At 57.6% G+C, this 48,680-nt stretch carries 52 protein-coding genes and 1 tRNA gene; 28 read left to right on the top strand and 25 right to left on the bottom strand.

Annotation, left to right across the window (positions count from 1 at the left end; all coding sequences use genetic code 11):
• The 3 genes from AC07ED_RS04595 to AC07ED_RS04605 form a co-directional block, all read left to right on the top strand.
• Positions 1-215, top strand: a 215-nt coding sequence (locus tag AC07ED_RS04595; protein ID WP_478241886.1) for a hypothetical protein, incomplete at its 5' end; no start/stop codon positions are given.
• A gap of 112 nt (positions 216-327) precedes the next feature.
• A complete protein-coding gene (locus AC07ED_RS04600) occupies positions 328-2,145 on the top strand; it encodes an ATP-dependent nuclease (RefSeq protein WP_105234914.1) in 1,818 nt (605 codons plus the stop codon).
• Between the two features lie 367 nt (positions 2,146-2,512).
• Positions 2,513-4,336: a TniQ family protein gene (locus tag AC07ED_RS04605; RefSeq protein WP_105234913.1), complete on the top strand. Its 1,824-nt coding sequence runs from the start codon at positions 2,513-2,515 to the stop codon at positions 4,334-4,336.
• A 331-nt stretch (positions 4,337-4,667) separates the two neighbouring features.
• Here the strand turns inward: AC07ED_RS04605 and AC07ED_RS04610 are convergent.
• The 4 genes from AC07ED_RS04610 to pdxH all read right to left on the bottom strand — a co-directional run bounded on the left by AC07ED_RS04610 (position 4,668) and on the right by pdxH (position 6,500).
• Positions 4,668-4,744: transfer RNA gene (locus AC07ED_RS04610), tRNA-Pro, on the bottom strand.
• A gap of 57 nt (positions 4,745-4,801) precedes the next feature.
• Positions 4,802-5,248 (bottom strand): DUF192 domain-containing protein, encoded by a 447-nt coding sequence (locus AC07ED_RS04615; protein ID WP_245918139.1) that lies wholly within the window; start codon positions 5,246-5,248, stop codon positions 4,802-4,804.
• Between the two features lie 8 nt (positions 5,249-5,256).
• Positions 5,257-5,790 carry a cold-shock protein gene (locus AC07ED_RS04620; protein WP_105236336.1) on the bottom strand — a complete coding sequence of 178 codons (534 nt, stop codon included), beginning with the start codon at positions 5,788-5,790 and terminating at the stop codon, positions 5,257-5,259.
• A gap of 104 nt (positions 5,791-5,894) precedes the next feature.
• A complete protein-coding gene (gene pdxH, locus AC07ED_RS04625; RefSeq protein WP_067545481.1) occupies positions 5,895-6,500 on the bottom strand; it encodes a pyridoxamine 5'-phosphate oxidase in 606 nt (201 codons plus the stop codon).
• 148 nt (positions 6,501-6,648) lie between these two features.
• On the opposite strand from pdxH, the gene fabI reads away from it, so the two are divergent.
• From fabI to trpE, 5 genes are all read left to right on the top strand, one after another.
• Positions 6,649-7,455: an enoyl-ACP reductase FabI gene (fabI, locus tag AC07ED_RS04630; protein ID WP_105234912.1), complete on the top strand. Its 807-nt coding sequence runs from the start codon at positions 6,649-6,651 to the stop codon at positions 7,453-7,455.
• Positions 7,456-7,458: 3 nt separating this feature from the next.
• Positions 7,459-8,073, top strand: a complete 615-nt coding sequence (locus tag AC07ED_RS04635) for a LysE family translocator (protein ID WP_105234911.1) — start codon at positions 7,459-7,461, stop codon at positions 8,071-8,073.
• 12 nt (positions 8,074-8,085) lie between these two features.
• Positions 8,086-8,598 (top strand): xanthine phosphoribosyltransferase, encoded by a 513-nt coding sequence (gene gpt, locus AC07ED_RS04640; RefSeq protein WP_105234910.1) that lies wholly within the window; start codon positions 8,086-8,088, stop codon positions 8,596-8,598.
• 227 nt (positions 8,599-8,825) lie between these two features.
• Complete coding sequence (locus tag AC07ED_RS04645) at positions 8,826-10,667, top strand: peptidylprolyl isomerase (protein ID WP_105234909.1); 1,842 nt, start codon at positions 8,826-8,828, stop codon at positions 10,665-10,667.
• A gap of 12 nt (positions 10,668-10,679) precedes the next feature.
• Positions 10,680-12,191, top strand: a complete 1,512-nt coding sequence (gene trpE / locus AC07ED_RS04650) for an anthranilate synthase component I (protein WP_105234908.1) — start codon at positions 10,680-10,682, stop codon at positions 12,189-12,191.
• A gap of 33 nt (positions 12,192-12,224) precedes the next feature.
• Here trpE and AC07ED_RS04655 read toward each other — a convergent pair whose 3' ends face one another.
• From AC07ED_RS04655 to AC07ED_RS04670, 4 genes are all read right to left on the bottom strand, one after another.
• The gene (locus AC07ED_RS04655) at positions 12,225-12,677 is read right to left on the bottom strand and encodes a hypothetical protein (protein ID WP_158664501.1); all 453 of its coding nucleotides are present in this window, start codon (positions 12,675-12,677) and stop codon (positions 12,225-12,227) included.
• Positions 12,662-12,913, bottom strand: coding sequence for an ECs_2282 family putative zinc-binding protein (locus AC07ED_RS04660; RefSeq protein ID WP_478241889.1), 252 nt, complete (start codon positions 12,911-12,913; stop codon positions 12,662-12,664). The genes AC07ED_RS04655 and AC07ED_RS04660 overlap by 16 nt, the downstream gene beginning before the upstream one ends.
• Before the next feature lie 99 nt (positions 12,914-13,012).
• On the bottom strand, positions 13,013-13,444 hold the full coding sequence (rpiB, locus tag AC07ED_RS04665) for a ribose 5-phosphate isomerase B (protein WP_074038990.1): 432 nt from the start codon (positions 13,442-13,444) through the stop codon (positions 13,013-13,015).
• Between the two features lie 54 nt (positions 13,445-13,498).
• A complete protein-coding gene (locus AC07ED_RS04670) occupies positions 13,499-14,782 on the bottom strand; it encodes a divergent polysaccharide deacetylase family protein (protein WP_158664500.1) in 1,284 nt (427 codons plus the stop codon).
• A gap of 253 nt (positions 14,783-15,035) precedes the next feature.
• Between AC07ED_RS04670 and AC07ED_RS04675 the strand changes: the two genes are divergently transcribed.
• The 6 genes from AC07ED_RS04675 to lexA all read left to right on the top strand — a co-directional run bounded on the left by AC07ED_RS04675 (position 15,036) and on the right by lexA (position 19,865).
• Complete coding sequence (locus AC07ED_RS04675) at positions 15,036-15,623, top strand: aminodeoxychorismate/anthranilate synthase component II (RefSeq protein ID WP_105234906.1); 588 nt, start codon at positions 15,036-15,038, stop codon at positions 15,621-15,623.
• Complete coding sequence (trpD, locus tag AC07ED_RS04680) at positions 15,620-16,636, top strand: anthranilate phosphoribosyltransferase (protein WP_105234905.1); 1,017 nt, start codon at positions 15,620-15,622, stop codon at positions 16,634-16,636. The genes AC07ED_RS04675 and trpD overlap by 4 nt, the downstream gene beginning before the upstream one ends.
• Before the next feature lie 3 nt (positions 16,637-16,639).
• Positions 16,640-17,446, top strand: coding sequence for an indole-3-glycerol phosphate synthase TrpC (gene trpC, locus AC07ED_RS04685; protein ID WP_105234904.1), 807 nt, complete (start codon positions 16,640-16,642; stop codon positions 17,444-17,446).
• A complete protein-coding gene (gene moaC, locus AC07ED_RS04690; protein WP_105234903.1) occupies positions 17,446-17,919 on the top strand; it encodes a cyclic pyranopterin monophosphate synthase MoaC in 474 nt (157 codons plus the stop codon). The genes trpC and moaC overlap by 1 nt, the downstream gene beginning before the upstream one ends.
• On the top strand, positions 17,916-19,088 hold the full coding sequence (locus tag AC07ED_RS04695; protein WP_105234902.1) for a molybdopterin molybdotransferase MoeA: 1,173 nt from the start codon (positions 17,916-17,918) through the stop codon (positions 19,086-19,088). Before moaC ends, AC07ED_RS04695 begins: the two co-directional genes overlap by 4 nt.
• An 84-nt stretch (positions 19,089-19,172) precedes the next feature.
• Positions 19,173-19,865, top strand: a complete 693-nt coding sequence (gene lexA / locus AC07ED_RS04700) for a transcriptional repressor LexA (RefSeq protein WP_105234901.1) — start codon at positions 19,173-19,175, stop codon at positions 19,863-19,865.
• On the opposite strand, the gene AC07ED_RS04705 is transcribed toward lexA, so the two are convergent.
• The gene (locus tag AC07ED_RS04705; protein ID WP_245918137.1) at positions 19,859-21,937 is read right to left on the bottom strand and encodes a ComEC/Rec2 family competence protein; all 2,079 of its coding nucleotides are present in this window, start codon (positions 21,935-21,937) and stop codon (positions 19,859-19,861) included. The genes lexA and AC07ED_RS04705 overlap by 7 nt on opposite strands.
• Before the next feature lie 24 nt (positions 21,938-21,961).
• Here AC07ED_RS04705 and gltX point away from each other — a divergent pair, with 24 nt between their 5' ends.
• On the top strand, positions 21,962-23,365 hold the full coding sequence (gene gltX / locus AC07ED_RS04710) for a glutamate--tRNA ligase (protein WP_105234899.1): 1,404 nt from the start codon (positions 21,962-21,964) through the stop codon (positions 23,363-23,365).
• A gap of 91 nt (positions 23,366-23,456) precedes the next feature.
• Complete coding sequence (locus AC07ED_RS04715; protein ID WP_105234898.1) at positions 23,457-24,752, top strand: citrate synthase; 1,296 nt, start codon at positions 23,457-23,459, stop codon at positions 24,750-24,752.
• A 75-nt stretch (positions 24,753-24,827) separates the two neighbouring features.
• Here the strand turns inward: AC07ED_RS04715 and AC07ED_RS04720 are convergent, their stop codons facing one another.
• The 10 genes from AC07ED_RS04720 to AC07ED_RS04765 all read right to left on the bottom strand — a co-directional run bounded on the left by AC07ED_RS04720 (position 24,828) and on the right by AC07ED_RS04765 (position 32,828).
• A complete protein-coding gene (locus AC07ED_RS04720; protein WP_105234897.1) occupies positions 24,828-25,604 on the bottom strand; it encodes an enoyl-CoA hydratase-related protein in 777 nt (258 codons plus the stop codon).
• A gap of 66 nt (positions 25,605-25,670) precedes the next feature.
• Positions 25,671-26,117, bottom strand: coding sequence for a cytochrome c-type biogenesis protein (locus AC07ED_RS04725; protein WP_105234896.1), 447 nt, complete (start codon positions 26,115-26,117; stop codon positions 25,671-25,673).
• Complete coding sequence (locus tag AC07ED_RS04730; RefSeq protein WP_105234895.1) at positions 26,114-28,093, bottom strand: heme lyase CcmF/NrfE family subunit; 1,980 nt, start codon at positions 28,091-28,093, stop codon at positions 26,114-26,116. Before AC07ED_RS04730 ends, AC07ED_RS04725 begins: the two co-directional genes overlap by 4 nt.
• An 86-nt stretch (positions 28,094-28,179) precedes the next feature.
• On the bottom strand, positions 28,180-28,389 hold the full coding sequence (locus AC07ED_RS04735; RefSeq protein ID WP_105234894.1) for a pseudouridine synthase: 210 nt from the start codon (positions 28,387-28,389) through the stop codon (positions 28,180-28,182).
• Positions 28,379-28,921: a holin family protein gene (locus AC07ED_RS04740; RefSeq protein ID WP_105234893.1), complete on the bottom strand. Its 543-nt coding sequence runs from the start codon at positions 28,919-28,921 to the stop codon at positions 28,379-28,381. The genes AC07ED_RS04735 and AC07ED_RS04740 overlap by 11 nt, the downstream gene beginning before the upstream one ends.
• Positions 28,912-29,523, bottom strand: coding sequence for a holin-associated N-acetylmuramidase (locus tag AC07ED_RS04745; protein WP_105234892.1), 612 nt, complete (start codon positions 29,521-29,523; stop codon positions 28,912-28,914). Before AC07ED_RS04745 ends, AC07ED_RS04740 begins: the two co-directional genes overlap by 10 nt.
• 44 nt (positions 29,524-29,567) lie before the next feature.
• Complete coding sequence (ccmE, locus tag AC07ED_RS04750) at positions 29,568-30,026, bottom strand: cytochrome c maturation protein CcmE (protein ID WP_105236335.1); 459 nt, start codon at positions 30,024-30,026, stop codon at positions 29,568-29,570.
• A 5-nt stretch (positions 30,027-30,031) separates the two neighbouring features.
• Entirely contained in the window at positions 30,032-31,060 is a 1,029-nt protein-coding gene (gene argC / locus AC07ED_RS04755) for an N-acetyl-gamma-glutamyl-phosphate reductase (RefSeq protein ID WP_105234891.1), read from the bottom strand.
• A 68-nt stretch (positions 31,061-31,128) separates the two neighbouring features.
• On the bottom strand, positions 31,129-31,941 hold the full coding sequence (locus AC07ED_RS04760) for a glutamate racemase (protein ID WP_105234890.1): 813 nt from the start codon (positions 31,939-31,941) through the stop codon (positions 31,129-31,131).
• Positions 31,941-32,828, bottom strand: a complete 888-nt coding sequence (locus AC07ED_RS04765) for a lysophospholipid acyltransferase family protein (protein ID WP_105234889.1) — start codon at positions 32,826-32,828, stop codon at positions 31,941-31,943. Before AC07ED_RS04765 ends, AC07ED_RS04760 begins: the two co-directional genes overlap by 1 nt.
• 229 nt (positions 32,829-33,057) lie before the next feature.
• On the opposite strand from AC07ED_RS04765, the gene AC07ED_RS04770 reads away from it, so the two are divergent.
• From AC07ED_RS04770 to grxD, 5 genes are all read left to right on the top strand, one after another.
• Positions 33,058-33,966 (top strand): LysR family transcriptional regulator, encoded by a 909-nt coding sequence (locus AC07ED_RS04770; protein ID WP_105234888.1) that lies wholly within the window; start codon positions 33,058-33,060, stop codon positions 33,964-33,966.
• 253 nt (positions 33,967-34,219) lie between these two features.
• On the top strand, positions 34,220-36,379 hold the full coding sequence (gene purL / locus AC07ED_RS04775; protein ID WP_105234887.1) for a phosphoribosylformylglycinamidine synthase subunit PurL: 2,160 nt from the start codon (positions 34,220-34,222) through the stop codon (positions 36,377-36,379).
• Between the two features lie 48 nt (positions 36,380-36,427).
• Positions 36,428-36,910 carry a hypothetical protein gene (locus AC07ED_RS04780; RefSeq protein ID WP_105234886.1) on the top strand — a complete coding sequence of 161 codons (483 nt, stop codon included), beginning with the start codon at positions 36,428-36,430 and terminating at the stop codon, positions 36,908-36,910.
• A 57-nt stretch (positions 36,911-36,967) separates the two neighbouring features.
• Complete coding sequence (locus AC07ED_RS04785; protein ID WP_105234885.1) at positions 36,968-37,204, top strand: BolA/IbaG family iron-sulfur metabolism protein; 237 nt, start codon at positions 36,968-36,970, stop codon at positions 37,202-37,204.
• 10 nt (positions 37,205-37,214) lie between these two features.
• On the top strand, positions 37,215-37,574 hold the full coding sequence (grxD, locus tag AC07ED_RS04790) for a Grx4 family monothiol glutaredoxin (protein WP_105234884.1): 360 nt from the start codon (positions 37,215-37,217) through the stop codon (positions 37,572-37,574).
• 46 nt (positions 37,575-37,620) lie between these two features.
• Here the strand turns inward: grxD and AC07ED_RS04795 are convergent, their stop codons facing one another.
• Genes AC07ED_RS04795 through AC07ED_RS04805 form a run of 3 tightly spaced genes read right to left on the bottom strand, consistent with a single transcriptional unit; the run spans position 37,621 to position 38,834 of the window.
• On the bottom strand, positions 37,621-37,956 hold the full coding sequence (locus AC07ED_RS04795; RefSeq protein ID WP_105234883.1) for an MliC family protein: 336 nt from the start codon (positions 37,954-37,956) through the stop codon (positions 37,621-37,623).
• Positions 37,957-37,959: 3 nt separating this feature from the next.
• Positions 37,960-38,331 carry a cell division protein ZapA gene (locus AC07ED_RS04800; RefSeq protein ID WP_105234882.1) on the bottom strand — a complete coding sequence of 124 codons (372 nt, stop codon included), beginning with the start codon at positions 38,329-38,331 and terminating at the stop codon, positions 37,960-37,962.
• The gene (locus AC07ED_RS04805) at positions 38,331-38,834 is read right to left on the bottom strand and encodes a hypothetical protein (RefSeq protein WP_105234881.1); all 504 of its coding nucleotides are present in this window, start codon (positions 38,832-38,834) and stop codon (positions 38,331-38,333) included. The genes AC07ED_RS04800 and AC07ED_RS04805 overlap by 1 nt, the downstream gene beginning before the upstream one ends.
• 218 nt (positions 38,835-39,052) lie before the next feature.
• Between AC07ED_RS04805 and tkt the strand changes: the two genes are divergently transcribed.
• Entirely contained in the window at positions 39,053-41,074 is a 2,022-nt protein-coding gene (gene tkt, locus AC07ED_RS04810; RefSeq protein ID WP_105234880.1) for a transketolase, read from the top strand.
• A gap of 73 nt (positions 41,075-41,147) precedes the next feature.
• Here the strand turns inward: tkt and AC07ED_RS04815 are convergent, their stop codons facing one another.
• Positions 41,148-42,116 carry a DUF808 domain-containing protein gene (locus tag AC07ED_RS04815; RefSeq protein WP_105234879.1) on the bottom strand — a complete coding sequence of 323 codons (969 nt, stop codon included), beginning with the start codon at positions 42,114-42,116 and terminating at the stop codon, positions 41,148-41,150.
• Positions 42,117-42,329: 213 nt separating this feature from the next.
• Here AC07ED_RS04815 and gap (AC07ED_RS04820) point away from each other — a divergent pair, with 213 nt between their 5' ends.
• From gap (AC07ED_RS04820) to gap (AC07ED_RS04830), 3 genes are all read left to right on the top strand, one after another.
• The gene (gene gap, locus AC07ED_RS04820) at positions 42,330-43,331 is read left to right on the top strand and encodes a type I glyceraldehyde-3-phosphate dehydrogenase (RefSeq protein WP_105236334.1); all 1,002 of its coding nucleotides are present in this window, start codon (positions 42,330-42,332) and stop codon (positions 43,329-43,331) included.
• A 35-nt stretch (positions 43,332-43,366) separates the two neighbouring features.
• The gene (locus AC07ED_RS04825; protein ID WP_478241897.1) at positions 43,367-43,513 is read left to right on the top strand and encodes a hypothetical protein; all 147 of its coding nucleotides are present in this window, start codon (positions 43,367-43,369) and stop codon (positions 43,511-43,513) included.
• Between the two features lie 107 nt (positions 43,514-43,620).
• On the top strand, positions 43,621-44,622 hold the full coding sequence (gap, locus tag AC07ED_RS04830; RefSeq protein WP_105234877.1) for a type I glyceraldehyde-3-phosphate dehydrogenase: 1,002 nt from the start codon (positions 43,621-43,623) through the stop codon (positions 44,620-44,622).
• 165 nt (positions 44,623-44,787) lie between these two features.
• Here the strand turns inward: gap (AC07ED_RS04830) and AC07ED_RS04835 are convergent, their stop codons facing one another.
• The gene (locus AC07ED_RS04835) at positions 44,788-45,333 is read right to left on the bottom strand and encodes a peptidylprolyl isomerase (protein ID WP_105234876.1); all 546 of its coding nucleotides are present in this window, start codon (positions 45,331-45,333) and stop codon (positions 44,788-44,790) included.
• On the bottom strand, positions 45,326-45,835 hold the full coding sequence (locus AC07ED_RS04840; protein ID WP_105236333.1) for a peptidylprolyl isomerase: 510 nt from the start codon (positions 45,833-45,835) through the stop codon (positions 45,326-45,328). The genes AC07ED_RS04835 and AC07ED_RS04840 overlap by 8 nt, the downstream gene beginning before the upstream one ends.
• Positions 45,836-45,981: 146 nt before the next feature.
• On the opposite strand from AC07ED_RS04840, the gene AC07ED_RS04845 reads away from it, so the two are divergent.
• The 3 genes from AC07ED_RS04845 to AC07ED_RS04855 all read left to right on the top strand — a co-directional run bounded on the left by AC07ED_RS04845 (position 45,982) and on the right by AC07ED_RS04855 (position 48,648).
• Positions 45,982-47,157, top strand: a complete 1,176-nt coding sequence (locus AC07ED_RS04845) for a phosphoglycerate kinase (RefSeq protein WP_105234875.1) — start codon at positions 45,982-45,984, stop codon at positions 47,155-47,157.
• Positions 47,158-47,305: 148 nt separating this feature from the next.
• On the top strand, positions 47,306-48,196 hold the full coding sequence (locus AC07ED_RS04850; protein WP_105234874.1) for a fructose bisphosphate aldolase: 891 nt from the start codon (positions 47,306-47,308) through the stop codon (positions 48,194-48,196).
• A gap of 149 nt (positions 48,197-48,345) precedes the next feature.
• Positions 48,346-48,648, top strand: coding sequence for an FtsB family cell division protein (locus AC07ED_RS04855; protein WP_105234873.1), 303 nt, complete (start codon positions 48,346-48,348; stop codon positions 48,646-48,648).
• Positions 48,649-48,680 lie beyond the last annotated feature (32 nt).

A 48,680-nucleotide genomic window follows, 5' to 3' on the forward strand; every position in this document is an offset into this window, starting at 1 on the left:
TCATAGAACAGCTGCGCCGGTGCCGTTTGGGTGCCCATCATGACGAAATCCTCCAATCCCCTCATATTCGAGTGAATCAAAGGACTTGCCGCGCTGCAACAAAGACTTTTTCAACAGCATCGGCGGGAAGCGGTCCTTCGCTGCAAATTGTACCAACGACCGCTTTGGGTGTTGTCGATTTTGCTGCATACAGCTTAACGGACTGTAGCCAGTGACGTTCTGGCCCATGAATTGTCGACACTGAACCCATGGACAACTTAGGCTTGCGTATAGGCCGAATGTCGAGCAACCTGATTGAGGTAAATTGTTAGATCTATTAGAAGATAAATGAACCTCCATATCACCAAGATCGACATTCGGAACTTCCGCTCGGCCCGGAACCTGTCGCTGTCAACAGGTAAATTGGCCGTTTTGGTAGGCAAGAACGACTCAGGCAAGTCGAACGTCCTCAGGGCCCTTAACCTGTTCTTCAATGGCCGGACAATGCCCGACAGTGTCCTCAATTTCGACGTGGATCACAGCGTTTTCAACAACCCTAAAAAGCGTGCAAAAGAAATCTCCATCACGCTCGAAATCAAGATGCCGCAGACGTACAAGGCCACGAACGGCGACTTCGTCGTTTGGGAGCGCCGCTGGCGGTCCGAAGGGTTGGTTCATGATGAATACTCTGGGCGGCGGCAGGTGGCTGGTCCACGCGGTGGCACCAAACTCGAAACAGTGGAAATTCCTCAAAAGTCCAACGCTCATGCACTATTGCGAAACATCAATTTCGTCTATGTCCCTGCGATAAAGGACTTGGAGTACTTTTCGGAACTCCGTGCAAGTATCTACGACATCATTGCCGAGGTGGCGGACAGGGAATTCCGGAACTCAAGCCAAGACTTCGAACAATCGATTTCCCACCAACTTGAAGACCTAACGCAACAGATTACGGCGTCTCTAGGGTTCAGATCCCGCTTGGCACTACCCAAGAACCTCAGTCATATTTTCGAAAGCCTCGATTTTCTGAGCGAAGGTCAGGACATTTCGCTTGATGCTCGGGGCGACGGGATCAAGGCTCGACATATTCCCCTGATCCTCAAATTCATGGCAGACAAGAAGCGCGGTCTTCATGGTCGGGGAGCCCAACCACACACGTTCATCTGGGGATACGAAGAGCCGGAAAACAATCTGGAATTGTCCAGCTGCGTTGAGCTCGCCGATCAGTTTTGGGACTTCATTGACCATGGTGTCTCACAGGTATTCCTGACCACGCATTCCCCAGTGTTCTACAACCTGCACCGCAAACAGGAAGAGGGTGAGAGCCGGATTTCCTGCCACCACATCTTTCGAGAGGCGGATGAGGTTGGAACCAAACAGGCCACTGAGCTTGGCGATCTTGATGATCGGATGGGAACCACGGCCTTGTTCGCACCTATGGTGACGGAGTTGGAAGACAGGGTCCGACGCCAGGAACAAGCCCGAGCCGACGTGGAACAGCTTGCCTTGGCCAACCGTCGGAAAATCTTTGTCGAAGGCGATTCCGACAAACTTATCATCGACAAGGCCCTGAAAGTTTTTGCGGCTGAAAGGGTTGCCGAAATCGATGTTGAAACCAAAGTCGGGGCTGGCATCAACTATGTGATCGACATGCTTCATTCATGGCGGAGCCGTGCAAAGCACCATCCAGAACTACCCAAGGCAGCGGGCCTGCTTGACCTCGACCCAGAAGCGAAGACCGCCCTCAAAAAGTGGAACGATATCCCCGACAATATCAAGTCGGCGAAGTGCTTCAAGCTGCCAACGCCACCGCATCTGATCCCAGTGCTGCAGGCCGGGTTCCGGGTGCCGATTGTTCTTGAATGTCTATATGACAAGGCAGCGTGGGTCTGGGCCGACGATCGCGGGCATCTCAAAGCCAGGAACGTTCCCAGTGTGATCTCGAACGAACTTAACAACCAGATCGTAAACGCCGAGACCACATTGGATGATCACTTGCATGAGGACTGGGCGATCTTCGTCAAGAAGGAGTTCGAACAGGCAGGCAAGGGGTCGATGGCCAGGCACTACGCGAACAAAAACAATGATGATTTCGGTGCTCTGATGCCCTTCATGGAGCCCTTGGTAGCTGAAATTGTGGCCTACCTGTTTCAAGAGGGAGAATAAGCAGAACAACCGGGAGGTGGGCCAGGTAAACAGGAAGTTGGGGCATAGCAATGAGCATGTCGGGTTTGACGAAAAAGGTCGCAATCTTCAGTTTCTCTTAAAAGTTACAGACATAGCAGTCGTTCGTCTGCCGTGGGGTGAATGGCCAGTTCGGGCCGGTTCCAGTCATCCGCGATATCAAGGGTGAACAAAAAAATTCGGGCCAAATCGCACATGATACCCTCATCACGAAAATGTAGTCTAAAAGTTCACACTCCTTGAGCAAAGCAACTACATCTCGATATGGCCATTACCCCCTTAATCAGACCTACTTGCGCATTGTGTCTGCTACCGCATACTAACTTAATATTCATAAGTAACCGCTTGTATGACCTCTCCAATACCTCTGCACCCCGATCCTCAACCAAGAGAAACCTTGCACTCATTCACGTCGCGCTTCGCTCACATGAACGGGGTCAGCTTTCGTGAATTTCTGACAGACCTAGGCATTCCGTTTGGTGATTTCCTAAAATTTAAACACTTGGCTGTGACGCAATTAGGGGATTTTGCGGGGCTCGCGGATCATCAAATCAAAGAAATGATCTCGTGGAGCGGAATACCATCCGAGGCAGGCCACTGTCTCTTTCGCGGAGAAGACTTCATTGTTCGAGCTGTGAACCAAGGTCGGGTCCGAGGATGCCCAGTGTGCCTCCGCGAAGACACCAAACAGAACAAAAATGACCCGCTGTCCCATACCTACCTTCGTGGCGACTGGGGCTTTCGAGAGGTTCGGGTTTGCACACGACACTCGCATCCCTTGGTGCCACTATGGCAATCCACATCTCAGCGCGATCGAGAAGACATTCCCAAAAATCTGCGCCCTGAAATTGGCAAAATTCTTGAGGGAGAACTCGACCTTCCTCAAGTCGATGTCACAGACTATGACAGATGGCTCGACAACAGATTGAGCACTGGAACCGACACGACATGGCTGTCAAACGCGACGATCTATAGTGCGGCCACTTTCTGCAGGCTGATGGGGAAAGCAGTCAGCAAAGGCGACATTAAAGCAGATCATCATTTAATAGGTTTCAATATCCTCAAAGGGGGTAAAGAATCCTTCGTTGACGCTCTACAAGACCAAATTGATAGAGAAGAAAGCCATAACAAAGAGCTAAAGAGTATTTTCGGAGGGCTGTTCTACCGCACAAAAGCAGTGAATTCGATCGACCTCCCCTGCTTCGGTCCATTTGTAGACGTTCTTCGCGAGGTCGCCATCAATAACTGGCCATTCGATGAGGGCGACATCGTTTACGGCAAACCCGTCGCAAATGGGGTTGTCTGTTCAGTTGAGACCGCAGCGCGAGAGAGGGGAATTCCCAGCGACACCCTTGCTCTGGTGTTCGAAGAGGCTGGTCTTATTAAGCCGGTACCGCGCGTTGCCACACGTCGCTTCTTCAAAGTGAAGGACGCCACAGACCTGCTTGAGCAAATGCAGCACTGGGTGGATGCAACTCAAATTAGGAAAAGTCATGGTCTTTCACCAAGAGAGTTCGACGCGCTGGTCACTGCCGGCCTCATAACGGCCCAGTCAAACGTCACTCGGCTGCATCGCAGATGGGTTCCCAATGGCCTCGCCTCTCTGATCGATGACTTGGAAACCAGAGCTGTTCTCGAGACAGCAGCCAAAGGTCCCTCACAATCGTTACTCTCGACGCAGACCAAAACAGGCGTATCGATCTCCGATCTGGTTCAAGCAATCACAGACGGAAGACTTCCGCTATATTTGGATCCTGCTGATCGAGGGTTTTCGAGGTTCCAATTGAACCTTGCGGAAGTGCGCGACGTTCTTGGCCATCTTTTTAAAACCCCAGACGAAGGATGGGTCGGCCTCTCTGAGTTCGGCCGAATGATTGGCATTCGTGAAACTCAACATCTCAAAGCTCTGTCTACGACAGGCACCATCAAACTTGAAAAACATCGGAACCCCAAAACCGGCGTGATCCAAGAGGTTGTAACTCGACAAGCCATTGAGAATTTCCACAAGACCTTCACGACACCGAAAATCTTACAAACTAAGTTTGGGGGAGCCTCACGCTCCTACCGAGTAAAGCTCGAAAAGGCCGGTCTACACCCATTGCGTCCAGAAGGCCGTGACATTGGGGCAGTATACGAGAAGGTCATTGCGACAGAGATTTGCGATCCCAATTAAAGGTCACACAACAAGTGCCCCGTCTCTAATCGACCTGACCTAACGTCGATCGCTTATTCTCGACGGCGGCCAGCGTTCGGACTGAATCCGCAATTGGAAGACTGCCCCCAAGCAACAGGGTGAGCGGCCTGAGTCGACCAAGCGCCTTTATTTTAGAGCCATTGGTCCTGTCTCGAAGGCATCACTCGATCAACCCCGAGCCGCCCACTCTCGGTCGAATCTTCAAATTGCCAATAAACCTGTGGAAAGCTGACGAAACTGCTTGACACAAATTTGCACGAAAACGGCAGAATTTGCACGCTTATGGTTAATCGGCATCTATTTTATGAAGTGGTCGGGGCGATAGGATTCGAACCTACGACCTACGGTACCCAAAACCGTCGCGCTACCAGGCTGCGCTACGCCCCGACTGCGCACCGTTTAGCGATGCTTTTCGGAATTGAAAAGCCCCAAGCGTGCTTTTTCTTAGTTACATGGCAAAGCGGCGTTTTCTCCGATCGATGGATGCTGCAAAACATCGCCTTCAGCCATGCCTAAACGCCCTGCAAGGCCGCCATTTATCTCTAAAACGTACTGAACCTGTGCCCCACCGTCTATTGGCGTCCGGTCGAGCGGGATCGCATTGGGATGAATGCGGGTAATCGTACCCGTTTCATCTGCGAAAATCATATCAAGAGGAATCAGTGTGTTGTGCATCCAGAACGCCACCTGATGCGGGCGTTCGTAAACGAACAACATCCCCGTCATCGTCGGCATCTCTGGCACGTTCATCAGCCCTTGGGCTCGTTCGTCCGCAGTATCCGCCACCTCTACGGTGAACCGCGCCTGACCAAAGTCGCCCCGAACCAACACCTTATCCAAAGAACAAGCCGCCGCAGCCGGTTGGGCCACGGCGGCTAGCGCTGCAATCACGAGCGATATTAATCGTCTAGATGAATGCTTTCCCAAATCAGAACCTCGACCGCCAGTTTCCCGCGCTTTCCGTCGATGCTCTTCATGGCGATAGCTTCGCCTGGTTGCAGGTCGGCAAGGCCAGACCGGCGCAGAACTTCGATGTGCACAAAGATATCTTCGGACGAACCAAAGACGTTGGCAAACCCAAATCCCTTACCTTTGTCGAACCATTTAACCCGAGCAGGTAAAATCGGCGTGTTATCGAGAACCTCAGGATCAACATCCACCAGATCCGCCAGCATACTCCCGTTAGCTGGCAACTCAGGTGGTGAAATCGCGATAACCTCGGTTGCTTGAAGACCACGATCCGTCTCTTGAACGAGCAGATCAATATCCGATCCATCCGCCACCGAACTCTGCCCAAAATTGCGTAGAACGTTTGCGTGCAGCAAAATATCCGCGCCGCCTTCGTTTGACACGACAAAGCCAAAGCCTTTGCCAGGATCAAACCATTTTACACGCCCTTTGACAGGGCGTTCATTTATTGTGTCAGTCATCATACTTTCAATCCCGCCGCGGGCCCCCATCCGGCCGCAGCTTCACCGCGTCAGCAGACCTGTTTTGTTCGCAAGAAACAAGTCCCACCAACGGCATTTTGATCATCTTAGGGATACAAACGGACCGCCGACCAAGGTGCGTTTACACCTTCGCGTGTCCATCTAAAGCGATCATGCAACCTAAACGCGCCATCAGCCCAGAACTCTATCTCGACTGGTGTGATGCGGAACCCACCCCAAAACGGTGGGCGCGCCGGATTGATTCCCTCTTTAGCGGTAACAACGGCCACTTCGGCCATCAAAGTGCCCCGACTATCGAGAGGTTGCGATTGTTTCGACGCCCATGCCCCCAAACGGCTCTTGAGAGATCGCGAATGATAATATTCGTCCGCCTGCGGTCCGTCCTCGCGTTCGATGGTTCCGCGCACCCGGATTTGCCGACGAAGGGACTTCCAATGCATGACAAAGGCAGCTTTCCCTGCCCCCTCTAGCTCTTGGGCCTTTTTGCTCCCGTAGTTCGTGTAGAACACAAAGGCGTCGTCCTCGATCTCTTTGAGAAGCACCATACGCGCATTCGGCAGACCGTCTGCGTCCACGGTCGACAGCGCGATAGCGTTCGGGTCATTGATCTCGCTTTTTTCGGCCTCAGCCAACCAGTCCCGCGCCAATTGGAACGGATCGTCGCCTGCGAAAATGCCAGTGCGGTCACTCATGATACCCTCTTCTCATCAACAAGGTGGCGCGCGTAACAAGCGCGTTTTGATACAACAACTGTGACGTTGCGTCTCACACAGGCTTGAAGCGACTGGTCCAATCGCCTACACCGAAGCGATATAACGCGAAAGGGGCAAGGGGGACACAATGTCGTCGCAACTCATGCAGGGCAAGCGCGGTCTAATTATGGGCCTCGCCAATGACAAATCAATAGCTTGGGGCATCGCCAAAGCACTCGCAGACGCTGGTGCGGAACTTGCCTTTTCCTATCAGGGCGAAGCGCTGCTGAAACGGGTTGGCCCGCTCGCTGAACAGCTCGGCTCTGACACGGTTCTGCCGTGCGACGTGTCCGACATGGACTCTGTCGATGCGCTTTTCGCAGAGCTTGAGAAAAAATGGGGCAAGATGGACTTTATCGTCCACGCCATCGGTTTCTCGGACAAAAACGAACTGCGTGGCCGCTATGTGGACACCACCCGCGAAAACTTCCTGATGACGATGGACATCTCTGTCTATTCGTTCACCGCCGTTGTTCAGCGCGCAGCAAAGATGATGACCGACGGTGGTTCGTGCCTCACCCTCACCTACTACGGTGCAGAACGCGTCATGCCACACTACAACGTCATGGGCGTTGCCAAAGCAGGCCTCGAGGCGTCTGTGCGCTACCTCGCCGAAGATCTGGGCAAAGACCGTATTCGCGTCAACGCGATCTCGGCGGGTCCGATCAAAACGCTGGCCGCATCGGGCATCGGTGACTTCCGTTACATCCTGAAATGGAACGAATATAACTCGCCGCTGCGCAAAAACGTGTCGATCGACGAAGTGGGCGGATCCGCGCTCTACCTTCTGTCCGACCTCTCAACCGGCGTGACGGGCGAAACCCACCACGTTGACGCAGGCTACCACGTTGTCGGCATGAAAGCCGTCGACGCGCCTGACATGAACAAAGAGTAAAACATGACCGCCGCCGCATTTCTGTCGATCGTTCTGATCCACCTTGCGGCGGCGATTTCCCCTGGACCCAGTTTTGTCGTCGCTGTGCGCACCGCAGCCTCGGACGGGTTCAAGGTGGCAACCGCCCTCGCCCTTGGGTTCGGGCTCGGTGCGATCCTCTGGGCCACGGCCGCAATGGCTGGCCTCGCCCTTCTCTTTGAAATTCTCCCCTCGTTGTTCATCGGCCTCAAAATGGTCGGTGCCGCGTTCCTCTTTTGGATAGCCTACAACATGTGGAAACACGCCAGCGAGCCGCTGGCCGAGCCGACACCGGGCGCCGCCCCCCGCTCTGCCGTTTCTGCGATGCGTTACGGATTCCTGACATTTGCCTCAAACCCAAAGCCCGCCGTGTTCTTTGGCGCGGTCTTTGTCGGCCTCGTGCCGCATGACACGCCCTTGCCGTGGCGTCTTGCCATACTTGCGGCTGTTTTCGCCAATGAAACACTCTGGTATATCATCGTTGCTCGGGTCTTTTCTCTGCCCCGCGCGCGTGCTGCCTATTTGCGACTAAAGGCCGGTGTTGACCGGATGTTCGGCGGGCTCCTTGCCCTGCTCGGCCTGAAAATCGCCCTGACGTAAAGGACTGACCAAATGGCAAAGAACGATCTTCTGCCCCACGAAAAAGGGTTCCATGTGTCTTGGGACCAAATCCACCGTGACAGCCGCGCGCTGGCATGGCGTCTGGACGGCCAAGGTCCGGCAGAAGATGGATCGTGGAAAGCCATCGTGGCGATCACCCGTGGCGGCATGGCCCCCGCGATGATCATCGCCCGCGAATTGGATGTCCGCACCATCGACACCATCAGCGTCAAATCCTACAACCACCAGAACCAATCCTCGGCTCAAGTGCTCAAGGCACCCGACGCAGAGATCATGGGTGACGGCACGGGTATCCTCGTCATAGACGACCTCGTGGACAGCGGTAAAACGCTCGAACTCGTCCGCGAAATGTATCCCAACGCCCACTTCGCCACCGTCTACGCAAAGCCCAAAGGCCGCCCGCAAGTGGACACCTTCATCACCGAAGTCAGCCAAGATACGTGGATTTTCTTCCCTTGGGATATGGCGCTGCAATACGTTCAGCCCTATCGCGGCACCGATTAATCATCGGATAAAATCTAACAATTCGAACATTTTTTGGCGCGAAATACTATACTTTCGCGCCATTTTTATACAAAAGTATACATTTTCCCAGATTTCCACGCCAATTCAAAAAACCGCGTCCCGTGGCGGTTTCCCGTGGGTCCCCGCTTGCACCTTATCGCCCGCCCGCCTATTCATTGCAGGCCTTGTTTGACAGGGTGAAGAGATCAGTTTCAGGGGGGCCGCAGATGGCACGCGAAAAGAAGACAAAATTGGGCGTCTGGGTCATCTTGGGCCTTTTGTTCTTCAGCCTTGTGGGCTTTGGCACGACGAACCTGTCGGGTCGGACAAACACCCTCGCAACAGTCGGTGACAAAGAAATCACCCTGAACCAATATGCACTCGAACTGCGTCGCGGCATCGACACCTTCTCGGGTCAAGTCGGTCAACCGCTCAGCTTCACCCAAGCACAATCGCTCGGCATCGACCAACAGGTGCTGAACGACATGATCAACATGCGCCTGTTCGAGAACGAAGCCTCTCTCATGGGCGTGTCTGTTGGCGACCAACGTCTGCGCGACCGCGTGACCTCTAACCCGAACTTCCAGGGCCTGTCGGGCACCTTCGACCGCGAAGCCTACCGCGATATCCTGTCCCGCATGGGCACCCGCGAAAGCGACTATGAACAAGCGCTCCGCGATGAAATGGCCGCGACCGCGCTACAGATCAGCCTGACCGCTGGCTACACCGTTCCCGCTGGCTACATCGATGCGATCGTGAACTATGCCGCAGAACGCCGTGACATCACTTGGGTTCAGGTCACTGACGCCGCTCTGACCGATGCGATCCCTGCCCCGACCGACGAAGACCTCGCTGCCTACCACGAAGGTCACCCTGCCGATTTCACCACGCTCGAAACCAAATCCATCGTTTATGCGGCCCTGACACCCGACATGCTGCTGCCGACGATAGAGGTGGACGAAACATCGCTTCGTGATCTTTATGCGCAACGCACCGCCGACTATAATAGCCCAGAGCGTCGCTTGGTCGAACGTCTCGGCTTTGCGGATGACGCCTCTGCCCAAGCCGCTATGGACGCGATTACCGCTGGCGAAACCGACTTTGACCAACTCGTTGCGGACCGTGGCCTGACGCTTGACGACGTTGACCTCGGTGATGTGGATCAGGTGCAACTTGCCGAAGCGGGCGCTGCTGTTTTCGCGGCTGCCTCGGGCGACGTTGTTGGCCCACTGCCCTCGCTGATCGGGCCCTCGCTGTTCCGCATCAACGCCGTGCTCGAAGCGGAATCGATCCCGTTTGAAGTTGCCGCTGACGAACTCCGCGCTGAACTGGGCCGTGACCGCGCCCGCCGCGTGATTGGCGATGTCGCCGAACAGATAGCTGACCTGATCGCTGGCGGTGCCCGCGTTGAAGACCTTGCTGACCAAACCCAGATGGAGCTTGGCTCGATTGACTGGACAGTCGCCTCGACCGACGGCATGGCCGCTTACCCTGAATTCCGTCAGGCCGCTGCCGTGGCGCAGATCGGTGCCTATCCTGAACTGATCGAAATGTCTGACGGTGGCATCTTTGCGCTGCGCGTCGAAACGATCCAAGAGCCTGCTCTTCAGCCGCTTGAGGACGTTATCGATGAGGTGACCGCTGGATGGACACGCGACACCACCCAAGCCGCGATCCTCGCCAAAGCCGAAGAGATGGCAACCGCCCTCTCCAACGGTTCGCAGTTCGGTGAGTTTGGCCTCGCACCAACCATCGACGTTGACGTAACCCGTCAGACCTTCCTCGACTACACTCCCGAAGGTTTCATGGCGCGCGTATTCGAAACCGAAGCTGGCAAAGGCTTTGCCCTGCCCTACGACGGCGGTGCGGTGCTGGCCCGTGTCGATGCCGTGAACGCACCGAACCTTGAGGACCCCGATGTGATCGCCCTGCGTGATCGTTTCGCGGCGCAGCTGTCGAACGGTGTGGCTCAAGACGCGATGCAGATTACGCTCAACACCCTGCGCGGTGAGACCGACATCAATGTTGTGCGCGAGGCCGTGAACGCGGTCCACGCTCAGATCCAATAAGGGAACCGCACTATGGCCCTCAGCCCAGATTTCGAGAGCTTCCAACGTGGCTATGACGCTGGTGAAAACCAGATCGTCTACACTCGTCTGGCCGCTGACCTCGATACGCCTGTGTCCCTCATGCTCAAACTCTCCGGCGCGGGCAAAGATGCCTTCATGCTGGAAAGTGTGACTGGCGGCGAAGTTCGTGGTCGCTACTCTATCGTTGGCATGAACCCTGATCTGATCTGGCGCTGTGACGGCACCACGGCCCGCGTCAACCGCGCGGCCCGCTATGATGACGACGCCTTTGTCGAAGAAGAGGCCGATCCGCTCACATCGCTGCGCAACCTGATCGCGGAATCGAAGATTGATCTGCCTGACGATCTGCCTGGCGCTGCGGCTGGCCTCTTTGGCTACCTCGGCTACGATATGATCCGTTTGGTCGAACACCTGCCCGACGTGAACCCTGATCCCATCGGCCTGCCCGACGCGATGATGCTGCGCCCCTCGGTCGTGGCTGTCCTCGACGGTGTTAAGGGCGACGTGATCCTCGTGGCACCTGCATGGGCGAACTCTGGCCTCTCGGCCAAGGCTGCCTTTGCCCAAGCCGCCGAACGCGTCAAAGAAGCCCAACGCGCCTTGGATCGCCCTGTCCCCGTCGACAGCCGCGAATTCCGCACCGCGCATGAGGCTGCCCCTGCCACGTCGAACTTTACCAAAGACGGCTATATGGCTGCGGTCGAAAAGGCCAAAGACTACATCCGCGCGGGCGACATCTTTCAGGTCGTGCCAGCTCAACGCTGGACCCAAGAGTTCCGCGAGCCACCCTTTGCGCTCTACCGTTCTCTGCGCCGCACGAACCCCTCGCCGTTCATGTTCTTCTTTAACTTCGGCGGGTTTCAGGTCATCGGCGCCTCGCCTGAAATCCTCGTTCGTGTGTTCGGCAATGAGGTCACCATTCGCCCCATCGCAGGCACCCGCCCCCGTGGCGCCACGCCCGAAGAGGACAAGGCGAACGAACTCGACCTCTTGGCCGACAAAAAGGAACTGGCAGAGCATCTCATGCTCCTTGACCTTGGCCGCAACGACACGGGCAAAGTCTCCAAGATCGGCACCGTCCGCCCGACCGAACAGTTCATCATCGAACGCTACAGCCACGTGATGCACATCGTATCAAACGTGGTCGGTGAACTGGCCGAGGACCAAGACGCACTCTCTGCCTTCTTTGCGGGGATGCCTGCGGGCACCGTCTCTGGTGCGCCCAAGGTCCGCGCGATGGAGATCATCGACGAGCTGGAACCCGAAAAGCGCGGCGTCTATGGCGGCGGCTGTGGCTACTTCAGCGCGAACGGCGACATGGACATGTGCATCGCCCTACGGACTGCGGTCCTCAAGGACGAGAAGCTCTACATCCAAGCCGGCGGCGGCGTTGTCTACGACAGCGACCCCCACGCCGAATACATGGAAACCGTCCACAAATCGAACGCCATCCGCAAAGCCGCCGAGGACGCAACGCGGTTCACGGGATCGGGAAATAACTGAGAAAAAAGAACCCCGCGCAAGCGGGGTTTTTTGTTAGAAATCTAGCCAACGCTCAATTTCATTATTTTCGCCAGCGCCATCATCCCATAAAATCTTTAGATGGATCCTACGCGAGGAATTTAATGACGCATGTATGGTAAAATCTATTTTTTGATATTGAGCTAACATCGGTAACGGAAGCCGTTTTTTAATTTCTGATGTCGCAAACAATGAAGCTCCTTCTTTAATCTCCAAACGAACATTGCTGGCTGAACCATTTCCAGAGTTAAAAACTCTCAAACGGTGGGTATATTTTCCACTTCGAAACAGGTTCGCATTTAAATTGGCTCTTAAATCTTCCTTCACCGATTTTTTATTACACCGCCAATTTTGGTAAGTCCGCCAGCCCCAATAGGACAAAGAAATCAGTGCCGCAAATATCGTAAATAGTAGTTCGTAACCAACCTCGGGATTAAAAATGAACATTTCTTTCAAGTTATTTTCCATCCAGCTTTCTTGAATGAAGACTTTAACTGAGCCACGAGATTATCTCGCACTTCCCTAGATACCTTCGACTTTTCTTCAGAGATTTCTTCGCCGTTTGCTTCGACGAGTTCCTCATACAAGAAACGTCGACCGCACATTTGGCAAGTGTAGGTCTGGTCCTCATCTGGACCTTTACATTGATCATGGCCACAAGTTGAGCACCTCAACTTGATCTGCAGATCACTATGTTTACTCATTTCTACCTCGCAAAAACAATCTAAGGTAGACTATAAAGCGCCAAAACAGGCGTCAAGGAACCGCGCAGGAAACCCCTCAGCCCCCTGCGCTTAACTCTCTTACTCTTCGATCATGTCCACGCGGGTGGCGTGGCGGCCGCCTTCGAATTCGGCGTCGAGGAAGGCATCAACGATGGCCAGAGCCAGACCTTCGCCCACAACGCGGGCACCGATCGAGAGGATGTTGGCGTTGTTGTGCTGACGGATCATCGCAGCCGAAAACTGGTCAGAGCAGACACCGCAACGGATGCCTTTGACTTTGTTCGCGGCCATCATGATGCCTTGGCCCGTGCCGCAGAGGATAATGCCCAGATCGCAATCGCCCGAAGCCACACGCTCTGCCGCGGCTTTGCCGTGGACGGGGTAATGAGTGCTGACGTTCTCAGTCGGGCCGATGTCGACGGCCTCATAGCCTTTGGCGGTGATGTGGGCTGCGATGGCCTGACGCAGCTCGATTGCGGCGTGGTCGCTAGAGAGGACGATACGTGTCATGGTGGTTCCGTTTGTAGTGGGTTTCGTCTGGGAGATAGCCCGAAGGCCCGCCCGTTAGTCCTTTAAAATCGCCGAAACAGGGGCCAAAGCGACCTGCCCCGCCCTATTTGCCGTCGACCAAAGCGTCAGCGCGCTGAGCGTTTCCGCCCGCAGACGCGAGATCAGCACAACGCCGCTGGTTTGCCGCGCCTGAAACGCGGAACGGTCGATAAAGCGGCGGATGACGGCGGCGGTTTGGTCGTTGCTATCCAGATCACGTTCGACCGTGGCAACGGGCACATCTGCGCCCTCAGCCGCACGGATCGCCGCGTTCAGGCCACTCGCCGCCGTGATGAACCCACGCCCATCGGCCGCAAGGCGGGCCATCACGGCCTCGGTCGCTTGACGGTTCGATTGCAGGCCTGCGTCCCCCATATCGAGCACCATCGCAGCCTCTGGCATGGTGGCAAAGGTGGCTTCCATCACTTGAGCCGCATCAGGGGCCGTGGCGTTGGCAGGCAAGGTCAGGATCGCCGCAACCTCATAGCCCACCGCGCGGTAAGCCGCCGATTTCGATGCCGCATCAGGGTCAGAGACAGCAATCGCGACCGTCACGGGGAACGGCACAGCAGAGAGCAGCAATGGCCCGTTCGGCAAAGCCCCGTCATCAATCACAACAAACGACATCAGCGGCAGATCGTCGGGGTTCGCGAAATAGGCCGAATAATCGAGGAGCGCGTTGGTGCTGACCTCGACCACGGGCGCCTCAGTTTCGGTTGTGGGGCGACGGATCACAACGGCGCTATCGCTCGACGGCATCACGCTCGCGGGTTCACCAGAGCGACCGGGCACAGGGGCCGCATTAACGATTGGTGCCTCGGGTTCAGGCGTGGGTTCTGGCTCAGGCGCAACCACCTCGGGCACCACCACGTCCGGCACCACCATCTCAGGCGCGACATCCGTCACAACGGGCGCGTCCTCAACAGGCGCTGGCTCTTCCTCTGGCACCACGATCACTTCAATCGCGGGCTGGGTGCTGACCACGATATCGGCCTCACCTGATGGCATTTCAGGCTGTGCAACCATTGGCGACTGCAGAACAGGCGCATCGGTCGTGGCCTCAACGCCCGCGGATTGTTCCGCCTCTGGCACGGCCATATCGCCTGCAATTTCAATTGGATCAGGACGATCAGCAGGTGTCGTATCCGCAATCGGCGGCGTCGGTTCGGTGATCTCCATCGCGACACCGGGTGACATATCAGGCGCTTCGATCTGGATGCCCGTCGCCGCATCAACAGCCAAGGTCGGGCTTTCCACCTCGACCGCGACAGGCTCAATCTCCGCGGACTGAGTTTCCACCCCGACAGGAGGCGTCGATGGTACGGGCAATGGGGCCAACAGTGACACCACCGATAGCCCTGCACCTGCAACCAATGCGCCTACACCAACGCCTGAAAGTAATCCTCGTAACACCTATCTGCCCCCGTGACGCCCCAGTCCGGTAAATTCCCCTGCGGACCTTGACGGTCCCTCTCATACAGGATCATGTATGCGCCGACTATACCGCCACCTTTACGGTCGGCAAAACCCCTAAATGCTTGTTGGGCCTACCATGTTGCTCTTGATCGATAACTACGACAGCTTCACCTACAACCTAGTCCATTACTTGGGCGAATTGGGCGCGGATGTTGTCGTCAAACGCAATGACGCCCTCACCGTTCAGGACGCGATGGGCATGAACCCCGAAGCGATCCTACTGTCCCCTGGCCCCTGCGATCCTGCTCAGGCGGGGATCTGCCTTGCACTGACAACGGCGGCGGCAGAAACAAAGACACCGCTGATGGGCGTCTGCCTCGGTCACCAAACCATTGGCGAGGCGTTCGGCGGCAAAGTTGTGCGCTGCCACGAAATCGTGCACGGCAAAATGGGCACGATGCACCATAATAATAAGGGTGTTTTCGCGGACCTCCCGAACCCGTTCGAGGCGACCCGCTATCATTCCCTCGTTGTGGAACGCGAAACCCTGCCCGATTGCCTAGAGGTCACATCGTGGCTCGAGGACGGCACCATCATGGGTCTGCAGCACCGTGAACTGCCGATCCAAGGCGTGCAATTCCACCCTGAAAGCATCGCGTCCGAACACGGGCACAAACTACTTCAGAACTTCCTCGATATCGCAAAGATGAAGGTGACCGCATGAGCGACGCAATGAAGCCGCTGATCTACGCAGCCTCCGAAGGTCCGCTGTCGAAATCCCAAGCGCGTCAGGCGTTCGACATCCTCTTTAACGGCGATGCCACCCCAGCCCAGATCGCAGGTCTTTTGATGGCAATGCGGGCACGCGGTGAATCAGTTGCGGAATATGCGGCAGCGGCGGCGTCGATGCGGTCGAAATGCATCCCCGTCAAAGCCCCCGAAGGTGCGATGGATATCGTTGGAACGGGCGGCGATGGCCTCGGCACGCTGAACATCTCGACCGCGACCGCATTTGTTGTGGCTGGCGCTGGTCAGCCCGTAGCGAAACACGGCAACCGTAATGTCTCGTCCAAATCGGGCGCGGCGGATGCGCTGGGGCAACTTGGCATCAACGTCATGGTCGGCTCGGAGATCGTTGAACGCGGCCTGCAAGAGGCCAACATCGCCTTTATGATGGCCCCGATGCACCACCCCGCGATGAAACACGTGATGCCCGTCCGTCAGGAACTCGGCTGCAAAACGATCTTTAACATCCTCGGCCCGCTCACCAACCCTGCGGGCGTAAAACGCCAGCTCACAGGCGCCTTTGCCCCTGACCTGATTTTCCCGATGGCCGAAACGCTCCAAGAACTCGGTTCGGAAAAAGCATGGCTGGTCCACGGTCACGACGGCATGGACGAAATTTCGATCACCGGCGCAACCTCTGTTGCCGCCCTCGAAAACGGTGAGGTCACGGGTCGCGAGATTCACCCAGAGGACGCAGGCCTGCCCGTTCACAAACTCGCCGACATCCTCGGCGGCACGCCCGAAGAAAACGCCAAGGCGCTTTTGGCCCTGATGGAGGGCGCTGAAGGTGCCTACCGTGACGCGGTTCTGTTGAACGCAGCCGCCGCACTGGTCGTCGCAGATCGCGCGAACTCCCTCACCGAAGGCGTTGAAATCGCAATAGAAAGCATTGCATCTGGCCGCGCCATGGCCGCAATTAAAATGCTGTCCAAAGTTACCCAAGAGGCCTGATCCATGCACGTCCTAGATAAAATCAAGGCCTACAAGCTCGAACACATCGCGGCCTGCAAACAGGCCACCCCGCTCTCTGTGATTGAGGAACGCGCCCGCAACGCATCGCCCACCCGTGGCTTTGCCGATCGTCTACTTGAGGCAACCCGCACGGGCTATGGCTTGATCGCTGAAGTGAAAAAAGCCAGCCCGTCCAAGGGCCTGATCCGCGCCGATTTCAACCCACCCGCATTGGCCCAAGCTTACGAGGCTGGCGGCGCGACCTGTCTGTCCGTCCTGACCGACGGCCCGTCGTTCCAAGGTGCCGACGAATACCTCGTCGCCGCACGCGAGGCGACCAGCCTGCCTGCCCTCCGCAAGGACTTTATGTATGACACCTATCAGGTGGCCGAAGCCCGTGCGTTGGGCGCCGACTGTATCCTGATCATCCTCGCCTCTGTCTCTGACACGCAGGCCGCAGAGCTAGAGGATGCCGCGTTCCACTGGGGCATGGATGTCCTCCTCGAAGTGCACGATGCCGAAGAGCTTGAACGCGCGAGCCGTTTGAAATCGCCGCTGATGGGGATCAACAACCGCAACCTCAAAACCTTTGAGACAACCCTCGACACCACCCGCACCCTTGCGCGCATGGTGCCCGAGGATCGCACAATCGTCTGCGAAAGCGGCCTGTTCACCCCTGCCGACCTCGCCGATATGGCACGCTATGGTGCGCGGACCTTCCTCATTGGCGAAAGCCTGATGCGTCAGGACAACGTCGAAGAGGCCACCCGCACCCTCCTCGCCAATCCGCTCCGTTCGGGGGGTATGTGATGTCTGGCCTCACCCATTTCGACGACAGCGGTAAGGCGCATATGGTCGATGTCTCGGACAAAGCCGTGACATCCCGCATCGCCGTGGCCGAAGGGTTCATCACCATGTCCGCCGAAACCCTCGCCCTCGTAGTTGAGGGACGCGCCGAAAAGGGTGACGTTCTGGGCATCGCCCGCCTCGCTGGGATCATGGGCGCGAAAAAGACTTCTGACCTGATCCCGCTCTGCCACCCCCTGCCGATCACCAAAGTCGCCGTCGATCTCACCCCCGACGCCGACCTCCCCGGTATCCGCATTTCCGCCACGGTCAAAACCACTGGCCAAACGGGCGTCGAAATGGAAGCTCTCACCGCCGTCTCCACCGCCGCCCTTACTGTCCACGACATGGTCAAAGCCGTGCAAAAAGACATGGTCATCGGCGGCATCAAAGTCACCCTAAAAGACGGCGGCAAATCAGGGCGTTATGAGGCATGATCTCTGTCGCTGAGGCACAATCGCTTTGTCTGGCTCTCGCACCGCCGATGGCGACCGAAGAGGTGGCTTTGGCGGATGCAAACGGGCGGGTGATGGTGGTGCCTGCGGCGACGACGCGGGCGCAGCCTCCGTTTCGGTCGGCGGCGATGGATGGTTATGCCGTTCGGGACGCAGAGGTTCGGATCGGCGCGAGCTTTACCGTTGTGGGTGAATCCGCTGCGGGGCATGGTTGGAACCACACATTAGAGGCGGGTCAGGCCGTTCGGATTTTCACGGGCGCCCCTGTGCCAGAGGGCGCAGACCATGTGGTGATCCAAGAGGACATCCTCCGCGACGGTGACACGATCACGATCCAGCCGAACCTTGGCGACGGGCCGAATATCCGTCCACTCGGCGTCGATTTCGCGGCCGATTTCACCCTCTCGGCCCCGCGCCGTTTGAAATCTGCGGACCTTGCGCTTTTGGCGGCGATGAATGTGCCGACGGTGACGGTATCGCGCAAACCACGTGTGGCCTTCCTCGCCACGGGGGACGAATTGGTGATGCCGGGGCAGACCCCGTCCAATGACCAGATCATCGCGTCGAACGTCTATGCGCTCAAGGCGATGGTCGAGGATGCAGGCGGTGAGGGCATCATCCTCCCCATCGCGCCCGACACCGAGGACGGGTTGCGTGCAGCGATGACCGATCTATTCCAATACGATGTGGCCGTGACAATCGGCGGCGCATCGGTTGGCGACTATGACCTCGTGGGTAAGATCGGCGGCGAATTGGGCCTCAACCGATCCTTCTACAAAATCGCCATGCGCCCCGGTAAACCACTGATCGCAGGCGATTTTCAGGGCCGGCCTTATCTCGGCCTACCTGGAAACCCCGTCTCTGCCATCGTCTGCGGGATCATGTTCCTGATCCCTTTGGTCCGCAAATTACAGGGCCTGTCCGATGTTCTACCAGAGACCACCCCTGCCCGACTTGCCGCCGACATCGGCAAAAACGGCCCGCGCGAACACTACGAACGCGGCACGCTGAAAAACGGCGCGGTCACGGCGGCGAGGTCCCAAGACAGCTCTCTTTTGTCGATCCTCGTGCAGTCCAACTGCCTGATCGTGCGTCCGCCCAATGATCCGCCCCGCAAGGCAGGCGAGATGGTCGATGTCATCGCCCTCTGACAGGTTCCCGTTGACACAAAACGAGAACACATGTAGAACAATGGCAAAACCTATGCGAACATTCGCTGCCATTGGGGACGAGCCATGCTGACAAAGAAACAGCTCCAACTACTCGAATTCATTCACGCTCGCGTTCAGAAAGAGGGCGTTCCACCGTCTTTTGACGAGATGAAAGAGGAACTTGGTCTTCGGTCTAAATCGGGCATTCACCGCCTGATCACAGGGCTAGAGGAACGCGGGTATATCACCCGCCTCGCCCACCGTGCCCGTGCGCTGGAGATCACGCGTTTGCCTGACGCACTGGCGAAAAAATCGGGCGGTTTCCAACCGCGCGTGATTGATGGCGACCGTCCCGACAGCATCCCGCCGGCCGCGAAATCGGTGGAAAGCGTGGGCGCTCTTGAACTGCCTGTCATGGGTCGCATCGCCGCTGGTGTGCCGATTGCCGCGATCCAAGAGATTTCCCACAACGTCGCCGTCCCGCAGAGCATGATTGGCCAAGGCGAACATTACGCGCTCGAGGTTAAGGGTGACTCGATGATCGACGCGGGCATCAATGACGGTGACATCGTGATCATCCGCGAAACCCAGACCGCATCAAACGGTGACATCGTGGTCGCTCTGGTCGAGGACGCCGAAGCCACGCTGAAAAAGTTCCGCCGTCAGAACGGAATGATCGCGCTAGAGGCAGCAAACCCTGCCTATGAAACCCGCATCCTGCACGACCATCAGGTCAAGGTTCAGGGCCGTCTCGTCGGTTTGATCCGCACTTACTGACGACCTCCACCACCAGAATTCCAAAGCCGCTCGCCAGTCACCTGTCGGGCGGTTTTTATATCTCTATCAGGCATAATCGCCACGGACCCGACGTGCTGGAGCCTCTCTAGATCAAACTCCTCACAAGGTCGCTCCACCTGATCACGTTGGTTCGTCACAACAATATCGGCCCCATCGCAACCCTCTAACTGGTCGAGCGCGGTTTTGCCTCGCACCAACAGCACTTCCCACCCAGCGACCTCGGTTCGATAAGTCCGCCCGACCACATCAAACCCACCTCGCACCGCCGCCCCCTCTTGGGTCGCCCCATCCCCATCACCGCGCAACCATGCCTCGGCCGCAAAGCTATCGCCCGTCCCGCGCGATAGGCTCCGCCCGTTGTCCACCATTACGCCCAACAACCCGCCCGTGTCCGAGATCAGCAAGGCTGGTCGTTCGCCCCCCGACCACAGTGCCAAACTGACCACCACTGGCACGATCCCAAACCACCGCCAGCGTCCCTGCCAAAGCACCGTAAAAATCGCCCCCAACGCCAACAACGGCAGGACAATAGGCGGCGGGCTGACCACAAACCCAACCGCATTAGGCCACCCTGCCACCGTTGCGGACACCCATAGGATCCAACCGATCCCCTGCTCCATCAGCCACAACCCGATCCAGTCGAACCCGAGCGGCGTCAAAACGACTGCCAACACCACCGCTGGCATGACGACGATCCCCATCACGGGCACCGCCATCAGGTTCGCGATCAACCCATAGTGGGAAAATTGGTTAAAGTGCGCGGCTGAGAACGGCGCCGTTGCCAGCCCCGCGACCAAGGACGACAGGAACACCGCGCCGACACCGCGCAAGGCCCTTGGTAGTAAATATCCGCGCCCACGTAAGGCTCCGAACACTGCGACCAATGCGGTGGTTGCGGCAAAGGACATCTGGAAACCGGGACCAGCGATTTCCTCTGGTCGGGTAACGATCACGATGGTCGCGGCAAAGGCCACCGCCCGCAGCGTCACGGCCCGACGGTCGAGAAGCACCGCCACAAACATCACTGCGATCATGATGAACGCCCGTTCTGTCGCGACCGCCCGACCTGACAGCAGCAAATAGAATGCCCCAACGCAGAGCGCCGCCACGGCTGCGATTTTCTTCACGGGCAGACGCAACGCCACAGCAGGAAACAAAGCCGCCCCCATGCGGATCGCGGCAAAAACCACCCCCGTCAGCAGCCCCATATGCAGCCCTGAAATCGCCAACAAATGCGCGAGGTTTGTGGCCCTTAGACCTTCAACGACCTCTGCATCAATGGACGACCTATCGCCCGTGAGGATCGCCGCCGCAAAAGCACCGCTATCGCCTTCGAGCCGCGTTCGGATATGGTCGCCAACCCTCATGCGCAGCACATCAATACCCAGCCCGCTCGGGTCGTCATCCAGCGCCAAAACGGGCGTCCGCGTGTAACCGACCGCCCCCAACTGATCGAACCATGCTGAGAGGCGGAAATCGAATCCCCCCGGCTCGACCGGACCAGAGGGCGGCGACAGGTGCCCCGTGAGGATCACAACCAGACCCGGCACGGGATCAATCCATCCCTGTTGACCATGCAGCGACACCCTGACACGGGCGGGCGTTCGGGCGGGCGCGAGGTTCTCCAACACCACATGATCGAGCGTCAAACGCACCGCATCGGACTGGGATCGGTCGATTTGCACGATACGCCCCTCTATCGGGCCGTAGTAGCGGAACCCCAATTGCGGGGCAGCAACCGCATTCGCCCGAACGCCTGCGATCAGAAAGCCGAACAAAATCAGCGCAATACCTATCCACACAACGCGCATCGACCGCCAGACCACAGCGCAAAGCACCGACAGAACGATCCCGCCGCAAACCATCGCCCAGTGAACCACGCTCGGCTCAGCCACCCCCGCGAAATATCCCGCGACGCCCATGCCCAGACAGACAGGCACCCAGTTCACGGAATGTCCACGCTGTAACGCGAGGTTTGCCCTCACCCATCCCATCACGCGCACTTGTCCTGCCCCCGTCCGGCCTATATCCCCTTCACTTGAGCCGACCATGGTTAGCGAAAGGTTAAATTGCCCATGTCCCAAACGCCCGTCGTCACCCGCATCGCGCCGTCTCCGACCGGATACATGCATATCGGAACCGCCCGCACTGCGCTGTTCAGCTGGCTCTATGCCCGTGGACGGGGTGGGAAATTCCTGCTGCGGATCGAAGACACCGACCGTGAACGCTCTACACCCGAAGCGACCGAGGCGATCCTCAAGGGGATGGAGTGGCTCGGCCTAGACTATGATGGCGAGGCGATCAGCCAGTTTGAACGCGCGGACCGCCACGCTGAGGTTGCGCATGAAATGCTGGCCTCTGGTCACGCCTACAAATGTTTCGCGACCCAAGACGAAATTCAGGCCTTCCGCGATGCGGCCAAGGCCGAGGGCAAATCGACCCTCTACCGCAGCCCATGGCGTGACGCTGATCCGTCCACTCACCCTGACTTGCCCTACGTGATCCGTGTGAAGGCTCCGCTTGAGGGCACCACCGTGATCCACGATCAGGTCCAAGGCGACGTGACCATCCGCAACGATCAGCTCGACGATATGATCGTTCTGCGTTCGGACGGCACACCGACCTACATGCTCGCCGTTGTGGTCGATGACCACGATATGGGCGTCACCCACGTGATCCGCGGCGACGACCACCTCAACAACGCGGCGCGTCAAATGCTGGTCTATACCGCCATGGGCTGGCCGCTGCCCGTCTACGCGCACATCCCGCTGATCTTTGGCCCTGATGGTAAGAAACTGTCGAAACGCCATGGTGCAACGGGCGTCGATGAATATCAGACGATGGGTTACCCCGCCGCTGGTATGCGCAACTACCTCGCCCGTCTGGGGTGGAGCCACGGCGACGACGAATTCTTTACTGATGCTCAGGCTATGGAATGGTTCGATTTCAATGGAATCGGCAAATCCCCGTCACGCTTCGATTTCAAGAAACTCGAAAACCTCTGCGGCCAGCACATTGCTAACGCTAACGATGCCGCACTGCTGCATGAACTCGAAGCATTTTTGGCCTCCACAGGGGCAAACCCGCTGACAGACGACCAACGCGACGCAATGACGCGAGGTATGTATTGCCTCAAGGAACGGGCTAAGACTTTCCCAGAACTCCTTGAAAAAGCACACTTTATCATGGCCTCGCGCCCACTAGAGATGGACGAGAAAGCGGAAAAGGCACTCGATCCTGTATCCCGTGGTATACTGTCAGAATTGACGCCGCAGTTGCAAAATGCTAGCTGGGATCGAGACACTCTGGAGGGGATCGTCGCAGCAGTCGCAGAAGCAAACGACACGAAGCTGGGCAAACTTGCCGCGCCGCTTCGGTCGGTTCTCGCAGGCCGCGCAGTAACCCCTAGTGTTTTTGATATGATGCTTGTCCTGGGGCGGGACGAAACTGTTGCACGTCTGAAAGACGTGACCGCCTAACACGACGTTTACATTACGTCGTTATATACTGGGATTACGACCAACGTCTCGGCGCGACACGCGCGCCGAGCTCCTAAACAGGGGAAAGAGAATGGCCGAGAACACAAGAAACGCCACACTGACAATCGACGGAACCTCTTACGAGCTGCCGATCTTGTCGCCGAGCCAAGGTCCGGACGTCATCGACATCCGTAAGCTCTATGGTCAGGCAGGTGTGTTCACCTACGATCCAGGCTTCACATCGACCGCGTCGTGCGATTCCACCATCACCTACATCGACGGTGACAAAGGTGAACTGCAGCACCGCGGCTACTCGATCGAGGATCTGGCCGAGAATTCGCACTACCTCGAAGTGTGCTACCTCCTGCTCTACGGTAACCTCCCGTCGAAAGAAGAACTGGAAGAGTTCGAAACCACGATCACCCGTCACACGATGATCCACGAACAGATGCACATGTTCTTCCGTGGCTTCCGTCGTGACAGCCACCCGATGGCGACCATGGTAGGCGTTGTTGGTGCGATGTCCGCGTTTTACCACGACTCGACCGATGTGAACGACGAACGTCAGCGTGAAATCGCGTCGCACCGCCTGATCGCGAAAATGCCGACCATCGCTGCGATGGCCTATAAATACTCGATCGGTCAGCCGTTCGTATATCCGCGCAACGACCTCGACTACGCTGCAAACTTCATCCACATGTGCTTCTCTGTGCCTGCGGAAGAATACAAGGTCGACCCGATCCTTGCACGCGCAATGGACCGTATCTTTACCCTGCACGCTGACCACGAACAGAACGCATCGACCTCGACCGTGCGTCTGGCGTCGTCCTCGGGCGCAAACCCGTTCGCATGTATCGCAGCAGGCATCGCATGTCTCTGGGGTCCGGCACACGGCGGCGCAAACCAAGCATGTCTCGAAATGCTCAAGGAAATCGGCACCGTTGACCGCATTCCTGAGTTCATCGCTCGCGCAAAAGACAAGAACGATCCGTTCCGTCTGATGGGCTTTGGCCACCGCGTTTACAAAAACATGGACCCGCGCGCGACCGTTATGAAACAGTCCGCAGACGAAGTTCTGGAACTCCTCGGCGTTGAAAACAACCCGCTCTTGCAGGTTGCTAAGGAACTCGAGCACATCGCTCTGAACGACCCTTACTTCAAAGAGAAGAAACTGTTCCCGAACGTCGACTTCTACTCGGGCATCATCCTCGAAGCGATGGGCTTCCCGACATCGATGTTCACACCGATCTTTGCGCTGTCGCGCACCGTTGGTTGGATTTCGCAGTGGAAAGAACAGCTGGGCGATCCGCAGATGAAAATTGGCCGTCCGCGTCAGTTGTTCCTCGGCGAAACGCAGCGCAAATACGTTCCAGTCGAAGAACGCTAAGAACACAAAAGGCCACCCAATCGGGTGGCCTTTTTTATATGACGATCGGGCCGCCACAGGACGGCCCGTTTTTCGTTAACGCCCTTCGAATTTCGCGGGACGCTTTTCGAGGAAGGCCACAACGCCCTCGCGGAAATCGCGGGTCTTACCGCATTTGCCCTGCAGCCGTGCCTCAACATCCAACTGCTCCGCCAGCGTGTTAGACTGGCTCGCCCGTAGTGCTTCTTTCAGGTGGCGGTAGGTCTCGGTCGGACCATTGGCGAGGTGCGCCGCACGGGCACGCCAATGCGCTTCAAACCCCTCCGCAGGCACCGCTTCATAGATCATGCCCCAGTCAGAGGCCTGCTGCGCTGTGATCTTATCCGCAAACATCGCCATGCCCATCGCCTTGGCCATGCCGACCTGACGCGGCAGGAACCATGTGCCGCCCGCATCGGGGATCAACGCGATCTTTGAAAACGCCTGCATGAAATACGAGGTGTCAGAGGCGATCACCACGTCCGCGCCGAGCGCAAGGTTCGCCCCTGCCCCAACAGCACCGCCGTTCACCGCAGCGATCACAGGCACAGGGCAGTCATACATCGCGTTCAGCATCGGCACATATTCGTCGCGCAGCACCCGCGCGAGGTCGAGGTTCGCCGCATTGCCACCGTCGCCCAGATCTTGACCCGAACAGAACGCAGCCCCAGCGCCGGTCAGCACGATCACCCGCGCACGGGTTTCAGCGTCCTTAATCGCATGGGTGACCTCTGCACGCATCTGCGCGTTCAGGGCGTTCATTTTGTCAGGGCGGTTCAGGGTGATCACCGCGATATTGTCGGTGATGTCCAGCGTGATGGCGGAATAATCCATGAGGGCTCCTCTGTGTCTCGGGCAGAGACTAGCAATGCCCGAGTTACAGAAAAGCAAAACCGTGCGTCACGACTTCATTATTTCCTCAAGACGCGCTTTTTCCGCGTCCGTCAGGGCATCAGATGATGCCGTTCCCTTGCGCCGCACCGTGGCAAAGCCAGCACCAAGCGCGAGGATCAACATCCCAAGGGGCGCGACCCAGAGGATCATATTGAACCCGTCTTTCGTGGGTTCGAGCAGCACATATTCACCGTAACGGGCCACGATGAAATCCACGACCTCTTCGTTCGTGTCGCCCTCGATCAAACGATCCCGCACCAAAAGCCGCAGTTCGCGGCTAATGGCAGAGTTGGAATCGTCGATGTTTTCGTTCTGACAGACAGGGCAGCGCAGCCCCTTTGAAATGTCTCGCGCACGTGTCTCTAGCACCTGATCGTCGAGCACCTCATCAGGCTGCACCGCCATCACAGGCGTCGATAGGGTCAGCAGAGCTGCAAGCAAAAGCCGTTTCATTCTGCCGCCACCATATTCGCTTTCGCCTTTGATTTCGCACCACCTGCGGCCACCCGCAAACGACGATCCGTCAGCGAAATCGCACCGCCCAAGGCCATCAGCAACGACCCTGCCCAAATCCAGTTGGCAAAGGGTTTGATGTAGGTGCGCACAGCCCAGCCGCCGTCGTCCTGCGGATCACCTATGACAACGTAGATGTCCTCAAACACGCCGTTGCGAATACCCGCTTCGGTCGTTGGCATCGCCGCGACCTGATAGAACCGTTTTTCAGGATGCAGGGTGGTCAGGAACTCGCCGTTTTCTTTGACGGTGAAGGTTGCCATTTGGCTCAGGAAGTTCGGCCCCTCAACACGGTCCACCGCGTCCAAGGTCAGCTCCCATTTGTCGATGGTAAAGGATTCACCGACATTGAGCGTGCGAATGTCCTCCTGCTCCCACGCCATGAGCGTCGCGATTGCGAACATCGTGATACCCAGTCCAGAGTGCGCCGTGAACTTGCCCCAATCGGCCCGCGGCAGATTGCGGATTCGGCGCAGACGGTCAGCGACCGACGCGTTCCCTGCCCGCTGCCACAGGTCCATCATTGCACCGAACACGACCCAAGCACCCAAGATCACACCAATCGGCCCCATCGCGGAATTGCCTGTCTGCACCGCAAAGGCCAAACCGCCCAAGGCCACGGCGAGGATCAGAACAGCCCACATCGGCTTCATCGCTTTGGCGACCGATCCGCGTTTCCACGCGAGAACAGCACCCGGCGGCAGGATCACCGCGAGCGCGACAAAGAACGGCGTGAAGGCCGCGTTAAAGAACGGCGCACCGACCGACAGGGTCCGCCCCGTCGTCATCTCAGCCACCAGCGGCCAGAGCGTTCCAACAAAAACCACGAACGCTGACACCGCGAGAAGGATGTTGTTCAACACCAGCGCGCTTTCGCGGCTAACGAGAGAGAACACGCCTTTTGCCTCTAGGCTGCCCGCGCGGAACGAGAACAGCGTCAGCGCCCCGCCGACAAAGACGAACAGAATGGCGAGGATAAACACCCCACGCTCTGGATCGTTGGCAAATGCGTGGACCGAGGTAATGACCCCAGACCGCACGAGGAACGTTCCCAAGAGCGAGAAGCCAAAGGCGAGGATCGCCAGAAGGATCGTCCAGCTTTTCAGGCTTTCTCGTTTCTCGGTCACGATGGCCGAGTGCAAGAGTGCCGCTGCGAGAAGCCACGGCATAAAGGATGCGTTTTCAACAGGATCCCAGAACCAGAACCCGCCCCAGCCCAGTTCGTAATAAGCCCACCACGACCCAAGGCCGATCCCGATGGTCAGGAAAATCCACGCGGCCAGCGTCCACGGACGCACCCAACGCGCCCATGCCGCATCAACGCGGCCTTCGATCAGAGCGGCCACCGCGAATGAAAACGCCATCGAGAGGCCGACATAACCGAGGTAGAGGAACGGCGGGTGGAATGCCAAACCTGGGTCTTGAAGCAGCGGGTTGAGGTCTTGCCCATTGAACGGAGGCACCTGAAGCCGCAAAAACGGGTTCGAGGTAAAGATGATAAAGGCGTAGAACGCGACCGAAATCGTCGACTGAACCGCCAGCACCCGTGCCTTGAGCGTATCGGGAAGGTTGCCGCCAAACCAACTCGCACAGGCGCCAAACAGGGTCAGGATCAACAGCCACAAGAGCATCGACCCCTCGTGGTTGCCCCAAACGCCCGACACTTTGTAAAGCATCGGTTTGTCACTGTGAGAGTTCATCGTGACCAGTTTCAGCGAAAAGTCAGAGGTGACAAACGCATAGGTCAGGGCCGCAAAACTAAACCCCACAAGGATCAGTTGCGAGGTGGCCGCGGGGTCCGCGACCGCCATCCAGTTACGCCAGCCCTTTTGGGCGCCGATCATAGGGATCACCATCTGGATGATAGCGATGCCAAAGCCCAGAATCAGGGCAAAGTGTCCGAGTTCAGTAATCATGCGATCTTTCTAACGTATTCGGGCGATCAGCCCAATCACAACGGGGCGATTGGGCGTCGTTTATGCTGATGCACCTTGACGCAGGGCTAAACGGACAAGGCCATGCCGCCCGCAACAACATAGGCCACCATCGCCATGATCAACCCGCCCATCACCAAACGGATCAGCCATTTCAGCATATCCTCAATGGCATGGAGGCGAGATTCCACCGTTGCACGGACCACTTCATCGACGGCGTTCGACGTCTCCAACCGTGCAATCCGCTGGTCCACAAGCTGCGCCCATTCATCGGTCATGATCTGCCCTCCAGTCCTCTAACGCGGGGTTCGGCTCTGCTGCGGGGGCAGCGAAAGTTGCCCCCGCGCCCAAAGCCTCAATCGCTTTGACCCGCGAGGTCACAACGGCGGCTTGGGCGGCGGTTTCTGCGACGGACTGCTGGAAATCCTGCGCTTTGGCCTGATGGCGAGCCCCGAAATAGAAGGACACAATCGCGCCCATCAACCACCAGAGCGGCTCTGGCACCAGCGCGATCCCCTGCATTCGACCCGCAAACCAGATCGGATCGACCATCGCCATAACAAACAGCCCCAGCGTTCCGAATGCCAACAAGGGACGGGGCAGACGGTTGAGCCCGTCTATCACCCGATCGAACAGTCCCTTGCGGTCCCCCCTGAACTCTGCCGCGAACTGGTCGCGCGCCTGAGCCTTGGCCGAGGCATCGCGCACCGCGCCTGCCTCTGTGTTTTCCGCAAATATTCCAACAGTTTCCGTGACGATATTGCGGCCATTCCCGAACAGAGCGTCCATGATGCGTGCGATTAACCCCATGCCGACACCCGTTGTTTGTGTGCCTCATCCGAGAGGTGATACCGCGCGCTGACAAATGCTTCGGCGCGGAGAATCCAGCCGCCTTTCCCACCATCCCTGCGCGTTGCGAATTTACGCAACGATGGGCGACCATCGGCCAAAGCGTAGTAATAATTGCGCCGTGCGATCCCGTAGGCATCGACGATATGATCAGGGGCGGCATCATAGCCACGATGCGCCGCCGCAATCGTCTGCGGCCCCAGCACCCCGTCAATCGCGACAGGGATACGCATATCGCACAACAGCCGCTGGAGGATACGCACCGCCCCCGCGCCCGCGTTCACATACATATCGAACACGCTCGCCTGTAGCGGCTCTGGCAACTCGCCGATACGTGGCTGGTTGAAGTAGTGTTCGACGAAGATATCGACGGCGTCCGTTTCGCGTAGCGCCCGCACATCGCGGTCGTCAATGCGCCCGTCCCCCGTCACATCGCGCCGCAACCGTTGCAGCGTAGCGAGGGTCACACCGAATTTCGTAGGACCACCGGGATCGGCGGGATCGTTTACATAGCCACCCTCACGAGCGACGATGCCTTTGGCAATCTCTTGGACAGTTTGCATAGCTCGGCCTCTTTTTGATTGAGACCAAGCATGACAGACAAAGGTTAACTCTCGCCTGCAGCAGCGTTCGGATCAACGTAGAGGCCCGAATCCTTGAGGCTGTCGATCACTTCTTTCGGCATGTAATCCTCATCGTGTTTCGCAAGGATTTCAGAGGCTTCAAAGGTGCCGTTCACGTATTTACCCGTTCCGATCATCCCCTGATTTTCACCAAAGAGATCAGGCAGGATGCCTGTATAGGTTACCGGAATAACCTCTGCACCGTCCGTTACGTTAAAGGTGATTGTCTCGCTCTCACCACGGACCAGCGACCCCTCTTCGACCAGACCACCAAGGCGGAACACTTCGTTAGCGGGGGGCGGCGCCGCGATCACGTCAGTCGGATCGCGGTAAAAGTTGATGCCATCGCGGAACCCGTAGCCAATCAGTCCAGCCGAGAGCGCAAGCGCGACAAAGGCCAGAACGATGATCTGGATACGACGTTTCTTTTTCAGGCTTTTCAGACCACTCATGGGAATACCGGCGCCAATAGCAGGCCTTCGGTCTCAGGCAGCCCCAGCATGAGGTTTGCGTTCTGCACAGCCTGACCCGACGACCCTTTGTTCAGGTTATCGAGCGTAGAGACAACCATCGCCCGTCCGGACTTGCGGTCGCCTACCACACCGATGTGACAATAGTTCGAACCCGTCACATTGCCCATCGACGGAGCCGCGCCAAAAGGAAGCACAACGATGAACGGCTCGTCTTTATACTGGTCAACCAGCGCCGCATGGATCGCCTGAGCATCGCCGCGCACATAGCAAGACGCGAGGATACCACGGTTCACAGGCACCAGATGCGGGGTGAACATGATCTCGACAGGGCGACCAGCCAGCAGGCTAAACTCCTGATCGAACTCGCCCAAGTGACGGTGTTTGCCGCCTTGGCTATAGCCCATCACATCGGTGGAGCGTTCCGCAAAGAGCATGTTCTCTTTGAGGCTCCGACCAGCGCCAGAGATCCCGTTTTTCAGGTCACAGATGATATCGTCAAGGTCGATCAACCCGCCCGAAATCAACGGACGCAGCGCAAATTGCACCGTCGCCGCGTTACAGCCCGTGCCCGCCACAAGACGCGCGTTTTTGATGTCGTCGCGGTAGAACTCTGTCAGACCGTAAACGGCTTCTTTCTGGAGGTCGGTCGCAACATGCGGTGCACCATACCATTTTTCATAGGCCGCAGGATCGCGCAGACGGAAATCCGCGCCGAGGTCCACGACCTTAACGTTTTTCGGCAGATCACGGACGAGCGCTTGGCTCAAGCCGTGGGGAAGTGCTGCAAACGCGAGGTCGATCTTGTCAAAGTCGATCTCATCAATCGTGCAAAGCGTCGGCAGGTCGAGATGGCGCAGGTGCGGGAACACGTCCGACATCTGCATGCCAGCCTTACGATCCGCAGAGAGCGCAGCAATCTGCAGGTTCGGGTGCGTTGCGATGATCCGCACGAGTTCGGCGCCTGTGTAGCCAGAAGCGCCAAGAATAGCGACGTTATAAGTCATAGGGGTCTCCCGTTTGAGGAGTGAGATAGGTAAGGATGAGCCCCACCGCAACCGGCGGGTTTGCCGAATTAGGCCGAAATGAATTCGACTTTTCGTCGCAAGAACTGTGTGGCGCGATCAGAGACCTTCGACGGATTACCCGTGGTCAGGTAAACGGTGTCCGTCCCTGCCCCCAACATTTCAGGCCGACGCTGCAGGTAATCCTCAAGGCTCGCCGCAACGAGGTTCGCTTGGGAGAACACTTTGACGTTCGGACCCAGCGCGTCTTGGAATTCTTTTTCCATGATCGGGTAATGAGTGCAGCCCAGGATCGCCGCATCAGGTTCGGGCATCTTGCGCTGAAGCGCCTCAACATGGCTCCGAACGAGAGCTTCGGCGAGGATCATATCCCCGTCCTCAATCGCATCCACAACGCCGCCGCAGGCTTGGGCTTCCACGTCCACGCCGATCGCACGGAACGCCAGTTCACGCTGGAACGCGCGGCTCCGCACGGTGGCAGGGGTCGCGAATAACGCCACGTGTTTCACCTCAACTTCGCGCGGCGGCGAGTTATCACCCCATTGCCGTTCGGTCAGCGCCTCAATGAGTGGAACGAAAACGCCGAGCACACGTTTGTCACGCGGAACCCATGATTCCTGCATCCGACGCAGCGCAGCCGCAGAGGCCGTGTTACAGGCGATGATCACGAGGTCGCAGCCTTCGTCCCACATGCGGGCGACGGCTTTGGTCGTCAGGTCATAGATATCGTCGGCATCCCGCACACCATAAGGCGCATGGGCATTATCCCCGAAATAAACAAAGGGAACATCAGGCAGGCGCTTCTGGCATGCATCCAGAACCGTTAACCCACCCAAACCACTATCAAAAACCCCGACCGCCATTAGCGTTTCCTGTATTTCGCCTCGAATTCAAAGCCCAGACGGTTGGTCCCATCGGGGCGTTCACTTAATGCATACGTCCGTTCCCGAAGGAAATCCATCATCGCTTTGGGGTCAGAGGCATATGGGGCGAGCTCCTGTGGCGAAATCGGCGCGCCCACAGCGACTTTGACCCGCGATCCGACGCGCGCACGAAATTCACGGATCAAAAGCCCCATGCGCAGGGTGTAATGCAAACGGCTGGCAAGCTGGAACAGGCGGCTGTTCTGCCCATCAAAATAGAGTGGCACCACAGTCGCCCCCGATTTCGCGACCATCTTAGCGGTGAAATTGCGCCACATCGGGTCCAGAGGCCGATCAAACCCACGGTGCGCGGTCGAAACGGTGCCCCCTGGGAAAATCCCAATCGCCCCGCCCTGTTTCAGGTATCGGATCGCTTCAGCGCGGGTTTCGAGGTTCAGCCGCGCGCCCTCTTTGGTCTCGTCAAAGCTGATCGGCAGGATCACCCGTTCGAGGTCGGCAGAGCGGCGGAACACCTGATGGGCCAAGACGCGGAAATCACCGCCGCGCCGTTCGGACAGGATCAACCCCATCATCATCCCATCTAGGATACCGTAGGGATGGTTCGCCACCACGACCACAGGCCCCTCAGCGGGAATATCACTCAGCGATCCTTTGGTGACCTCTAGCCCCAGTCGATAGCGTTCGACCATCACCTGCCAGAAATCGCGACCCTCAGCGACCTCGCGGTCATAGCCCTTGGCCTGCCGAATGAGCTTTAACCGCCCCGTGACATTTTCCATGGTGCGAACAAGGACGCGGCCCCCTCTGTTCGCCACGGCGCTGGCATAACTGATATCACGGGCCACATGGCGGTCGGAACGCTGCATTTTGGATCGTCTCGGTTGATTCCCTAAAAGTGAAACAGGTATATCCAGCGGCCCACCAAAAAGGCACTGGATATGGGCAAACTGCCTTTAATTTCGCATTTCCGTTACAAATTATCTGTTAGCGCACCTACTCCTATGTTTTTAATGGCCTATCAGGTTGCATAGCTGTTATGACCATAGGTAATGGGCACATTGTAGTGAGCGGTAAAACAGGCGGGCACAGAGTACGATGGATTGGGATAAACTTCGGATATTTCACGCAGTTGCGGATGCTGGGTCGCTGACCCACGCTGGCGAAACCCTGCACCTGTCCCAATCTGCGGTCAGCCGTCAGATTCGCTCGCTTGAGGAATCGCTGAACACCACACTGTTTCACCGCCATGCCCGTGGTCTGATCCTGACCGAACAGGGCGAACTGCTGTTCGACGCCACCCGCGCGATGAATAAACGGCTTGAGGCCGCAGCGGCGCGTATCCGCGACAGCGAAGAAGAAGTGTTCGGTGAGTTGAAAGTGACCACCACCACCGGCTTTGGCACCATGTGGCTCGCGCCGCGTTTGCCGAAACTCTACGAGAAATACCCAGAGCTCAAAATCGACTTGATGCTCGAAGAGCGGGTGCTCGACCTGCCCATGCGTGAAGCCGACGTTGCGATCCGCATGAAAGAGCCGTCACAGGCCGACCTGATCCGCAAACGCCTGATGAATATTCGGATGCGTCTCTATGCGACTCAGGACTACCTCGACACGCACGCACCGCTCACCACGGTCGAAGAAATCTCTGCCCACCGTCTGATTTGCCAGAGCCCCAATTCGGCTCAGGTCTCGGCGGGCGCGACACTGGTGCAACATTTGCTGGGCTACGATGTCCTCAGCACGCTCACCGTGAACAACTACTTTGGCGCGTTGCAGGCCGTTTTGGCGAATTTGGGCGTCGGCGTGCTGCCCGATTACCTGACCGAAGACTTCCCACAGCTCGTCCGAGTGCTACCTGAAATCGAATCCGGTGAGGTTCCTGTGTTCCTCGCCTACCCCGAAGAACTGCGCCAATCGAAACGCGTCGCGGCCTTTCGAGACTTCGTTCAAGAAGAAATATTCAACCACCGCCGCAAGATACGCGATAACGAGACCCCCTCCTGACCCCAGCTATGCTGTGAGTGCATAACGGACATGTCTCAAGTTGATAGGGTTTTTCCTTGATCGTTCACAAACTGCTGCCTATTTGAGCCTTCGAAGCCGATGATGCTTATACGCTCATCACTTCAACCTCCCTGTTGGACTTCGCCGGGCATCGTCCCGGCGATTTTTTTTTGCCCTCGCGTCACCTGCGGGCCTTCCCCCCAAAGCCTGCTTGCCCTAATAGGACGGCACTTCCAGCCTGCGGGGAAAGACAATGGACGATCCGAAAATCACCGAAGACCTGATTGCTGCTCACGGCCTCAAGCCAGATGAGTATGAACGTATCCTCGAGATTATCGGACGAGAGCCGACATTTACCGAGCTGGGCATCTTCTCTGCGATGTGGAACGAACACTGTTCTTATAAGTCATCCAAGAAATGGCTCCGTGGTCTGCCGACCAAAGGCCCGCAAGTGATCTGCGGTCCGGGCGAGAACGCTGGTGTTGTCGATATCGGCGACGGTCAGGCAATCGTGTTCAAAATGGAAAGCCACAACCACCCGTCCTACATCGAACCCTATCAGGGTGCGGCAACAGGTGTTGGCGGCATTCTGCGCGACGTATTCACCATGGGCGCCCGTCCGATTGCAGCGATGAACTCGCTCTCGTTCGGTGCCGCCGATCACCCGAAAACCAAACAGCTCGTCAACGGCGTGGTTGAGGGCGTTGGCGGCTACGGCAACTGTTTCGGCGTGCCTACCGTTGGTGGTGAAGTTCGCTTCCACCCCGCGTATAACGGCAACTGCCTCGTGAACGCTTTCGCGGCTGGCCTCGCTGACGCGGACAAGATCTTCTACTCGGCGGCGTCTGGCGTCGGCATGCCTGTTGTGTACCTCGGTGCGAAAACAGGTCGTGACGGTGTTGGCGGTGCGACCATGGCATCGGCTGAATTCGACGACACCATTGAAGAAAAACGCCCCACCGTTCAGGTTGGTGACCCGTTCACCGAAAAACGCCTGATGGAAGCGTGCATGGAACTGATGCGCACGGGCGCTGTGATCTCTATTCAGGACATGGGTGCGGCTGGCCTCACCTGTTCCGCCGTTGAAATGGGCGACAAAGGTCACTTGGGCATCAAGCTGGAACTGGACCGCGTTCCCCAGCGTGAACCCAACATGACCGCCTACGAGATGATGCTCTCTGAATCCCAAGAGCGGATGCTCATGGTTCTGAACCCAGAGCTCGAGGCCGAAGCCCGCGCTGTATTCGAAAAATGGGATCTCGATTTCGCAATCGTCGGTGAAACCATCGCCGAAGACCGTTTCGTCATCCTCCATGGCAACGAAGTCAAAGCGGACCTGCCGCTCTCTGAACTGTCGTCCTCGGCACCCGAATACGATCGTCCGTGGGTTCCGACCCCAGCGGCAGCACCGATGGCAGACGTTCCTGCCGTTGACGCAATTGACGGCCTGAAGGCGCTGATTTCGTCCCCGAACTACGCGGGCAAACAGTGGGTCTACGAACAATACGACAGCCAAGTTATGGGCGACACCGTTCGCAAACCAGGCTTGGGCGCTGGCATCGTGCGTATTCACGGCACCAATAAGGCTGTTGCCTTCACCTCGGACGTGACCCCGCGCTACGTTAAGGCAAACCCTGTTGAAGGCGGCAAACAAGCTGTTGCCGAAGCCTACCGTAACCTTTCCGCCGTTGGTGCAAAGCCGCTGGCAACCACCGACAACCTGAACTTTGGCAACCCAGAGAAGCCAGAGATCATGGGTCAGTTCGTTGGCGCCCTGCAAGGCATCGGTGAGGCCTGCATCGCGCTCGACACCCCGATCGTGTCGGGCAACGTATCGCTCTACAACGAAACCGATGGTCAAGGCATCCTGCCGACCCCGACCATCTGTGCTGTTGGCCTGATCGAGAACCTCGATGATGCGATCCTCGGCACCGCACGTGACGGTCACGTTCTGCTCTTGTTGGGCGAAACCGCTGGCCACCTCGGTCAGTCGGCTCTGCTTGCTGAGGTTTACAACCGCGAAGACGGCGATGCACCGCATGTTGATCTGGCCGCAGAAGCCGCACACGGCGATTTCATCCGCGCAAACCGCGCGCTGATCAACGCTTGCACCGACCTTGCTGACGGTGGTCTGGCTCTGGCTGCGTTCGAAATGGCCGAAGCCGCTGGCGTTGGTGTCACAGTAGATGCATCCGACACCCCGACCCTCTTTGGTGAGGATCAGGGCCGTTACCTGATCGCTTGCAGCTTTGATAAGGCCGAGGCGCTGATGATCGCCGCAGGTCAGGCAGGTGTGACCCTGCAGACCGTTGGTAAATTCGGTGGCACGGACGTGAGCTTTGGCGGATCCTCCGCACCGCTCGCAGAACTGACCGAGACCTTCCGGTCCTCGTTCTACACCGCGATCCACTAAGCCCGATCAGGCCCGCCACCGCGCGGGCCTTTTCGTCTCTGCCTGTTGATGACGCTCCCTGACCTGAAATCCGACTGCATGAACTGCGCAGCGCTCTGCTGCGTGAGCCTTGTGTTGGACAAAGGCCCGATGTTCGCCATTGATAAGGCCGCAGGCACGCCCTGCCCCAATCTGGGCAAACACCTCTGCACTATTCACGACGATCTGGAACCCCGCGGGTTCAAGGGCTGCACGCTCTATGACTGCGCGGGCGCGGGTCAGCGCGTCACCCAAGAACGCTTCAACGGCGAAAGCTGGCGCGATGCGCCCGAACTCTTGCCCGCCATGATGCGCGATTTCGCAAACCTCCGCCCCGTCCATGAACGCATGACGATGTTGGTTGCCGCCGAAACCTACAATCTATCGCCGGAATTAGAGGCCCGCCGTGCAGGGCTCTTGCGGAAACTCTCGCGCCTTTGGGCCGATACCGCAGAGCAAAAAGCCGCCTTTGACGCCTTCCTCAGCGACATGCGTGAATTTGTCGACCGCTAATCGCTTGCGGCCCGTCCCGCGCCGTCCTACATCTTAGGTAAGACAGGAGGCCCACGAATGGCGATCACCGCAGAAGAAATCGAAAGCCTAATCCGCGAAGCATTCCCCGCTGCCAAAGTGCAGGTTCAGGGCGACGACGGTCAGCACTTTGCTGCCTACGTCGAAGACGCAAGCTTCCGCGATATGAACCGCGTCCAGCAGCAGCGCGCTGTCTACGCGGCGCTCAAGGGCAAAATGGACGGATCACAAGGCGAATTGCATGCTTTGGCACTGACCACCAAGGCACCGGACTAAGGAAAGACAGATGTCGACAGCTGACAAAATCAAAGAAACCGTCACCTCCAATGACGTTGTGCTCTATATGAAAGGCACAAAAACCATGCCGCAGTGTGGGTTCTCGTCCCGCGTTGCGGGCGTTCTGAACTTCATGGGCGTGGATTATGCCGACGTGAACGTTCTGGCTGACGAAGAAATCCGTCAGGGCATCAAAGAATACTCCGACTGGCCGACCATCCCGCAACTCTACGTCAAAGGCGAGTTCGTGGGCGGTTGCGACATCATCACAGAGATGACCCTCTCGGGCGAACTGGATGAGCTGTTTGAAAAAGAAGGTGTTGCCTTTGACAAAGAGAAAGCGGACCAAATCCGCGCTGCGAACCAGTAAATCGCAGACGATCTAATGGAAAAGGCGCCCAGTGAGGCGCCTTTTTTCATTCCGTCGATACGCGATTACAGGATTGGTAAACGACTGCTTCGTTGCCCGTGCCCGCATCATACCAGCCCAGCATCGCCTCGCGGTCCTTGACCCACCAGACATAGTCAGAGGCCACTGGCGAATTGCGGTAGCGTTTACCCTCAGAGCTAGGCACCGCAGAGAGCATCGCGATATGCCCCTCGGCCATCACGATAGCCTGATCGGGGCCATCGGATTGCACATAGACCACGTCCAATTTGATCTCGCGGTCGCAAATATAGATCGAATGGCTCAGCCCTGCGGCCTGCCCTGTTGCTGGCAACAACGCCAAAAGGGCCGCCGCAATACGCATGAGTTATGCCTTTAGTTTGTCGTCCACTTCATCCGCCAACGCTTCGGCTCGCGCAGCGAGTTCCTTGAGCGTGTCGGTCACAGCTGTTGGAACGACAGGAACGGCAACTTCTTTAGGGTTCGCGGCTTTAAGTTCCAATTCCGCGATCTTGGCCTCGGCCTCGCGCAGACGGTCCTCAATTGCGACGGTTTTATCCGCCAGCAACAACCCCGACATCAGCAACAGCTGCGATTCAGGCATACGGCCCGCTTGCGCGGCAAAGCTTGATGCTTCGGCGTCTAGTAGCGCAGCAGCCGATTTCAGGAACGATTCCTCGCCTTCCTGACAGGCCACTTCAAACGAACGACCCCCGATTTTAATCTCGACTTGCGGCATTATTTCGCCTCCTCGATCAAGGGTTTCAGTTCGGCCAGAATAGTCGCGACCTCAGCGGCCTCAGCAGCGCGCAGCGCCCGCAATGCATCCAGTTCCGCCTGCATCGCGCGGTTGATCATCGCGGCATCAATCCCATCCGCCTCTGCCGCCTTACGCAGATTTTCGCTCACATCCCGAAGGGCGGCATTTTCTTCGCGCAATTTTTCCAGGTCGGCCTCAAACGATTGAAGCTGTTCTTTCGCACGCTCAGCGCCACTGTTCAGCTCCGCGATCACGGTGTCCTGACGGGATTTGAGCACCTTAACGCGCTCTTCTAGCTGGGCGTTGACGTCCTTTTGGGCCGCCAAATCTGCCTCTAGCTGGGCCACACGGTCATCCCCTAAAGGCGCCGCCGCAGGTGCCTCACCAGATGCTACCGCTTTGTTTTCCAAGGCAGAAACGCCGCTGCGAATCCGGTCGAGGGCAGCGGAAATGCGCCCTTCAAGCTCTGATATCTCGGTCATCTGCGCGTCCTCCTAGGGCTTCTGTAACGTCGTTGGGGTCCATTGCCCCCACGACAGGCCCGAATCGTGATCTCTTCTCCAAAGCCTAAGTCAATCGAAGCCAAGGGCAAAGGCCCAGCCTACGAACATCGCCAATGACTTAACGGTCCTGCTTGATCTTGTAGGACACCCTGTTATGACGCTGTAAACCAATCGCCCAACAGCAAAGGACCGGACACTTGGATATTGCTGCCCTGCGCGCCGCGCACCCCGATCACTGGATGAAAGCTGCGGCTATCCGCACCCTGACGCTCGATGCCGTTACGGCTGCGAACTCGGGCCACTCTGGTATGCCGATGGGCATGGCCGACGTGGCAACTGTGCTGTTCGAAAAGCACCTGAATTTCGACCCCAAGGCTCCGCTCTGGCCGAACCGCGACCGTTTCATTCTGTCGGCAGGTCACGGCTCTATGCTGATCTACTCCCTGCTCTACCTCACAGGTTACGCAGAAGTATCGCTCGACGAGATCAAGAACTTCCGTCAGTGGGGCGCGAAAACCGCTGGCCACCCAGAGAACTTCCTGCTCGACGGCGTTGAAGTGACCACTGGTCCGCTCGGCCAAGGTATCTCGAACTCGGTCGGTTTCGCGATGGCTGAAGAAATCCAGCGCGCACGTTTCGGCAAAAAAATCGTTGACCACTACACCTATGTGATCGCTGGCGACGGCTGCCTCATGGAAGGCGTGTCCCAAGAAGCCCTCGGTCTGGCTGGCAAACACGAATTGTCGCACCTGATCGTGTTCTGGGACAACAACAACATCACCATCGACGGCACTGTAGAGCTGTCCGACAAAACCGATCAGGTCGCACGTTTCCGCGCGTCTGGCTGGCATGTCGTCGAAATCGACGGCCACGATCCTGTTGCGATCGACGCAGCCATCGTTGAAGCGAAAAAAGACCCGCGTCCGTCGATGATCGCGTGCAAAACCCACATCGCACTGGGCCACGCTGCGCAAGACACCTCTAAAGGTCACGGCGCACTGACCGACAAAGAGCAACTCGCTGCCGCCAAAGCTAACTACGGCGTCAACTGGGGTTCGTTCGAAATCCCAGCAGACGTTAAGGCGCAGTGGGAATCCTTTGGTGCACGTGGTGCTGCGGCTCGCGCTGACTGGGAAGCGGCATTCGCTGCGCTCTCGGCCAACAAACAAGCTGAATTCAACCGTCAGCTCGCTGGTGAAGCACCCAAGAAACTCGCTGCCACCATCCGCGCCCTGAAAAAAGAGATCAGCGAAAAGGCACCCTCCGTTGCGACCCGTAAGTCGTCGGAAATGGTTCTGGCTGCTGTGAACCCGATCATGCCAGAAACCGTTGGTGGTTCGGCTGACCTCACCGGTTCGAACAACACCAAAACCGGTGATCTGGGCGTATTCGACCCTGAAAACCGCGCTGGCCGTTATGTCTACTGGGGCATCCGTGAACACGGTATGGCTGCTGCGATGAACGGTATGGCGCTGCACGGCGGCGTGCGTCCTTACGGCGGCACGTTCATGTGCTTCACCGACTACGCTCGTGGCGCAATGCGTCTCTCGGCTCTGTCGCACCTGCCTGTTGTCTACGTCATGACCCACGACTCCATCGGTCTTGGCGAAGACGGCCCGACCCACCAGCCCGTTGAACACCTCGCGATGCTGCGCGCGACCCCGAACACCCTCGTGTTCCGCCCTGCAGATACCGTGGAAACCGCTGAGGCATGGGAAATCGCGCTCACTCAGGACAAGACCCCGTCAGTCCTGGCACTGTCGCGACAGAACCTGCCGACCGTTCGTACAGAACACAAAGCAAAGAACCTCGTCGCTCAGGGTGCATATGTCCTGAAAGACGCAGAAGCCGGCAAACGTCAGGCGATCCTGATGGCAACGGGTTCCGAGGTCGAAATCGCGCTCAAAGCGCGTGACATCCTCGAAGCCGCTGGCATCGGCACCCGCGTTGTGTCCGTTCCCTGCATGGAGCTCTTCGATCAACAGGACGAAGCCTACCGCAAAAAAGTGCTGCCCGCTGGCCCCGTCCGCGTGGCTGTCGAAGCGGCTGTGCGTCAGGGCTGGGACAAATACCTGCTCGGCGAACGTGGCCGCGAACAGAAGGCTGGCTTTGTTGGTATGGACAGCTTTGGCGCCTCCGCTCCGGCAGAGACGCTCTACGAAAAATTCGGCATCACCGCCGAAGCTGTTGCAGAAAAAGTCAAAGCTCTTTTGGGCTAATCTGCACATCCCCAAAAACAAGAACGCCGCGCATATCCTGCGCGGCGTTTTTCTTTGTCTCGGTCGCTTTGGGTTAGTGCGCTGCCGATGATCCTGTGACCTTGGCGATCAGTGGCCCGACCACTTTGGTCGCAACTGGGATCAGCGCCATGCCGTAGATCACCCCGATCACACCGTCACAAGCCGCCGTCACTGCCCACGCGACAAAGCCCGTAGCGACGCCAACGCTATGGGACGCAACCTCTGCCAGATGATGGATGGCGTCATAAGGAGCGTGCAGACCCAGATTGTGCAGCCCGTGGATCATGATGTTCCCACCAACCCAAAGCATCGCAAGCGTCCCGATAAACGACAGCGCCTTAAGGAGCGGCGGCATCGCCTTAACGATCCCACGGCCAAACCCACGCGTCACCGACAGCCGTGCGTTCTGCGCGATATGCAGGCCCACATCGTCCGCCTTCACGATCAGCGCCACGGTGCCATAGACGGCAAAGGTGATCCCAACAGCGATCACAGCCAGCGTCGCGGCCTCCATCCAGATGCTGCTCGCCTCGAGCGTCGAGAGCGCGATGGTCATGATCTCAGCCGAGAGGATAAAGTCGGTTTTAATCGCCCCCGCGACCTTTTCCTCTTCGAGGTGGGCGGGGTCTTTGATGTCCATGTCCTCTTCGACACTGTGGTCGCCGTGCGGGAAGAAATGGTGAAACACCTTCTCTGCCCCTTCAAAACACAGATACGACCCGCCCAGCATCAGTAATGGCGTAATCGCTTGTGGCAGGAAATTCGACAGCAACAGCGCGATGGGCAGCAGGAACACCAGTTTGTTCTTCAGCGACCCAAGCGTGATCTTTCCGATCATCGGCAGTTCGCGGTCAGGCTTGAAACCCGTCACATAGCTCGGCGTGACAGCGGCATCGTCGATCAAAACGCCCGCCGTTTTTGTCCCCGCCTTTGCCGCCGCTGCCGCCACATCATCAACGCTCGCTGCTGCGACTTTGGCGATACCCGCCACATCGTCGAGCAGTGCCAGTAAACCACTCATGCCCACACCCCTATAGATTCGTTCTTCAATTGGATCGTTATCCTCACGGTATGACAACCCCGCGCTGTTGGCGCAAACCGTTAGCGCCAACCCCTGCGCCAATCACACTTTTATCGCTAACATATTAAACGCATTGCAGATTTTTCTTTGCCGCAAGGCAGCATGCCAGTACAGACCCTGCAAACGCTGACGCTGCAGAGGATGAAAAACGACATGACCGTTACCATCGGCATCAACGGGTTCGGCCGCATTGGCCGCTGCACCCTCGCCCACATCACCGAAGCTGCCCGCAATGACGTGCAAGTTGTCAAAATCAACGCCACTGGCCCGATTGAAACCAACGCACACCTGCTGAAATATGACAGCGTCCATGGCCGCTTTGGTTCTCCGGTTAAGGTGAGCGGCAACACCATGGATCTGGGCCGCGGCCCAATCGAAGTCATGTCGACCTACAACCCCGAAGAACTGGACTGGTCCGGCGTCGACGTGGTTCTGGAATGCACTGGTAACTTCAACGACGGTCAAAAGTCGGCTGTTCACCTTGATCGCGGCGCGAAAAAGGTTCTGATCTCGGCTCCTGCGACCAACGTTCAGCGCACCGTTGTGTATGGTGTCAACCACCGCCAACTGCTGGCCGACGACCGCATGGTGTCGAACGGCTCTTGCACCACCAACTGCCTTGCACCGCTGGCAAAGGTTCTCAACGACGCGATTGGCATTGAATCGGGCATCATGACCACGATCCACAGCTACACCGGTGACCAACCAACGCTCGACCGTCGTCACAAAGACCTCTACCGCGCACGCGCCGCGGCTATGGCGATGATCCCGACCTCCACGGGTGCGGCTAAGGCTCTGGGTGAAGTGCTCCCTGAAATGAAGGGCAAACTGGACGGTTCCGCCGTTCGCGTCCCGACCCCGAACGTATCTGCTGTTGACCTGTCGTTCATCGCAGAAAAATCGGTCACCGTTGATGAAGTGAACGAAATCGTCCGCGAAGCAGCTCAAGGCTACATGGGCATGGTTCTGGGCTACGACGCAGAACAGAAGGTTTCCATCGACTTCAACCACACCACGGAATCGTCGATCTTTGCCCCCGACCAGACCAAAGTCGTCGGCCGCATGGTTCGCGTCATGGCATGGTATGACAACGAATGGGGCTTCTCGGCACGTATGGCCGACGTTGCTGCCGCAATGGGCCGCCTCGTTCACTAATCAATTGCATAGCGTCATGGCTGCGGGGTAAACCCGTGGCCATGAACAGCACAACGACCTACACGCTTTTCGCGTTGATCGTGACGGGTTTCGTCATCGATATGGCTCTCGGCCTCGGGGGCACCCTGTTTATCCTCAAAGAACTGTTTGATCTGACAGAATGGTTGGCATTCTGGCGCTGATTGCGCTGGTTTTGCCCTATTCACTGTTGACCTTTGGCGAGAAATCGCAATGTTAGCGCCAACGGAGAGAGTTAGCGCCAACATTACCCCGTTCTGGAGGACATCTTATGGCAGTCAAAGTCGCAATTAACGGTTTCGGTCGCATCGGCCGCAACGTCCTGCGCGCAATCGTTGAATCCGGCCGCACCGATATTGAGGTTGTAGCGATCAACGATCTGGGTCCGGTTGAAACCAACGCACACCTGATCCGCTTCGATTCTGTTCACGGTCGTTTCCCGAGTGAGGTGACCACCACCGAGGACACCATCGACGTCGGTCGTGGCCCGATCAAAGTGACCGCAATCCGCGATCCCAAAGAATTGCCGTGGGGCGATGTGGACATCGCGCTGGAATGCACAGGCATCTTCACCGACCGTGAAAAAGCAGCATTCCACCTCGAAAACGGCTCAAAGCGCGTTCTCGTCTCTGCCCCATCGAGCGGTGTAGACAACACCATCGTTTACGGTGTGAACCACAACTCGCTGAAAGCTGACCAACTGGTTGTCTCAAACGCGTCTTGCACCACGAACTGCCTGTCGCCAGTTGCCAAAGTGCTCAACGACAAGGTTGGCATCGTCAAAGGTTTCATGACCACCATCCACTCCTACACAGGTGACCAGCCGACGCTCGACACCATGCACAAGGACCTCTACCGCGGACGTGCGGCAGCAATGTCGATGATCCCGACCTCGACTGGCGCTGCTAAGGCCGTTGGCCTCGTACTGCCGGAACTGAACGGCAAACTCGACGGCGTTGCGATCCGCGTGCCCACCCCGAACGTTTCAGTCGTTGACCTGACGTTTGAGGCCGCTCGCGCAACCACCGTTGCAGAAATCAACGAAGCAATCATCGAGGCTTCGAACGGCGCGCTCAAAGGTATCCTTGGCTACACCAGCGTTCCGAACGTTTCGATCGACTTCAACCACGACCCGCATTCGTCGACCTTCGCGCTCGACCAGACCAAGGTCATGGACGGCACCATGGTCCGCATCCTGACATGGTACGACAACGAATGGGGCTTCTCGAACCGCATGGCAGACACTGCCGTCGCGATGGGCAAACTGATCTAATCAGCCCCTCTCAGAATACCAAAGGCCGCCCCGTCAAACGGGCGGCCTTTTTCGTTGTGCCTTTGTGCCGCAAATATCCCGGGGGTCTGGGGGCAGCGCCCCCAGCGCTCCAAATAAAAACGGGGGCCACTGGCCCCCGCTCTCAATCTCACAGGTCTGAACCGATCACTCGGTCACAGTCACCGATGCCATCATGTCAGGCTGACCGATCACGGCGCCGTTTGCGCCTTCACCGCGCTTAATCGCATCCACGACGTCCATACCTTCGGTCACAGTGCCCACAACGGTGTAATCGCCGTTCAGGAAATAGCCGGGCTGGAACATGATAAAGAACTGGCTGTTGGCCGAGTTCGGATCAGCCGCGCGCGCCATACCAACGACACCACGGTCGAACGGCAGGGCCGAAAACTCCGCCGGAAGGTCAGGCAGGGTCGATCCACCCATACCCGCCATCGACATATCGCCGCCCATACGGCCAAACTCTACGTCACCCGTCTGCGCCATAAAGCCGTCAATCACGCGGTGGAACACCACGCCATTATAGAGCCCTTGGTTCGCCAGTTCGGTGATCCGCGCCACGTGCTGAGGCGCGATATCCTCGAGAAGGTCGATATGGAACGTGCCGTTTGCTTGACCAGAAACGGTCACATCCAACCCCGTTGCCAGCGCAGGGCCAGCCACCAAAGTCAGAACACACGCAAGCTTATACATCTGCTGCCACTTTCACGCTGATCATTTTGTCGGGATCGACGGGCGGTTCGCCACGAACGATCTTGTCGACAAACTCCATGCCCGACAGCACACGACCGTAGACGGTGTATTGGCCATTCAGGAAATGGTTGTCTTTGAAGTTGATAAAGAACTGGCTGTTGGCCGAGTTCGGGTTCATCGAACGCGCCGCACCCAGCGTGCCACGGTCGTGCGGGAGACGCGAAAACTCTGCAGGAAGGTCAGGCAGATCCGAACCACCCGTGCCCGCGCGGTTTTTGTTGTACGCATCGCTGTCGATGTTGCCGTGCTCTACGTCGCCAGTTTGCGCCATGAAACCGTCGATCACGCGGTGGAACACAACGCCGTCGTATTTGCCAGCGCGTGCCAGCTCTTTCATGCGGGCGGTATGTGCGGGCGCAACGTCAGCCAGAAGTTCAATCACAACCTGACCGTCTTTGAGCTCGATGATCACTGTGTTTTCAGGGTCTTTGATATCGGCCACGGGGACCTCCTTGATTTCGCGTTCTTTGCACACTGACATAAGCCTCTTGCACGTCCTTGCCAAGGGATGCTCCCAGACCTTGCGTTGAAAGGCGATAACGAGGATACCGCTATCAGATATCAACCCAAGATTTGACGGAGGCGCAGATGGCTTGGAAAACACTCGACGATATGGACCTCAATGGAAAACGCGTTCTGGTGCGCGTGGATATCAACGTCCCCGTCGAAAACGGCGTTGTGACCGATACAACCCGCATTGACCGCATCGTGCCCACAGTCAAAGACATCGTTGCCGCTGGCGGTATTCCGATCCTCCTCGCGCACTTTGGTCGTCCCAAAGGCAAAGTCGTGCCAGAGATGTCGCTCCGCGTGACCCTGCCCGCGCTTGAGGCCGCTTTGGGATCGTCCGTCACCTTTATCGAAGTGCCCAACGCGGACGAGATGAAAGCCCTCACCCACGGCACCATCGTGCTGGTTGAGAACACCCGCTTCACCCCGATGGAAGAAGAGAACAACCCAGAGATGGCGAAATACCTCGCGACCTTGGGCGATATCTACTGCAACGACGCCTTCTCTGCCGCGCACCGCGCCCACGCCACCACCGAAGGCGTGGCTCACCTCCTGCCCTCTTGCGCGGGTCGCCTGATGGCCGAAGAACTCAGCGCATTGGAAAAGGCTCTCGGCTCGCCCGTGCGTCCCGTCGTGGCCGTTGTTGGCGGCGCGAAAGTCTCGACCAAGCTCGACCTTCTTGGCAACCTCGTTGGCAAAGTCGATCACCTCGTGATCGGCGGCGGCATGGCAAATACTTTCCTCGCCGCCCAAGGCATCAACGTCGGTAAATCGCTCTGCGAACATGATCTGGCCGATACCGCCCGCGACATCCTCGCAAAGGCCGCCGATGCAGGCTGCGAGATCATCCTGCCCCGCGATGTCGTCGTCGCCCGCGAATTCAAAGCCAACGCTGACAACGAAACCGTTGTGCCAGAGTCGGTCCCCTCTGACGCGATGATCCTCGACGCTGGCCCCGAAACCGTTGCCTACATCAGCGAAGTGCTCGACCGCGCCGAAACCCTGATCTGGAACGGCCCGCTCGGTGCGTTCGAAATCGAACCCTTTGACTTCGCCACCAACGCCGCCGCGAAAAAAGCGGCAGAGCTGACCAAGGCTGGCAAACTCGTCTCCGTCGCGGGCGGGGGTGACACCGTCGCCGCCCTGAACAAAGCCGGCGCCGCAGAGGACTTTACCTACATCTCCACCGCTGGCGGTGCCTTCCTTGGATGGATGGAAGGCAAGGTCCTCCCTGGCGTCGCAGCCCTCGGATGAAGCATTTTGAAAGAAAGTGAACAGTGATAGCGTTATCCTAAAAAACGTTATCGCTATCACATTTGCAACCTGCGCCCCGCTTTCCTAAAAGCGGGGCGCAGGCCGTTTAAGGCCTTAAAAATTCTTAATATTTCACGAGGATTTAGTAATGAACCCGCAGATGGCCGCTAAGGTATCCGAAGGCAAAGGCTTTGTCGCAGCTCTCGACCAGAGTGGCGGCTCGACCCCCAAGGCCCTGCGCCTCTACGGTGTTGAAGAAAGCGAATACAACGGCGACGCCGAGATGTTCGACATGATCCACCAGATGCGGTCGCGGATCATCAAATCCCCGTCCTTCACGGGCGACAAAATCGTCGGCGCGATCCTCTTTGAAATGACCATGGACCGCGACATCGACGGCACCCCGACCGCTGAATTCCTCTGGAACGCAAAATCGGTCGTGCCCTTCCTGAAAATCGACAAAGGTCTGGCGGACGAGGCAAACGGCGTTCAACTGATGAAACCGATGCCAGAGCTCGACACCCTTCTCGCGCGCGCCGTGACCAAAGGCATCTTTGGCACCAAAGAACGCTCTGTCATCAACGCAGCCAACGCCGAAGGCATCAAAGCCGTCGTCGCACAGCAGTTTGAAATCGGTATGCAGGTTCTCTCGCACGGCCTCATGCCGATCATCGAGCCCGAAGTGAACATCACCATCGCCGATAAGGCCGAGGCCGAAACCATCCTGCGCGACGAAATCCTCGCTCAGCTGGACGCTCTGCCCGCCGACAAACAGGTGATGCTGAAACTCTCGCTCCCTTCGGTCGAGAACTTCTACAAACCGCTCGTCGATCATCCCCGCGTGATGAAAGTCGTCGCTCTTTCTGGTGGCTACTCCCGCAAGGACGCAAACGACCTCCTGTCGAAACAGACAGGCATGATCGCGTCGTTCTCCCGCGGCCTGACCGAAGGCCTCTCGGCCAAACAATCTGATGCAGAATTCGACGCCATGCTCGCCGCATCGGTCGGCTCGATCTACGACGCTTCAGTCGCAGGCTAATGTCACATCGGGGCGCCTTCGGGCGCCCTGTTTCTTTCCTGACTCTACTCGAAAAAACTTTGTGAAATAACCCTTTGGGGGATTCACAAAGCGAATCAGATGTGCGAATCTAGCGTCAACACCCGTCAGAGGTGATTTTGAGGCATATTATGAATCGCAGCGCACGGCCCGCTATGGGCTCTGTTATCTACTTCACAGTTTTGATCCTTCTGGGTCTCTACTTCACCTTTGCCGCTGTGCAGGGTGAATACGGCGTGTTCCGTCGCGCTGAAATTGATGCCCAAGCCCGTGAATTGCAGGCCGACCTCGACGCGCTGAACGTCGAAGTCGCGCATATGCAAAACCTCACCCGCCGTCTCTCTGACAATTACCTCGACCTTGACCTTCTCGACGAACGCGCCCGCGATGTTCTCGGCATGGTCCGCTCGGACGAGATCGTAATCACCCGATAATCCTGCCTTTGTGCCCCAAATATCCCGGGGGA

This window comes from Aestuarium zhoushanense (assembly GCF_056431045.1).

Excerpts from the sequence above, each read along its gene's own strand:
- AC07ED_RS04705 (WP_245918137.1), bottom strand. The coding sequence starts at position 21,937 with ATGGTCGGCTCAAGTGAAGGGGATATAGGCCGGACGGGGGCAGGACAA.
- AC07ED_RS04800 (WP_105234882.1), bottom strand. The coding sequence starts at position 38,331 with ATGCCGCAAGTCGAGATTAAAATCGGGGGTCGTTCGTTTGAAGTGGCC.
- gpt (WP_105234910.1), top strand. The coding sequence starts at position 8,086 with ATGGCAAAGAACGATCTTCTGCCCCACGAAAAAGGGTTCCATGTGTCT.
- AC07ED_RS04785 (WP_105234885.1), top strand. The coding sequence starts at position 36,968 with ATGGCGATCACCGCAGAAGAAATCGAAAGCCTAATCCGCGAAGCATTC.
- AC07ED_RS04815 (WP_105234879.1), bottom strand. The coding sequence starts at position 42,116 with ATGAGTGGTTTACTGGCACTGCTCGACGATGTGGCGGGTATCGCCAAA.
- trpC (WP_105234904.1), top strand. The coding sequence starts at position 16,640 with ATGCACGTCCTAGATAAAATCAAGGCCTACAAGCTCGAACACATCGCG.
- AC07ED_RS04845 (WP_105234875.1), top strand. The coding sequence starts at position 45,982 with ATGGCTTGGAAAACACTCGACGATATGGACCTCAATGGAAAACGCGTT.
- gap (WP_105234877.1), top strand. The coding sequence starts at position 43,621 with ATGGCAGTCAAAGTCGCAATTAACGGTTTCGGTCGCATCGGCCGCAAC.
- lexA (WP_105234901.1), top strand. The coding sequence starts at position 19,173 with ATGCTGACAAAGAAACAGCTCCAACTACTCGAATTCATTCACGCTCGC.
- AC07ED_RS04770 (WP_105234888.1), top strand. The coding sequence starts at position 33,058 with ATGGATTGGGATAAACTTCGGATATTTCACGCAGTTGCGGATGCTGGG.
- argC (WP_105234891.1), bottom strand. The coding sequence starts at position 31,060 with ATGACTTATAACGTCGCTATTCTTGGCGCTTCTGGCTACACAGGCGCC.
- rpiB (WP_074038990.1), bottom strand. The coding sequence starts at position 13,444 with ATGACACGTATCGTCCTCTCTAGCGACCACGCCGCAATCGAGCTGCGT.
- AC07ED_RS04660 (WP_478241889.1), bottom strand. The coding sequence starts at position 12,913 with ATGAGTAAACATAGTGATCTGCAGATCAAGTTGAGGTGCTCAACTTGT.
- AC07ED_RS04730 (WP_105234895.1), bottom strand. The coding sequence starts at position 28,093 with ATGATTACTGAACTCGGACACTTTGCCCTGATTCTGGGCTTTGGCATC.
- trpD (WP_105234905.1), top strand. The coding sequence starts at position 15,620 with ATGAGCGACGCAATGAAGCCGCTGATCTACGCAGCCTCCGAAGGTCCG.
- AC07ED_RS04765 (WP_105234889.1), bottom strand. The coding sequence starts at position 32,828 with ATGCAGCGTTCCGACCGCCATGTGGCCCGTGATATCAGTTATGCCAGC.
- AC07ED_RS04645 (WP_105234909.1), top strand. The coding sequence starts at position 8,826 with ATGGCACGCGAAAAGAAGACAAAATTGGGCGTCTGGGTCATCTTGGGC.
- fabI (WP_105234912.1), top strand. The coding sequence starts at position 6,649 with ATGTCGTCGCAACTCATGCAGGGCAAGCGCGGTCTAATTATGGGCCTC.
- AC07ED_RS04695 (WP_105234902.1), top strand. The coding sequence starts at position 17,916 with ATGATCTCTGTCGCTGAGGCACAATCGCTTTGTCTGGCTCTCGCACCG.
- gap (WP_105236334.1), top strand. The coding sequence starts at position 42,330 with ATGACCGTTACCATCGGCATCAACGGGTTCGGCCGCATTGGCCGCTGC.
- AC07ED_RS04635 (WP_105234911.1), top strand. The coding sequence starts at position 7,459 with ATGACCGCCGCCGCATTTCTGTCGATCGTTCTGATCCACCTTGCGGCG.
- AC07ED_RS04745 (WP_105234892.1), bottom strand. The coding sequence starts at position 29,523 with ATGCAAACTGTCCAAGAGATTGCCAAAGGCATCGTCGCTCGTGAGGGT.
- AC07ED_RS04760 (WP_105234890.1), bottom strand. The coding sequence starts at position 31,941 with ATGGCGGTCGGGGTTTTTGATAGTGGTTTGGGTGGGTTAACGGTTCTG.
- AC07ED_RS04740 (WP_105234893.1), bottom strand. The coding sequence starts at position 28,921 with ATGGGGTTAATCGCACGCATCATGGACGCTCTGTTCGGGAATGGCCGC.
- AC07ED_RS04855 (WP_105234873.1), top strand. The coding sequence starts at position 48,346 with ATGAATCGCAGCGCACGGCCCGCTATGGGCTCTGTTATCTACTTCACA.
- AC07ED_RS04720 (WP_105234897.1), bottom strand. The coding sequence starts at position 25,604 with ATGGATTATTCCGCCATCACGCTGGACATCACCGACAATATCGCGGTG.
- trpE (WP_105234908.1), top strand. The coding sequence starts at position 10,680 with ATGGCCCTCAGCCCAGATTTCGAGAGCTTCCAACGTGGCTATGACGCT.
- AC07ED_RS04805 (WP_105234881.1), bottom strand. The coding sequence starts at position 38,834 with ATGACCGAGATATCAGAGCTTGAAGGGCGCATTTCCGCTGCCCTCGAC.
- AC07ED_RS04620 (WP_105236336.1), bottom strand. The coding sequence starts at position 5,790 with ATGATGACTGACACAATAAATGAACGCCCTGTCAAAGGGCGTGTAAAA.
- AC07ED_RS04605 (WP_105234913.1), top strand. The coding sequence starts at position 2,513 with ATGACCTCTCCAATACCTCTGCACCCCGATCCTCAACCAAGAGAAACC.
- AC07ED_RS04725 (WP_105234896.1), bottom strand. The coding sequence starts at position 26,117 with ATGAAACGGCTTTTGCTTGCAGCTCTGCTGACCCTATCGACGCCTGTG.
- AC07ED_RS04600 (WP_105234914.1), top strand. The coding sequence starts at position 328 with ATGAACCTCCATATCACCAAGATCGACATTCGGAACTTCCGCTCGGCC.
- AC07ED_RS04655 (WP_158664501.1), bottom strand. The coding sequence starts at position 12,677 with ATGGAAAATAACTTGAAAGAAATGTTCATTTTTAATCCCGAGGTTGGT.
- pdxH (WP_067545481.1), bottom strand. The coding sequence starts at position 6,500 with ATGAGTGACCGCACTGGCATTTTCGCAGGCGACGATCCGTTCCAATTG.
- AC07ED_RS04795 (WP_105234883.1), bottom strand. The coding sequence starts at position 37,956 with ATGCGTATTGCGGCGGCCCTTTTGGCGTTGTTGCCAGCAACAGGGCAG.
- AC07ED_RS04850 (WP_105234874.1), top strand. The coding sequence starts at position 47,306 with ATGAACCCGCAGATGGCCGCTAAGGTATCCGAAGGCAAAGGCTTTGTC.
- AC07ED_RS04780 (WP_105234886.1), top strand. The coding sequence starts at position 36,428 with ATGACGCTCCCTGACCTGAAATCCGACTGCATGAACTGCGCAGCGCTC.
- AC07ED_RS04835 (WP_105234876.1), bottom strand. The coding sequence starts at position 45,333 with ATGTATAAGCTTGCGTGTGTTCTGACTTTGGTGGCTGGCCCTGCGCTG.
- grxD (WP_105234884.1), top strand. The coding sequence starts at position 37,215 with ATGTCGACAGCTGACAAAATCAAAGAAACCGTCACCTCCAATGACGTT.
- moaC (WP_105234903.1), top strand. The coding sequence starts at position 17,446 with ATGTCTGGCCTCACCCATTTCGACGACAGCGGTAAGGCGCATATGGTC.
- AC07ED_RS04735 (WP_105234894.1), bottom strand. The coding sequence starts at position 28,389 with ATGACCGATGAATGGGCGCAGCTTGTGGACCAGCGGATTGCACGGTTG.
- AC07ED_RS04675 (WP_105234906.1), top strand. The coding sequence starts at position 15,036 with ATGTTGCTCTTGATCGATAACTACGACAGCTTCACCTACAACCTAGTC.
- AC07ED_RS04715 (WP_105234898.1), top strand. The coding sequence starts at position 23,457 with ATGGCCGAGAACACAAGAAACGCCACACTGACAATCGACGGAACCTCT.
- purL (WP_105234887.1), top strand. The coding sequence starts at position 34,220 with ATGGACGATCCGAAAATCACCGAAGACCTGATTGCTGCTCACGGCCTC.
- gltX (WP_105234899.1), top strand. The coding sequence starts at position 21,962 with ATGTCCCAAACGCCCGTCGTCACCCGCATCGCGCCGTCTCCGACCGGA.